Raw genomic sequence first — 53,429 nt, 5'->3', positions numbered from 1 at the left:
CCGAGCAATCCCTCGCGTCCGTGGTCGTCGTCGACTACGGACTCGGGAACCTCCGCAGTGTCACCCGCGGGTTGGAACGTGCGGGTGCCGACGTCGAGATCACCGACGATCCGGCCGCATTCGAGGCGGCCGACGGGGTGGTCCTGCCCGGCGTTGGCGCGTTCCGCGAGGGCGTCGAGAACGCCGACCCGCTCCGCGAGGATCTCCTCGCAGTCGCCGAGCGAGGGACTCCCCTCTTCGGCATCTGCCTCGGGATGCAGATGTTGCTGACCTCGAGCGAGGAGGGCGAGACCGACGGCGACTCCGCCGTCCAGGGACTGGACTTGATCCCCGGGACTAACGTTCGCTTCGCCGAGGGTCAGAAGGTTCCCCACATGGGCTGGAACGAACTCTCGGTCGAGCGCGATCACCCGCTCGTTGAGGGCGTCGATGGGAACTACGCGTACTTCGTTCACTCCTACTACGCGGCTCCCGATGACGAAGCGGCGACGGTCGCGACGACCGACTACGAACGAGAGTTCCCCTCGATCGTCGCGAACGAGTCAGGGAACGTCTTCGGCACGCAGTTCCACCCGGAGAAGAGCGGCGAGACGGGGCTGCAGATCCTGCGGAACTTCGTAGAGATTTGCGCCGAGGAGTAGTCCCGCCAGGACGCGAACAGCTACCGAAACGAGGTAGTTGCATAGCGGCGATCGCTTCGTAATGCCGGTTGTTTCTCTGCCGCACGCTCCCTCGGCGACTCGGAGACGAAGATTTCGGCGACTCGTACGCGAATTCCGCATCGGTTCGAAGACGAATACGGACGGTAGGTAGCGAAGGGACACACCCCGCGTTGCCGCTGTATCGATCCGTGAGATTCCGTCTTCCTCGAGAAATCCCCAGATTCCGGTTCACGGATTGCCGTACGCTGCCGAAAGCGCTTCCCACACCGATACCAACGCCGATCAAAAATCACCAATAGTATATACGAGTCCTGTGTGACCGTCCATTGAGTGTCTTGGAAGTGGTAGCGTCCAGTTGGTCTTGGACGCGGTCTTCGCCGCTCGAGACGAACGCTCCCGTCGCTTTTGCGCCGTTCTCGGCCGAATCGTCGGGTCCACGTCGGAGTCACTGCTGGTCGGTACGGATTCCGTAATCGGTGCCGCACCGTGTCTTGTCGTTCGTTCGGCCCGATCTCTCGTTCGTTTGGCCTGATTTCTCACCTGATCTTCGTTTGTTCGACCCGATCTCTGGGTCGGTATCTGACCCCCGCTTCGAGTCCACGGCCGCCACCACAGCTATACAGCGGCAACGCGGGGTGTGTGTCTCCGCATACAGCGGCACCGAGGGGTGAAAACCAACTGCCTCACGTCCAATAGAAACTCTTTTTATCCGATACAGCGGAAAGGCGGTATCCGTCCGATTCGACGGCTCGAGCCGGAACCCGCCGACGACGGTCGTCTGACCCTGCGGACACCGCTGGCGACTCGCCGCCGTCCGGTTCGCGTCCGTCGTCACGCGGCCGCCGTGCCATACAGCGGCACTCCGGGGTTCGCCACCGCGTGACGATGTCTCGCAGCGCCTCCACAGCCGTACCCAGGGACGCGCCCGTCCATACAGCGGCACTCCGGGGTTCCGACAGGGTTGCAGTTCTTCGACGGGAGTGGCGACCGCAGCCAAGTGCAACCCATACAGCGGCATTGAGGGGTGATACTAGGCCGATACAGCGGCACTCTGGGGTGTTATTTTCCGGTATTTGTCGACTCTGGACGGGAATTGTAGACTATACAGCGGCAGTCCGGTTCCGAACGGTTAAGTAGTCGACGCCGAAAGGAGCTGGCACCCGAATGTCGGATTCGACGGACTACTTCGGCAGTGAGAACGAAATATTTCGGAACAAGGAGCTGCTGCAGGTTTCACACCTCCCGGACGGCGATCGAATCATCGGCCGCGAGGACGAACTGACCAACCTCGCGAACGCGATCAAACCGGCGACTCGAGGAAACACGCCGAACAACGTCCTCGTGTACGGGAAGACAGGAACCGGGAAGTCGCTGTGTTCGAAGTTCATCACGAATCAGGCGATCGAGCGCGCGGAGGGCAACGACGTCTCGATCGGCGTCGCGTACGTCGACTGCCTCCAGGAGTCGACGGAAACGCAAGCAGTGCAGTCCACGGGCCACCAACTCAACGACCAGTCCAAGACCGATGTCTCGATTCCACACTCGGGACTGAGTACGGCCGAATACTACCGTCGCCTCTGGCACATCGTCGACACCTGCTACGACGTCGCTCTGATCATCTTAGACGAAGTCGACAAGATCGAGGACGACGACATCCTGATGCAACTCTCTCGAGCGGTCGAGTCCGGCAAACTCACCGAGAGTACCGTCGGCGTTATCGGAATCTCGAACAAGGTCCGGTACAAGGACTCGCTGGACGAGCGCATCAAATCGAGCCTCTGTGAACGCGAGTACGTCTTCTCGCCGTACGATGCGACCCAGATCCGGGAAATCCTGCGCTCACGGTCCGATGCGTTTCACGAGGGCGTCCTCGAGGATGGCGTCGTTCCCCGCGTTGCAGCGCTCGCGGCCCGCGAACACGGTGACGCACGGAAGGCGATCGACATCCTCCGCTTTGCGGGTGAGATCGCCGAGGAGAACGCCCTCGAGACGGTCACTGAGGATTGCGTCGATCAGGCACACGAGCGCGAGGAGACCAGCCGGCTGGCCGAGCTGATATCCAAAAGCCCCAGTCACGCGAAACTCGTCCTCGAGGCGATGGCGCTGTTGACCCAGCAAAAGGAGGGCGACGACGCGCCGGTGACGACCAACGAGGCGTACGACCTCTACAAACGTCTCTGCGATCGGGACGGCTCGGAACACCTGAAGCTCCGTCGGGTTCGCGATATCCTCTCGGAACTCGAGTTCCTCTCGATCATCGATCAGGAGCGCAAGTGGGCCGGAAAGGGGAAAGGCAACTACATGGAGAATCGGCTGATCGACGACCCCGAGGTCATCATCGCCGCCTGTAACGAGTCCGAGTAGCGCTCTCGATCACGATGAACGATATCGGCCGCGAGCGTGCTGCCATCGTGGCGACGAGGAGAGAGACACTTCTCGTCGATTCGCTCACTCCGTCTGGTTCTGTAGGAACGGAGATCGACGCCCTCAGAGCAGTTCGCGGACCTCGGAGTACCACATATCGTGGTAGTCGACGTGGCCGACCCGGCGAGCGATGGCGACCGCAAGGGAGTGCCAGCACTTCTCGGTGGGGTCGTCGGCGTCTAAGTTGTACTCGCTGTCCTTGCAGGTACAGCCGCCGTCCTCGACGATATACTCGTCCTCGTAGCCGACGACGATGGTGAAATCGCGATAGGACTTCACGCGGTTCTCGCCGACCGCCTCGATGGCCTGGGCCCCGCGGTCGCCGTGGACCCGCGTGATCGTCCCGACGATCTCCGGCGTCAGCTCGCCGGCCTCCTCGAGACTCGCCTGCCATCGCTCGACGGGATTGGCCTCCGACACGTCCGTGACTGTGCGCCGAACTGTAAAATCGGTTTGGTTGTCCGCCGCCGGCCCGCCGTTTCCCCCATCGGCCGCCGGCGGGAGACCACACCGCTTTTCGCCCGCTACCCACGAGACGTGGTATGCGCGTCACCGAGGGCGGGGTCGATCTCGAGGTCCCCGGCGAGCAGACCGAGGGCATCGAGGAGGCGGTCTTCTACAACCCGCGACAGGAGCTGAACCGGGACTTGACGATCGCGACGCTGCGGGCCTACCGCGAGCGCGAGGATCGCGCCGAGACGTATCTCGACGCGATGACCGCAAGCGGCGTCCGCGGGGTTCGAGCCGCGGCCGACGGCTGGGACGTGACCTGCTGTGACGTCGACGAGGAAGCGGTTTCCCTCGCCCGGGACAACCTCGAGCGAAACGACTGCGAGGGGCGGGTCGAACACCGCAACGTCAACGCGCTGATGCACGAAGAGCCGTTCGACGTGATCGATCTCGATCCCTACGGGACGCCGATGCCGTTTGCCGACGCCGCGTTCGCGAACTGCCGGGATCTGGTCTGTATCACCGCGACCGATACCGCGCCGATGTGTGGCGCACACTTCAACAGCGGCGTGCGTTCCTACTCCGCGGTGCCGCGAAACACCGACTACCACGCCGAAATGGGCGTCCGAACCCTCATGTCGGCGCTGGCCCGCAGCGCGGCCCGGTTCGACGTCGGCGTCGAACCGCTGCTCACCCACGCGACTAGCCACTACGTCCGGACCTACCTCGAGCTGACCCACAAAGCCACCGCGGCCGACGCCGCGATCGACGAGTTAGGCCACCTCTACCACTGCGAAGACTGCCTCTACCGCGAGGCCGACCCCGGGCTGATCGCCGATCCACTCGAGCGCTGTCCTCACTGCGACGGAACTCGGATCCTCGCGGCCGGCCCGGTCTGGCTCGGCCCCGTCCAGGACTCGTCGTTCATCGGGGCGGTTCGCGACGAGATTCCGTACACGTTCGATACCGCGCCCGAGGCCCGCGAACTCTGTGACACGCTCTCGGCGGAACTCGACACGCCGACCCACTACGATCAGCACAAACTCTGTCGGAACTGGGGGCTGCCGGCCAACGCGATGGACGAGTTCCTGGCAGATCTGCGTGAGGCCGGCCACGCGGCGTCCCGAGCCCACTACGGCGGGACGACGTTCAAGACGGACGCGAGCGTCGGCGAGGTCAAGGCGGCGACGAAAGACGGTCTCGACTAATCCAGCGTCACCGCGCACCGTGTGAGTCGCCGAGCGCGCGTCCCCACCGAGCCGTACGCACTGATTGCTGGCGAAGCGGACAAGTCCCGCATCGAGAATATACGAATAACCGACCGGATCGACGCGGCGGAGCCATGACTGAACACCAGCAACAACTGATTGCATCAATGAACGATATGCATACGTTATATAGTTAGCTGCCGTATGTGTACATGGTGACAGAAACCATGGAAAAAAACGTCGGTGGATACGACCGTCGGACTCGACTCCTTGTCGGCCCGGTGCTACTGGTCGTCGGTATCGCCGCCCTCGCTGGATTGCTCTCGATCGCTGCCGGAACCCTCGGGATGGCACTCGCCGTCCTCGCACTCGTCGTCGGGGCGGTGCTGACGATCACGGCTCGCACGCAGCAGTGCCCAATGAACTCGATGCTCGGTCGCAACACCTACCGAGAACAGCCCCGCTCGGAGCCGGAGACCGACGACCGGCAAGCTGGTCGACCCAGCTGATCCGATTTTTATCGCGGCGTTGTACGGCGTCACTGAGCCGGCGGCATACTTGTGGTACCGACCCACGATCGACGCGGCTCCTGTCGGCACTGTGTGGCCCGACCGACCCGATGGACCGTTTTCTGACGGTTGGCCAGGTGTCGGAACGGATGCGAAAGCGAACCCATCTGCATCCCGACAGCGCGACTCCGGATACTCGAACAGGGCCCCGACGCTGCTCACTCGAGGTCGGCGTACAGCCGGACGAGCCCGCACTCGGGACAGCAGACGCCCTGTACTTTCGCCGTGTTCTGGACCCCCATCTTTCCCAACAGTCCGTCACGTTTTCCGGTCGTGATCGACAGGCGCATTCCCTCGGTGTCGCGGACGGTGGTTTCTTTCATCGTCACGCCGCAGTCGGGACAGCGTCGCTGCTCCATGCGATGGCGTTGGATTCCCGACAGAAAGAAGTTCGCGATCGAGCCGCCGTCGCCGGTCTCCGATCGGCGGCCGAAACCGACCGCTACGGGACGCCGACCCGGATCAGCCCGACGGTACTGTCGGGGCCGTCCGGCGTAACAGCCCGTTGGATCCCTGTGTCGTGCGATTACATATTGGGTGGGGCCTCGAACGGTGGGCCGTGATCGATCGGGGACGAGGGGTGGATCTGACGGGACGAGTCCTTCGGCTGGCGAAGGCCCAGCAGTTGACGCTGCTGGCGGCCGGCGTCGCTTTTTATGGCTTTCTCTCGCTGGTACCGTTGATGTTGCTGGCGCTCGGGCTCGCAGCGTCGATCGGGGGCGAGGCGCTCGCGGATCGGCTCTCCGCGGCCGCGACCGACATTCTCACCGTTCAGGCGCAGACGCTGCTGGCCGACGCCGTCACCGACGAGACGGGTCGTCGCGGGGCGACCGTCGTCGGCATCCTCGGCCTGCTGTGGGGCTCGAGCCGCGTCCTCCGCGGCCTCGATCGGGCCTTCTCGCAGGTCTACGACACGGTCGGCGAGAAGTCGCTACTCGATACGATCTGGGACGCGATGATCGTCTCGATCGCTATCACGGCCGGCCTCGCGCTGCTGGGGGCGCTCGAGTTGGTCGTTCGGTTCCTGCCGGGGCTCGAGGTGTCGTTCGCGGTCGCGGTTGTGGGCCAGCTGTTCGTCGTCCTGGGGCTGTTCGTCACCTTCCTGCCGCTGTACGTGATCTTCCCGGACGCGAACGTGGGGATCCGCGAGGCGGCACCTGGAACGGTCATCGCCGCAGTCGGCTGGTTCGTTCTGAGCCGCACGTTCTCGCTATACGCCGGGTTACTCTCCGATTACGCGGTCTACGGTGCGCTCGGGGCCGTCTTTCTCGTCCTCGTCTGGCTGTACGTCGGTGCGATCATCCTCGTCTTCGCGGCGGTGGTCAACGCGGTGCTGGCCGACCGTGAACTGGATCGGCAGCTACAAAGTCCCGGCCGACGACAGATTCCGACAGAAGCGATGACCGACGACGCCACGGGCGCCGACGAGGGAGCCACGGAGGACCGCGCGAGCGACCGCGCACGCGAATCGAGCGCGAGCGCCCGAACCCGCGATCGAGCCGACGATCCGGCGGCGCTGCGCGAGGAGATCGAGCGACTCCGCGATCGCGTCGACGACTTCGAGTCGGACGTCGAAGAGCGCACCGTCCGGAAGGAGTCCCTCGAGAGCGAGTTGAAACGCTACGTTCGCCGCCGAGTCCGACGCGGCCACGCCCGTGACTGGGGGCCGTACCTCGTCTTGCTCTACGGCACGGCGATGTCGATCGGCGCGTTCTACTTCCTCAACGGGGGCTGGGCGATCCTCGCGATGCTCGTCGTCTGGACCTCGACGCTCGGTCTCTACGTCCTGATGGTCCTGATCGGCTTCGGCATCTCCCTGCTTGGACTCCCCGGTCGGCTCCGCGACGCGGTCGGCGACCGCCGATAGCTACTGAACACGAGCAGTCTGGCTGACGAACCGCCGCACCCGATCCGTGTACGTCTCGGGTCGATGGAGGTTACAGATGTGGCCGGCTCCCGCCAGCACTTCGACCCGGCCGTCACGGGCCGCAGCGGCGTGATCGCGCTCGCCGCGGCGCATGAGTTTGTCGTTCTCTCCGTTGAGTAGCAGCGTCGAGCCGGGATACGTCGAGAGCGCAGCCCGGAAGTCGCGGCCGGCGATGTCCGGCCCCGCGTCGCCGAACTGTTTGGGATAGAAGCCGGCGTCGATGATCTCGCGCTCGATATCGGGCGCGAGATCACGCTGTCGGACCCAGCGGGTGGCGAGTGTCTCGACGGCCCGTTTCCCGAGGTCAGGCTTCGTGAGTAGTCGCGCGACGCCGCCGCTCACTCGTGTGCCGAGTTCCATCGTGTTCACCGGGTTGACGCTACTGCCCGACAGCACCAGCCCGTCGACCGTGCTGGGATGGCGGTAGGCGTACTCCGTCGCCACGTAGCCCCCCAGCGAGAGCCCGACGAGCGTCGCGGAGCCATCGGTATGCCGGTCCACGACCGCCTCGAGGACGTCGATCGCCGGCTCCATCCGGAACGGCTTCCCCGCGCGGGTGCCGTGGCCCGGTAAATCGGGCGCGACGGTGTGGTACTCCTCGGAAAGCGCCCGCGTCTGGGGGAGCCACATCTTTCGGGTGAACATCGCGCCGTGTACGAACACGATCGAGTCGGTGTCCGACGGGCCGGCGACGTCGACGCCGGTCTCGTCGGGGTCCTCGCCTGTCCAGTCCATAGCCGATGGGGATATCACGAGAGCGGCCTTAGTGGTCTGCCCGGCCCATTACGGCGACGGCGGACGACCGCTACTCGAGTCCCCGACCGCCGTCGCTTCCGGAGTCGGCGTCCGCGTCGGGCGTCGCGGCCGGTTCCGTCGGCAGCCCACCCTCGAGCCGGACCGCATCGGGAGTGATCTCACGGACCGAGTCTCGCTCCAGCGTGACGCGATACCGGGCTCCTTTCTCCCACCCAAGCGAGGATTTGATCGACTCGACGGCCGACGGGTCGGGCCGAACGTGAGCGATGTCGCCCGCGACCGCCGCGACGATACCGACGGTCTCGCCGGTGGCGTTCTCGACGGGTTTGTCGATATCGTCGTCGGAAAAGACGGCGCACATACCGTCGGCTACCGCGACTCAGAATAAGTCGGTCGTGCCTGCGATGGCCGGTCGGTGATCCGCGGGGGAAGCGACCGGGAGACGGTTCGGCGGCCGGTCGGGATCGAAACGGCGTGCCGACGTCTCGAGGGCGGATCGAGTTCCAGCCCCGGGTTCACTCGCCGTCCGCGTCCCCGCGCTCGAGTTGGTCGCCGCCGAACTCGTCGTCGCTCTCGATCCGGGAGGCCTGCGGTCCGCTCTGGTCCTGATACTTCGAGCCCCGCTCGCTCCCGTAGGGCCGGTCGGCTTCGGTCTTGAGTTCGGTGAAGGTGAGCTGGGAGATCCGCATACCCGGCGTGAGCGCGACGGGTGCAGAACCCAAGTTCGACAGTTCCAGCGTGATCTGGCCGCGATAGCCGGGATCACAGAGGCCGGCGGTAGCGTGGACGACGACCGCGAGCCGGCCCAGCGAGGACCGGCCCTCGACGTGGGCGATCAGATCCGCCGGGATCTCGACGCGCTCGTGAGTCGTCCCAAGCACGAAGTCGCCCGGGTGGAGGATGAAGTCGTCGTCCTCGTCGACGACGGTCTCGGAGACGTAATCGTCGACTTCGTCCTCGGAGTTGGGGTGAATACAGGGGATGTTCGTCCGCTGGAACTCGAGAAACTCCCGGCCCAGTCGGAGGTCGACGCTCGCGGGCTGGATCTGCAGTTCCGGGTCGTCTAACGGCTCGACGACGAGGTCGCCGGCCTCGAGTCGGTCGAGGATGTCCGCGTCGGAGAGGATCATATCGAGAGGGAGCGAACACGGCACCCTAAAGTCCTCGGTCCGCCGTCGCTCGCGGCGCGGTCCCGGTTCGATCCACGGGTGACCGGCGACCCTCGGTCGAGCCAACGGTTTACATCATTTATCATGTTGATACAATTCAAGCGCCTGTAACCCGACGACGGACGGCCTAACCGATTATAACGCTGTACGATGAAGGTGGGTCCATGAGTGGGAGGCAGGGCCGATTCAACGGGGACACGGAAGTGCTACACCAGCGGGCGGTCAGAGTTCCGCTCCCCGATCTCGAGGCCGAGCGGCTGTTCCACGAGAACATGCTGACGATCGCGGCCGCGTTGGAGCGGAAGGCGGACCTGCTCGCTGATCCCGAAGTGACCGTGTTAGACGCCTACGAAGCACAGTTCGATCACGCCGCCGAAAGCTTCCAGCGGCGACTCCGACGGATCGTCGGCGACGATTACAAGGCGGTCGCGCGGGCGTATCATCGCGGGGATCGCGACGACCGCATCGGCGCGATCGCCGCGTACTACCTCGAGGGGGCCTGGCGGGCCCAACAGCAGGCCACGATCACGGACATGCTGTACGTTCCGCTGGTCATCCGGTATCCGGACAGTTTCACGGTCAACATCCGCTTTGCCAGCGGGCACAAGACGGCCGAGGCGATCCGATACGAGTCACCCGAACACTCCACGGACGACCTCGACGAGGAGTACGCCGAAACCTACTACGACGAGAGTTACTACTCCCAGCGGCGGGCGGCGACGTATCTCGAAGCAGGTGCCGAGATCATCCGCGAGGAGTTCCCCGACCCCGACGAGACCGCCCGGGAAGAGCGGGAGTACGGCGGTTTCGTCTCGGCGAGCGGCCGCCGGGGATCGGTATTCTCGGCAATGATCGAACGGGTCGAGCCCGATCCCGACCGGTTCGAGGGGCCGATCGACGAACCGACGCTAGTCGAGGCGGGGCCCGAGGCCAGACGAACGGAACGGGAGTACTTCCGCGAGAGCGAGGTCGTTCACTGACGGCTCGCCGGCGTCCGTCGCAGCGATCGATAGGTACCGCTAAAGGCATCGATGTCCTCGAATAGGCCATGAAACAGGCCATCGTCGCTCGCACGGATATCGGGATGGGACAGGGAAAGCTCGCCGCACAGGTCGCTCACGCGTCGCTGTCGGCCTACGAGAACGCCGATCGGCAACTCCGAGACCAGTGGAAGGAGGGGGGCCAAAAGAAGGTCGTCCTGAAAGGCGAGAGCGAGCGCCAACTTCACGAACTCTCCGAGATCGCCGAGCGAAAGGGGATTCCCACCGGACTGATCCGAGACGCCGGCCACACCCAACTCGAGCCGGGGACCGTCACCGCGCTGGCAGTCGGCCCGGCGGCCGACGACCGCGTCGACAGCGTGACCGGCGAGCTGTCGCTGTTTTAACCGTCAGTCCGACCGGTAGCCGCGGGGTTCGTCCCTGACCGGGGTTTCGTCGTCGGGCAGCCGCGGGTCGGGGGTGAGCCGCTCGCGCAGCGAGCGGAGATCGACCGACTTGCTGCCCAGCACCGCGAAGCCGGCGAAGATCGTCAGGAAGCCGGCGACCGCCAGCGCGTCGATCGTCTCACCAAGCAGCGCCCAGCCACCCAGCGTCGAGACGACGGGCACGACGTAGAAGATCAGGTTCGCGCGGATCGCGCCGGCCGCGTCGATCAGGCCGAAGTAGGCGATGTAGGCGAGGACGCCCGCGAAGACGCTGACGTACCCCAGTGCCGCGACCGCTTCGACGGTCCAGTCGATCGCGGCCGCCGACTCGCCGCCCGTCCAGGCGAGCAGGTGACACAGCGCCGCGGCGAATGGCAGCCCCCAGGCGACCCGAACCGTACTCGAGAGGTCGCTGTCCGCCCGACGGATCAGCACGGCCCCGAGCGCGGCGGCGATCGCGCCGACGAAGAGGATCCCCTTGCCGACGGCACCGCCCAGCAGGTTCGCGGGGTCGGGACTGACCACGAGACCGACGCCGAGCAGGCCAAGTCCCATCCCGGCCGCGCCGCGGGCGGAGAGCCGCTCGTCCGAGAGGAAGAACGCGGCGAAGATCGGCGTCATGATGGGGTTGAGGCTGTACATGATCGAAGCCACCGCGCTGGTGACGTACTGCTGGCCGACGAACAGCAAGGCGTTGGTCAGCCCGATCGCGAGAACGCCGGTCGCGAGGATCGCTCCGATGTCGCCGCGGGTCCGGGGAAACAGGTCCGCCCGCGAGGTCGTCAGCCCGACGTAGGCAAGCATGATGACGGCGGCCACGTCGAATCGGAACGCCACGAACAGCAGCGGCGGGAAGTACGCAAGCCCGGCTTTCGCGGCGACGAACGTGCCGCCGAAAAACAGGCTCGAGAGGGCGAAGAAGACGGCAGTACGACGCGCTACCACGGCGTCGTCACCACCGTGCGAACCGCATGCGCCGACCCGGACCCGGGCGACGCGTGAAGAGTGGAGATCATCGTACACGGACGTACGAACGTCGGGTATATAGTTTCGTTCAGAAACGGTTTCAGAGCAAGAAATGTGGGCGGGCCGGGAAAGGGACCGGCGACGCGACACCCGCGCGGGCCGTGAAACCCTTTCACGGTGCGAAAACGGTTTGGTCTCGGCCCGGAGAGGTGACGTATGGAATCGGCGCTCGAGGAGATCGAGTTCCTGGCACTCTCGGAGAACCGCGTCGCGGTGCTGGACCTGCTCTCGGCGGGGCGACACACCCGCAGGGAACTGGCCGACGCCACCGGGGCCTCACAGGCGACGCTGGGCCGAATCCTCGGGGACTTCGAGGACCGGTCGTGGGTCAGACACGACGGCAGCGAGTACGTCGCGACAGCGACTGGCCGACTCGTCGCGGAGGGATTCACCGACCTCCAGGAGATCCTCGAGACTGAGGGGCGACTCCGCGACATCGTCGACTACCTGCCGACCCATGCGATGGACTTCGACCTCCGGCGGCTCTCGGATGCGACGATCACCGTCCCGACGGCGACGCGGCCGAACGCGCCGCTCTCGCGACTGCTCGAGTTCGTCCGCGATGGCGACGAAATCAGGACGTTTTCACACACGTTCAACGGACAGGCGCTACAGGTCGTCAGCGACCGTGTAACCGGCGGCGACCAGCGCTTTCGGGGCGTCTTCGGCCGCAACGCGATCGAGGCGCTCGCCGAGGAGTCGGAGCTTCGCGACCGGCTCGAGGCCCTGCTCACGGCCGAGGACGCCGAGATCAGGGTCCGCGAGGAGGGCGTTCCGATCGCGATCATGATCGTCGACGACCTCGTTTACCTCCTCCTGCGCGACGAGGACGGCATCCTGCGGGCCTCCGTCGACACCGACGACGACGCCGTCCGCGCGTGGGCCGAGGACTCGCTGGATCATTACTGGCGGACCGCGACGCCGCTTTCGGTCGACGATCTCGCCGATTAGGTTCGGCTTGGACACCCGCGCGTAAAGGGTGGCTTTTTATGTCGACTACACGACCATACTGGCGTGGTCGATGACCACCCACGCATCACCGAATTGCGTGGCTAAACAAGAGAGTCGGTAGGAGGTGAAGTAGCGTGCCTCCAAACGTCCGCGCGGCGCTCGCGACGGGCGGTGTGACCCTGGTGGCACAGGGAAATGCGCTGGGTTGGGCGCTTATCGCCGCCGCGGTCGCCGCCTCGACTGAGGAATCAGGCGGCAATTAACTGGCCGCTGGTGCGGCCAGCCATCCTGATTTATCGTATCGGATGTAGGCGTGGTCTATTGGCGGTGCCTACACGGGATACTAGTATCTCGCACTCAAAAAGTATTGCTATACTTTACTGTCTTTACGAAAGTATAGCCTCCGAATGTATACTCTCCGGAGTCTCACAAAACTGTGTTCATTCAATTATAGTGTGTGTCTGCTGGATCTGCTCGAGCCCCGCCGCAGGCCGCGCCGTCGCGAGCGGGTCCGGCCCGACCGTGATCGAGGCGGGCTCCGGCTCCGCCTCGTCCTCGTCGGTCTCCTCGATGACGTACTCCTGGCCGATCGTCGACGCCTGTAGGTTGTCGACGGGCGCGTGATCCTCGGTCAACACCGGCACGTCGTCGGTGTTCGGGTCGTCCATGTACGCGTCGACCTCGCCGCTCAGGTCGATCGGCAGGTCGCGGCGCTCGTTGCGGGCCGCGAGGTCGTCTTCGGTGAACTCGGTGTCGGCCTTCGTCGCGGCGACCTCGATGTTCTGGACCGAGCCCAGACTCGAGGTCCGGAAGCTGTAGGTGGAGGGGAACGCCTCGTCGATGGTCTTGTATTGGGCCCGGTAGAACGCCGAGCCGGCCCCGCTGGGCGCGGCGATGACGTTCGCGAGGAAGACCCCGTCGTCGGAGAGTCGGTCCTCGACGAGTTCCATGAATTCCAGTTGCGTGAGGTGGATCGGAACCTGATCCTTCTGGTAAGCGTCGAGGACGATCAGGTCGTAGGTCTCGTCGGTCTCCTGCAGGAAGATCCGGCCGTCCTCGGTGTGGGCAGTCATGTTCTCGCCCTCCTCGAGGCGGAAGTACTCCTTGGCCGCCTGCGTCACCTCGGGGTCGAGTTCGACGACGTCGACATCGACATCGTAGCGCCGCTCGAAGTCCTTCGGGCCGGTGTAGCCGCCCCCGCCGATGAACAACACGTCATCGACCTCGTCGGGGTCGTCGGTCATCAGCATCGGCAGATGGAAGTACCGCGTGTACTCGAAGACGTGTCGGTCCGGGTCCTCGAGGTCCATCGCGCTGTGGCGCGCACCGTCGAGATACAGCGTTCGCACGTCGCCGTCGTCGATGACCTCGAGTTCCTGATAGGCCGTCTGAGTCTCGTAGACGACGTCGCCGCGGTGGTCAAAGGCGACGGGACCGACGCCGCCGGCGACGACCAACAGCAGGGCGATGCCGATGCTCGCGGCTGCGGGCCGGGGAGCGACCCGCGGCAGGGTCAGCCCGAACGCGGTGCCGACGAGGATGAACCCGAACAGCAGCCCGATCGCGTCGATTCCCAGCGTCGGAATCAGGAAGTACGTGGTCGCGCCCGCGCCGACGATGCTGCCGATGGTGCCCAGCGCGTAGACGTGGCCCGACGCCTCGCCGGTGCCTTCTTTCTCGGAGAGTTCGGCCGAGTAGGGACTGATAAAGCCAAGCAGATAGGTCGGCGGGCCGAACAAGATCAGGACCGCCGGCAGCGAGGCGTAGCGGGCCGGAAGCGGCAGCGTCGACGCCGAGAGCAGGAGTTGATCGCTGGCGTAGACGACGATCGCGACGTAGCCGGCCGTCCCCAGCAGGAGCCAGCTCATCCGCGCGTTCGAGGCGGTATCGGCACGTTTGCCACCTTGCCAGTAACCCAGGCTCAGTGCAGCGAGGAAGACGGTGATGATGCTCCCCCACGTGTAGATGCTGTTCCCGAACTGCGGGGCGATGATCCGGCCCGCGAGGATCTCGAGACCCATACTGGTGACGCCGGAGACGAACACCGCGACGTCGGGTTTCGTCGGGCGGTACGCGGAGGGCTGCCCCAGACTCATTACCGGGACATAGCGGGCCCGGCAGGAGAACTTGTCGCCTCGGTACGGATTCGCCGGGACTCGGTCACGACGGGAGCTGAGACACCGACGGAACGAGCGAGACGCCCCGAGCCGAACGTGAAGTCCGTGACGACCGACGTTTATGGCCGTTCCGTCCGTGGGGCCGATATGCGTGATGTGACGGTCTCTGGAGTCGTCGCTGCGGCTCCGACCGAGCTGTCGGCGTGGCTCGAGCCGGCGACGATCGTCGAGGCAGAGGGGAGTTTCGCGATCGAACGCGTCGAGGAGCGGGACGGGGCGACGGTCGTCGTCGCCAGCGGCCCGGGACTGCAACTGCCGCTGCGGTTCGAGGACCGCGACGGGACGATCTACTACACACAGGAGAGCGAGCGCGGCCCCTTTTCGGCGATGGAGACGTGGCTCGAGATCGACCCCGTCGACCACGGTCGGACCCGACTCACCGCCCGCTCGGCGGTCGAACTCGCCGCCCCCCTACCGTTCGGCGATCGGATCGCCGCCTGGAAACGGCGGGGCGAACTCACGAATCTGCTCGAGTCGGCCGAGACCGGTTTCGAGTAACGGCTCGGGACTGGATCGCCGGGCGGTGGAATCGTCGATCGGGGCCGATCGACCGAACCTGTTTCTAACGCAGAAAGTTATGAAAACCTACTTGTGGTGCGGGGAACGAAATCGGATCGTATGCCGCAGTATCCCCGCCGAACCCTCCTCGGCAGTATCGGCACGACGATGACCGTCGCACTGGCAGGAAACGCTGTCAGCGCGACGGACGGACGGTCCACCAACGATGTCGGCTCGCCGGCGTTCGACTCCCTCTTCGACTATTTCCCGGCCTCGGCCGAATCGGACTCGATGGCAGTTGTGACGAGGGATCTCGAGCAGCAGCGAAAGGCCAACGACCCCTACGGACACATGTCGACGGGCAGCGGGTTTGGGATCGATCCCGAGTCGATCTCGAAGCAGGCGTTCGTCTACGCGACCGACGACGATGCGTTCTCGATGCCGATCGTCGTCATCGCCGGTGACTTCGAACTCGAGGACGACGGCGACATTCGCGAGACCGACGGCGGCGTCGAGTACGAGCGCCGCGAAGACAATGAGATGGTCGCCGCCGTCACCGAGACGGTCGTCGTCGCCGCCGAAAACGACGAGCGGATCGGCGAGGCCCTCGCGGCGAACGCGGGCGAGGCCAAGCGACTGCTGGACGCCGAACCCCTGCTCGAGGAGGCGTTCGGCCTCTTCGACGGGGAGCATGCCGACTACACGGTCCAGATCGGCGAGGGATATCAGTTCCCCGACTTCACCGACGCCGCCGCCATCGAATACAGTGCCCGAGCAACGACCGTCCTCGATCCGGATACCCTCGAGATGAACATCGGCGTCGCCTTCGAGGACGCCACGGAGGTCACCGACGAACTGGTCGATACGCTCACGAGCGAGTTGCGCTACATGGCGCTCACCGGCGAGCCGACGGTCGAACGAGACGGGTCGCTCGTCACCATCACCGCCGAGCGCGATCTCGCCGCCGAACGGGAAGCCAACGACCACGAGAGCCCGGGAAGTCTCCGGCCCGAGGAGGACATCGATCTCGAGGACGACCAACTCGAGATCGAGATCGGACGCGGCGATCCGACCCCGGTCGAGGATCTCACGCTCGAGGTGGGCGGCGAGGAGTACGACCGCGAGATCTGGACCAACGGCCACAGCACCCTCGAAGAGGGAGATACGATCGTCATCGACATGGACGATGTCGAGCCGAACCTATCGATCACCCTCACCCACGACCACGCGGCCGGGAGCAGCACGAGCGGGACGTCGATCCTCGATCGATTCGAGTTCGAATACGACTACGACGTCGACGCCGGAACGCTCACCGTCGAGTACGCGGACGAGTTCCCGCTCGAGGGCGAGCGGGTTTCCATCGCCGTCTACGACGAACGACCGTGGTACCATTCCCCTGACGAGGAAGTCGAGCCACGAACCACCGCTCAGCCGTGGTCCGGAACGATGCGTTCGGGCGACGGGACGACGCTCGAGGACATTCGGCCGGGTGACACCGTTCTCGTCTGTTGGGACGGAACGACGATGGAAGACAGTATCGCACACTTCCGTGCCCGGCCGCCGGGGACCGTGGCCTTCGACTATGACTTCGAGCGCAAGACGCTCTCGGCGACGCTCGAACTCGAGGACGGCGAGCGCCCGGCCGACGCGTACGAACTGCTGATCGACGACGAGCCGACCGAGACGCAGTGGGCCGACGAGGCGGACACTGTCTCTTCGGGGGCGACGATCGAAGTCGACGACGTTGCGGCCGGATCGGATGTCACCGTCGTCTGGGGTGACGACGATGTCCGTGTCAGCGGAACCCATCCGCGACCGCGGATCGAACTCGAGTTCGACGAGGATCAGGGCGTGATCGAACACGTCGGCGGCGATTCGGTCGCCGCGTCGGAGCTTACCCTCCGGGTCATGACCGAAGACGGCTTCAGCGAGATCGACCTCGGCGAGGAAATCGACGGTGAGTTCGAACAGGGAGATACCGTTTCCGTCGATGCCGACGAAATCCGGTACGCGATGCTCTCGTACGACGGTACCAGCGGTTCGATCGGTCACGTCGTTCCATCGCGGGAGTAACGATTCCAGCGGTTATCCGTAAGTGATCCGCGCCGTGTACCACTGACCTCGCCGCATCTTTTGTCGTACTTCGACGGACCGCAGCGTTGGCCGGGTCGGTCGTCGGCAGGAAGTGCGTGACAGCTCTGCTGTCGTCCGTAGTCGCCCCGAACGGGGACGCATGCTGGGCTCTTCCGGTCAGGCCGGGCCGGCGACGTGCGGAAGGTCCCGCAGGAGTCGCCAACTGCGGTCGGTCAGTTCGTCGTGATGACTTCGATCACGTCCCGGGACTCGACCTCGTAGTCCTTGCCCAGTTGACGGTTCGTCCGACAGTCGATCGCGTGCAGGAACCCGTCGCCGATGTCCGAGTGGAGGCTGTAGGCGAAGTCCTCCGCGGTCGAGTTCGGCGGGATCAGATAACAGTCGGGCAACACCTCGCCGCGTTCGTTGCCCAGCCCGTTCGCGCCGCCGGGGAACACCGGCGTCACGCCCAGCACGTCGAAGAGCGCGGTCTCGAGTGCCGCCTGGACGCCCGTCGCGCCGAACTCGTCGAGGAAGTCCCGGATCTGCTCGAGTCCCTGTTCCTGGTCGCCGGAGACGTCGCCCGTAATGTCGAAGTCGTCGTCGCCGGGCCGGTAGTCGACGACGCCGGCCTTGTCGGCCGATTTCAGCGCCTTCTCGGCGTGGGCACTACAGGGCACGATCGTCAGGTGATCGTAGTCCGGATCGTTCGCGATCGCCTCGTAGTTCTCCTGTGCCTCGGGCGTGTCCATCTTGTTCGCCGCGATGACCATCGGCTTGGTCTCCTTACGGATCTCGCGGGCCAGCTCGAGTTTGTCCTCGTCGTCCCACGCCTCGGGCTCGAAGCCGACATCGACCCGCCGGATCAGGCGCTTGATCTCGTCGTCGGTGGTCTTGAACGCGCTCATCTGCTCGGCGAGTTCCTCCTCGATGGCGTCGTCCTCGGTCGTGTATCCCGATTCGTAGCGTTCGATCCCCTTCTCGAGGACGTCGAGATACCATTGATCGAGTTCCACCTCGAGGAAGTCGATGTCGTCACGGGGGTCGTGGCCCTCGGTTGGTTCACCTTCGGCGTCGGTTTGTCCGGAGAAGTCGACGACGTGGACGAGGACGTCGGTCTCGTTCAGGTCGGAGAGGAACTGATTGCCCAGCCCGTTGCCCTCGTGTGCGCCGGGGATGAGCCCGGCGACGTCGACGAGCTTCGTGGGGACGAACCGCGTCCCGTGGTCGCAGTAGCCGATGTTAGGCGTACACTCCTCGTCGAATTCGGGGGCCGCACAGTCGACGCGGACGTAGGCCTCGCCGACGCTGGGGTCGATCGTCGTGAACGGGTAGGCCCCCTCGGGCACGTCGTTCATCGTCGCGGCGTTGAAGAAAGAGGACTTGCCGACGGACGGTTTGCCGACCAGTCCGATTCGGTAACTCGTACTCATTATCCGTCCGTGGCGCGGCCAGCGTAAACGGGTTTCCCTCCGTCGCTGGGGTGGTATGTATGGGCGTATCAGATTCGCGCAGTCGACTCGAGCGGGGGCTAGACGTGCGTCGGCGGCTCGACCGCGGTCGCGATATCGAGTTCGGCGGCGACGTCGTCGAGTAGGTCGCCTTTGACCTCCGAACTTCGCCAGCCGATTTCGGCGACCAGCGGCGGCTCGAACTCGGACCGAATGGTCTCGAGGCGTTCCTCCTCCGTCGCGACCCGCTCGCGGAGGTAGCGTGCGCCCCGGCCGTTCTCGTCGGGGTCCGGCGACGGCGTGAGCTTGTTGGCGACGAGTCCACGGACGGCGAGGTCCTTTTCGCGGATGTCGGCGATCGAGCGGCGGGTTTCGTTGACCGACAGTTCGTCGGGGTTGAGGACGAGGAAGAACGCGGCGTCGTCGTGCAGCGCCGACCCGGCGAACTCGAAGAAGGACTTGCGCTCCTCGAGTCGCGCTAGAACGGGGTCGCCCTCCATCACGCGGCGGGGTTCGTTGTTGCCGACGGCGGCCTTCTCGAAGAGGTCGATGCTGGTCCGGCGCTTGTACATCAGCCGGTCGATCCAGTCCTCGAGCAGGTCCGGCAGCCCGAGCAGGCGGAGCGTGCTGCCCGAGGGCGCGGTGTCGAAGACGACCCGGTCGTAGTCGTCGGCGGTGCGCATCACCTCGATGAACCGGTCGAACAGCGCTGACTCGTAGGCCCCCGGCGTCCCGTGAGCCATCTCGAGCTGGCGGTTGATCTCGTTGACCATCGAGGCCGACACCTGCTCGGAGAGGTCCTGCCGAATCTCGTCTAAGTGCCGGGTGACCTCGTCCTCGGGGTCGATCTGCATGGCCTCGAGTCGATCGACCCCCTCGACCGGTCGCGGCGAGTCCCCGAACGGCTGGTCGAAGACGTCCGTGACGGAGTGGGCGGGGTCGGTCGAGACGACGAGGGTTCGGTGGCCGTCGCGGGCGCACCTGAGCCCGTAGGCACACGACACCGTCGTTTTGCCGACGCCGCCCTTGCCGCCGAAGAAGACGAACGGTTCCATCAGAAGTGGTACTGCTGACCCTTTCGTTCGAGGTACGTGCCGCGGTCCCACAGCCGGCGCTCCCAGGCCTCGAACTCGTCCTCGAGATAGGGTAGCAGTTCGGCGGTGTAGTAGGAGACCGGCGACGGGATGCCGAAGGCGTCCGGGAAACACGCCAGGATGAACGCGTCCTCGGCGTCCTCGGCTTCCTTCTCGATCTTCTCGTAGGCTGGGTGCGAGATCATCCCGTGATAGAGCCCCCGGAGCCACTCCTCGAGCGTCTCGCGAAACGCGTCGATCCGGTCGGCCAGGTCCATGCCTGTATCTGTGTATCGAACGCTAAAAACCCTCGTGGCTCGCTTTCAAGACGTTCCGGCGTCTGTTATCCGGCTATGAGAACGGACACGGACGACGGACGTCCCGTCACGATCCTCTCGGGCAGTCTCGGGGCGGGGAAGACGACGCTTTTGAACCATCTGCTGTCGAACGCCGGCGACCGGTCGCTTGCAGTGTTGGTCAACGACATGGGCGAGGTCAACGTCGACGCCGATCTCGTCGCCGAAGGATCGGAACTCGAACTCGACGACGGCGTCGCGGAACTCTCGAACGGCTGTATCTGTTGTGAACTGCAGGACGACCTCGAGACCGCCGTGGTCAGGCTGGCCCGCGATCGCTCGTTCGATCACCTGATCGTCGAGTCGTCGGGGATCTCCGAGCCCGCACCCGTCGCACGGTTGTTCACGACCGAATCCCGGGTCGCGGCGCTGTACGACGTCGACACGCTCGTGACCGTCCTCGACACGCCGGCGTTCCTCGAGGCCTTCGCGGGCGCGGACGCTCCCGAGCGCCGGGGCGAAGAAGACGACCGACCCCTTTCTGACCTGCTCGTCGAGCAGGTCGAGGTCTCGAACCTCGTGTTGCTCAACAAGGCCGATCGCTGTAGCGAGGCGGAACTCGAGGAGGCCGAAGAACTCGTCGGTGCGCTCCAGCCCGACGCGGAGACGATCCGCACGGAGTTTGCGGCGGTCGATCCCGACCGACTGCTCGGTGCCGGCCTGTTCGACCCGGATCGGGTGACCGACCTGCCGGGCTGGAAGCGCGCACTCGAGTCGACCGATGGCGAGGGCACCGACCACGAGGGCGACGGCCGTCACGACGACCACCACGGCCATCACCACCCCGACGAAGTCTACGGCGTCTCCTCGTTCGTCTACCGGGCCCGGCGGCCGTTTCACCCCGAGCGGTTCGCCGCCGTCCTCCGCGAACTGCCGCGGTCGATCGTCCGCTCGAAGGGGACCGCGTGGCTCGCCGACAACGAGATGCGGGTCTCGATCGCGGGGGCCGGCCCCTCGGTCCGGGCCACCGCACAGGGTCCCTGGATCGCCAGCCTGCCCGCGGTCGAGCGCGACATGTACCGGTCGAATCGTCCCGATCTCGAGTGGCACGACGAACACGGCGACCGGCGGACGGAACTGGTGTTCATCGGCACCGACTACGACGAGGCGGCGCTGCGGAAGGGCCTCGAGGACGCGCTGGTCACCGACGCGGAGTGGGAGGGCGCCCTCGAGGGGCCGTTCCCCGACGAGCAGGGGGCGGCCGTCGTCGTCCGTGAGCCGTGACCGGGCCCCGTCTCAACACGCACAGTCGCGACCGGTCGCGCGCTCGAAGCGCATCTCCGAACCGCAGTCCGGGCAGACCGGCTCCCCCTCGAGGTCGACATCCCTGATGCGGACGGCGCAGTCGTCACACCAGTAGGCTCCCGTGGAGCCGTCGTCGGGCCGCTCTTTCGGCGCGGGCGAGCTGAGGGCCGTTTTGACCGAGTCGATGAGTCCCATACGGGGTCGTTCGGTCGGCGGCCACTAATATCGTGCGACCGTGTGTCACAGACGCACGACCCGGATCGGGGTACGCTACCGATCCGGGGCGATCCGTCTCAGCCGACCACGAGCGGCACGGACAGCGCGACGAGCAGCGCTCCGAGGATCGGAATGAGATAGAACACCCGCCGTGCGCGGACCGCGGCCGCCACCTCGCAGTCGAGTTCGGGCCGGGCGGTCCAGATCTGCCGGTAGAAGGCGCCGGCGGCGGTGACGACGAACACTGCCGCCGAAAGCCAGATCGCCGCCTCGAGGGACAGGCCCAGCGCCTGTCCGTACAGCGGCCCGAACGACAGCAGGGCCATGAACGCGAGTCCGACCACGACGCCGAACGGGACCGGATCGACGGGCGTGCCGTCGCGATTACGGAGTTGCATACCCGCCGTTCGGACTCGAGCGGCAAAGAGCTAGACCGTGCGGTTTCCGGCCCGTCCGACGCGGTCCCGCCGGCGAAGCTATAAGTGGCGGTGCCGCCGTCTCCCTGTATGAACGACGAGGACTCCGACCGCGAGGGGTTCGAGGCCGGCGTATCATCCTCGCAGGGCGACCCGCGGGTCCTGCTCGTGATGAACGCCGTCCTCTCGACGCTGTTCGGTTGGACGGTCGTCTGGGGACTGTCCTTTCTGGACGTCCTCGAGTTCAGTCCCATCAATGTCGCCACGGCGGCGATACTGCTGTTCGCGCTGACGTATCTCGTGACGATGTCCTGACCGTCGGCCCGTTCGCTCGCGGAGCCGGCGGGGCTGGTCAGCGGCCGTAAATGAGCCGGTGGCCGAGATCGTCGATCCGATCGGTCACGCGGCCGATCCACGCGCCCGGCGAGACGCGCCGGAGTGTCTCGTCGTCGACCTCGATCGCGTCCTCGCCGAACGGGTCGCGAGCGTCGTCCCCGTCGTCCTCGTCGCTCGAGGCGACGTCGACGACCGTCGACATCGAACACCGGCCACAGGCTTCGGTCCGTTTGCTCCCCATGGTAACCTCTTACACGAAGAAACAGCTCCGGCGGCTAAAGCCTACCGCTCGAGCGCCGCAGCGCCGGCTCGCCGTCCACCGACGGGTATTTGATATTCCGAGCGCAACGAGTGGTATGCGAAACCCCGTCACGGACTCGACCGGAACCGTGCCGACGCCGGATCGCGACCGAACCAGCCTGCGGCCCGTCGCCGCGCGATGAGCGACGAGCGGGCACCGGCGGAACTGCCGGCCGAAATCCGCGAGGCGGTCCCCGACTGGGAGGACGAGTACCTCGACCGGGTGTCCGACCGACTGCTGTACAACTACGACCTCGAGAAGGACCACCGGGCCGGCGGCGAGCGCTGGAACCTCTACGGGAAGCTGCGGGTCCGCAGCCAGAAACAGTTCTTCCACCCGGCGCTGTCCTACGCCGACCACGAGGCCGAGGAGTATCTCTTTGCCCGTCGGGAGTCCCGTCCGACGGTCGCGGAACTCGAGCGACTCGTCGATCTGGGCCACGACCTCGCGGACGAGCGGGTCGTCCCCGACGAGGAACACTTCGGGACGGACTTCTCGTTCGTCCTCGTCGCGGACGAACTCTCCGACGACGTCCGCGCGTTCGTTGGGGACTTTCGCGATCGGACTCTCCTGAAGTTCGGCTATCACGGCCACTACGAGGTGAACCTCGTCGTCGTGGTCCCCGAGAAGGAGGACCACGTCGCCAGCGAGGCCGCCGACGTGGCCGAGGCGTTTACCCTCTGGGACGACGTGACGACGCCCGACGAGGGCTTTCTCTCGCGGTTCGCGAAGCGGTTCTGGCAGTAACCGGCGGGCCCGTTTTCGCTCGGATGGAAACGTCGACGACACGAGATCAGTCGCCGCCGTCCGCGACGATTTCGGAGCGATCGTTCGAACCCACAGTCGGCGGTGCGGGTCGCCGACGGATGTGCGTGTCGCAGACGGCTGGGGGTCTCGAGTGACTCAAGGCGCGGTACTGTCGGTCCACGAGACACGGCGAAAGAACGGATCGGCGAGGACGACGTCAGTCGTCGCCGGGTTCGGCGGCGGGCGTCTCGGGGCCGCGACGGACGCGGCTGATGTTCCGGTAGCCCAGCCTGACGAGCGCGAGCGCGAGGCCGATGAGAACGAGGCCGAGCGCCATCTGCACGACCGCGGAGAGTTGCTCGCTGAGGGTTCCTGCACCGCCCTCGATCAGGTTCAGGTAGAGGTTCTCGTAGAACACCAGAATCGAGAGCCCGAGGACGGTGATCGTGACCATGACGGCCATCGGGACGCCGGTCGAGACGAGCTGTTTGCTGTCGTCCCAGTTGGCCAGCCAGACGGTCGCGGTCAGCAGGGCAAGCGCGGCCAGCAGCTGGTTCGCACCGCCGAACAGCTGCCAGAGAACGACCCACTGCCCGGAGATAACCAGCAGGTACGCCGGGACGGCCTGGACGATCGGGTTGGTGTACCGGCCGCGAACGAACGATCGCGGGTCCGCGTTCAGCCCCGTGTCGGTCCGTCCGGCGGGCGTGCCGACGATCTCTTCCATCATGTACCGGCCGAGGCGGACGGCCGTGTCGGTCGAGGTCAGCAGGAAGCTACAGAGGACCAGCGCCATGAACACGGCGCCGGCGGTCTCGGGGACGCCGAAACTCGTGAGGATGACGCCGCCGCCCGAGGCGAAGTTCGGCAGAGCGGCACCGATGCCGCCGCCGACGTCGGGCGCGCCCCACACGGCAAGCGTCGAGAGCGCGACCGCGGCAAGCAGGCCCTCACCGAGCATGCCGCCGTAGCCGATCAGGCGGGCGTCGGTCTCCTTGTCGAGCTGTTTGGCCGTGGTCCCCGAGGAGACCAGCGAGTGGAACCCGCTGATCGTCCCACAGGCGATCGTTATAAAAAGCAGCGGGAACAGCGGCGCGTAGCCGGCCGCTTCCGCGCCCCAGAACCCTTCGAACGCGGCGATCGAGCTGTCGATGACGAGGTCCTGATTGGCCGTCCCGAAGAACGTGCCGACGATGATCGCGAGGGTCGCACCACCGACGCCGGCGTACAGCAGGAACGACGACAGGTAGTCACGCGGCTGGAGCAACACCCACACCGGAAGCGCGCTCGCGACCGCCGCGTAGACCAGAATTATCGGCACCCAGCCGGCGGTGTTGCCGCCGCCGATTCCCTCCAGCGCCGCGGCACCGGGCACCCAGCTCCCGTCACCGCCGAACAGCACGATGGTGCCCGAGGGATAGTCGCCGGCAAAGAGCGCGAGCGGGTACTCGAGGCCGACCCAGACGGCCGCGAAGACCCCGGCGACGAACAGTATCGTCCCCGGGATGAACGGGCCGTTGAACTGGTAGAGGTAGACGCCGAAGGCGAGCGCCAACCCGATGTACAGCAGCGACGCCGTCACGACCTGTGGATAGGCGTTGAAGACGATCCCGACGACCAGCGCGAAGACGGCGACGACGAGGATGATCGTCAGGAACGCGAACCACAGCAGCATGTTCTTCCCGCTCTCGCCGACGTACTCCCCGATCATGTAGCCGATCGACTTCCCTTCGTGGCGCAGACTGCCCGACAGCGAGACGAAGTCGTGGACGGCGCCCATCAGTGGGTTCCCGATGGCGATCCACAGTAGCGCGGGCACCCAGCCCCAGATCGCCCCGGCCGTGATCGGTCCCACGATCGGTGCCCCACCGGCGATACTCGAGTAGTGATGTCCCAACAGAACCGGTTTCTTCGACGGGACGTACTCCTGTCCGTCCTCGTACTTGTGTGCCGGTGTCTCCGCGTCTTCGTCGAGTTCGACGAAACGCGTCAAATATCGGGAATAACCCACGTACCCCACAGTGAACGTTACCAGCACTGCCGCGATGATCCATATGACCTGTGTCATGGTACCTCTAGACAAATACAGTGTGATGTATGATCTTAATTGTTGTTTGTTTACGTCCCGATATACTCCGCATCTGTAACCTTATACAGCATATATTGCTGGTGATATTGTCGGAGTCATGGACAAATATCGAAGTGGAACGTTGATACGCGAGGTCAGTAACGGATCGTCCCGTAACGCAGCCTCGTACCGACAGGTAACGGGCCCGACCGCGTCACTCCTCGAGGACGGCCTCGAGCGCGTCCATCGTTCGCTCGACCCGGTCGACCCGGGCGTTGTGTCCCATGTGGCCGACCCGGAGGACGTCGGCGGCGAGGTCGCCGAGCCCAGTCGCGAGGACGACACCGTGGTCGTCGGCCAGCGTCCGCTGCAGTTCCTCGGCCCGACCCGGGACCTCGAGTGCGGTCACCGTCGGCGACGACTGTGCGCCGTCGGGGTAGACCGACAGCCCAAGGTCGGCGGCCCGCTCGCGACACCGCCGTGCGGCCCGCTCGTGGCGCTCGAAGACGGTCTCGAGTCCCTCCTCGAGCAGTAGGTCGATCGCAGCGCCGAGTCCGTAGAGGTTCGCGGACAGGTGCGTGTAGGGGAACCACTCCTCGTCGGCGGCGTCGCGCCAGGGCTCGAGATCGGTGTAGAAGCCGCGGGTCTCGAACGATTCGATCTTCGCCCAGGCGCGGTCGCTGACCGAGGCGACGGTCAGGCCCGGCGGCGCGCTGAAACACTTCTGGGAGGCCCCGAGACAAACGTCGATCCGGTCGGTCGGCACGGCCGTCCCGCCGAGCGAGGAGACGGCGTCGACGACGCTGATGACGCCGTGGTCTTCGAGGAGATCGAGGACCGGCTCGAGGTCGTTCAGGACGCCGGTCGGCGTCTCGCAGTGGACCATCGTCGCGACGTCGAACGAGCCGTCCGTGAGGTGAGACTCGACGGCCGCGAGGTCGATCGGGTCGCGCCACGGGGAGTCACAGACGACCGCCTCGCCGTCGTAGCTCTCGACGAAGTCCGCAAAGCCCTCGCCGTAGGGGCCGTTGGCGATACACAGCACCCGGTCGCCGGGTTCGACCAGCGAGGCGACCGCGGCCTCGAGGCCGAGGATGCCCTCGCCGCCGAGGATCACGATGTCGTCGTCGCCGTAGATCGCCCCGAGGTCGTCGGTCAGCTTTCGATAGAAGTCGAAGAATTCGGGTTCGACGTCGGGGTTGGGCGTCGGTTCGGCCATCCGGTCGCGGACGGCGGCCGGCACCGCGGTCGGCCCCGGCGTCATGCGGAGTCGGTCGTCGCTCATACGGGGACTACCGGCGTGTTCGGTCATAAACCGCTCGAGAGTAGGCCGGAACACCCCCGGAGTCTCGAGCGGGCGGGAAAACGGGTATCAGTCGGGCCCTCGTCGGTTGGACCGAGTCACAATGGGAAGCGGTCTCTCTTCGCGCACAATGGGTGAACGGCGAATCGACCACCCCTGCTTTGCGGCCCTCTATGACCGGTGTATGCCGGACCGACTGCTGGTCGGCCCTCACCGTGAGTATCTCGCGGCCGATCTCTCGGGACGGGTCCTCGACCTCGGCGCGGGGACGGGCGCGATGATCCCCTACGTCGCCGCGGGCGGCGACGACGACCTCGAGTATCACGCCGTCGAACCGGACCCGAACATGCGCCGTCGGGCGGCGTCGACGGCCGACCGGTCGGCCCTGCGGACCCAGCTCCGGGACGACCGCGCGGAGTCGCTGCCGTACGTCGACGACGCGTTCGGGACCGTGATCTCGAGTCTGGTCTTCTGTACGATCGGTGACCCCGACCGAGCGTTGGACGAGGTCGCCCGCGTGCTGGAGCCGGGTGGGGAACTGCGCTTTCTCGAACACGTCCGCAACGACGGCTGGCGCGCGCGGGTACAGGACCGACTGAACCCCATCTGGGAGCGGGCTGCGGGCGGCTGTCAGCTGAACCGCGAGACCGTCGAGCGGTTCGTCGGCCACGACGCGTTCGACGTCCTCGAGATCGAACGCACCCGGGTCGGCGTCCTTCCGGCGACGCCGATCGTACGGGGCCGGCTCCGAAGACGGCGGGAGTCCTGATCGAGCGGCACTCGCGGCTACCGGATCGCCTTGGGGATGCGCTCGATGACGTCGGTCGCGACGACGCCGGGGCCGTACTCCGCGGTCGCTAATTCGCCGGTCTTGCCGAGGATCCACGCGCCCAACTCGGCGGCCTCCCGGCGGTCGGTCCCCTGCCCGAGCAGCGAGGCCGTGATTCCGGCCATCGTATCCCCCGTCCCGGCGACGGTCATAGCCGACGTACCGGTCTCGTTTTCGATCCGGTCGCCCTCGGCGACGATCTCGTCGACCCCGCCCGTGAGTGTGACGACCGCACCGGTCTCCTCGGAAAAGGCCTCGAGCGAGCCGTAGGCCTCGTAGATCGGGTCGTCCTCGGAGCCACTGGGCGTCAGGATCACGTTCGAGAGGTCGGCCTCGAGGGCGGGTTCGATCGCCAGCGCATCGACGACGGTCGGCGTCTCGATGCGGTCGACCGCTTCGCATACCGCGTCGGGATCGGCGTCGACGAGGCCGGGGCCGATCACGACGGCGTCGGCCCACTCGGCCACCTCGAGCGTCCGTTCGATCGCGTCGTCGGCGAACGACTCGTGGCCGTGGTGATCGACGAGCAGGTTCGGTGAGTGGCCCGCGACGACCTCGTAGATCGGTTCGGGGACGAACGCCCGGACGTGGTCGGAGCCGGTCCGCAGCGCCGCACGCCCGGCCAGCGCGGGCTGGTTCGGATACGCGACGCTGCTGCCGACGATACCGACGCGGCCGTTGTCCCGTCCAGTGTCGTCGCTGACGTTCGAGAGCGTTTGCTGGAGGCGACCCATATCTTACGTCCCGAGCGGTCCCGTGTAGCCGTTCGGCAGGCGAGTTCCGGTTTGTGGCCAGCACCGACGGCGGAAGCTAATATGGATCGCCGTCGTAGCTCGAGCCATGTTCGAGGACAGAACCGACGCCGGCGACCGCCTCGCCGCAGCGCTCGTGGATCGTGGCCTCGACGTCGACGTCGTCCTCGGGATTCCCCGCGGTGCCTTGCCCGTCGCGCGGCCGGTCGCCGACACGCTCGCGGCCGACATCGACGTGGTCGTCGCCCGTAAATTGGGTGCGCCGGAAAACCCCGAGGTGGCCCTGGGTGCCGTCGCCAGCGACGGTAGCGTCTGGTACAACGACGGCCTGCTCGAGCGGCTCGATCCCGACGAAGAATACCTCGAGGAGATCCGCACCGAGGAGGCCGCAAACGCCCGCGAGAAGGCCGACCGCTACCGCGAGGGTGACGGGCTGCCGGAGCTGGCGGGAAAACGCGTGCTGGTCGTCGACGACGGCGTCGCGACCGGCGCGACCGCGACCGCCTGCCTCCGACAGGTCCGCGAGGCCGGCCCGGAGTGGGTCGGGCTCGCCGTCCCCGTCGGCTCCCCGCGCGCGATCGACGACCTCGAGCGGGAGGCCGACGAGATCATCGCGCTGGAGACGCCGGCCGATTTCCGCGCCGTCGGCCAGTACTACCGGACGTTCGGCCAGGTCAGCGACGAGGAGGCACTCGCGTACCTCGAGTGAGACGGCCAACCAGCGATCGATCGGAACGCGGATCGCCCGATCCAAACGGACTCCGAGCCACGCGGAAACGATAGAGGGCCGAAATCACGGGGCGACGGGTCTCGAGATGCGGCGACAGTGGGCCGTTTCTACGGTCGTGTTACGGCCACAGGCCGCGCGCCTCGTGGGCCTCGGCGACCCGCTCGAGCGCGACGGCGTAGGCGGCATCACGCCACGAGACGTCCGCCCGTTCGACCTCGTCTTTCAGGGCGGTCCAGGCCCGGACCATCTCGGACTCGAGTTCCTCGTTGACCCGCTCGAGCGCCCACGCGCGGCGGTTGATGTCTTGGAGCCACTCGAAGTAAGAGACGGTGACGCCGCCCGCGTTCGCGAGGATGTCCGGGATTACGTGGATCCCGCGTTCCTCGAGGATGGTGTCGGCCGCGAACGTCGTCGGGCCGTTGGCACCTTCGACGACGATGTCGGCCGCGATCGAATCGGCGTTGTCGGCGGTGATGACGTTGCCGATCGCGGCTGGGACCAGAACGTCGACGTCTAGCTCGAGCAATTCTTCGTTCGAGAGCCGGCGCGGACTGTCGTCCTCGGTGAGGCCGGCCGCGAACCGGGTGACGGCTTCGGGCTCCTCGTCGTGGGAGGGGATCGCCGCGACGTCGATCCCGTCCGGGTCGTAGACCCCGCCGTTGACGTCGCTGACGGCGACGACGGTTGCGCCCCAGTCGGCGAGCAGGCGGGCGGCGTTGGCACCGACGCTGCCGAAGCCCTGAACGGCGACGGTCGTCTCGGAGAGGGGGTAGTCGTAGTACTCGCAGGTCTCCCGAGTGACGATGGCGACGCTTCGGCCTGGCGCTTCCTCGCGGCCGTAGCTGCCGCCGATGACGGGCGGTTTGCCGGTGACGACGCCGGGGATGGTCTCGCCTTCCTGCATACTGTAGGCGTCCATCAGCCACGCCATCGTCTGCGGATCAGTCCCCATGTCCGGCGCGGGGATGTCCGTCTTCGGCCCGATCACGTCGCGCAGTTCCTGTGCAAACCGCCGCGTGAGCCGTTCGGTCTCGTCGTCGCTCAGGCGCTTGGGGTCGACGACGATCCCGCCTTTCGCGCCGCCGAAGGGCAGATCCATCACCGCACACTTCCAGGTCATCCACATCGAGAGCCCGACACACTCGTCGCGGGTCACGTCGGGATGATAGCGCAGCCCGCCCTTGAATGGGCCGCGAACGCTGTCGTGTTTGGCCCGGTAGCCGGTGAAGACCTCGACCGATCCGTCGTCGCGCTCGAGGGGTACCGTTACCTCGTGGACCGACGCGGGGTGGCGAAGCCGCTCGAGGGCCGCGTCGTCGACGTCCAGTCGGGCGGCGGCACGATCGAGTTGCCGGCGTGCCGTCTCGAGGGCGGTTTCCGGGTCGGACGATTCAGCCGTTGCTTCCCGGTTCGACGGCGAAGAACGCTTTTGTGATGACATCGTTACTCGATCGGTGTGCGCCGGTTTCGCATTTCGGCCCCGCACTCGGGACAGGCGTCCGGCGCGGCAGCGCGGACGACAGTACCGCATTCGAAACACTCGTAGGTCGATTCCGTCTCGGGGTCGAGTTCGGCGTCTTTGTGTTGCATGTGAGAGATGACGAGCGCGGCTGATCGTGCGTTCGTCGCACTTAGGAATAATAGGGATATTAGGATGAACCTATTCGTCAGATAGCTAGCGTCGGCGGTTGGAGGGGGTTCACTATTCAACCCCTCGAGACGGGTTTGCCGGCAGTCCGATCTCGTCGAACACGATCGCGAAGAGTTTCCGCTGGACGGTCCGCACGTGCCGGTAAAACGCTGCGGGCGAGATGTCGAGCGTCTCGGCGATCGATTCGCCGGACTGCGAGCGGGGCGACTCGAAGTAGCCGCCGTAGTACGCGAGCCGAACGACCTCGAGTTGGCGGTCGGTGAGTCGGTCGCGGAGGCTCGCGTGGAAGTCACGCGGCGTCGTCCGTTCGACGGATCGTTTCGACCGGAGTTCGACCTCGGAGAACACCGTCGAGACGACGTCGGCACCGCCCCGCGCGTCGACGGAACTGGGGACGTCCACGACGACCCGCGTGTCGGTGGGGGTCGCCTCCACGCCGCGCAGCAGGACCCCGTGGTCCGCGAGTTGCAGTGCGAGAACCGGTCGCGAGAGATCCAGCAGGACCGCCCCGCCGGCGTCCTCGTCGGAGCCGTCGTCATCGGCGCCGTCACGGCCGATGACCCGCGCCCCCTCGACGGTGACGAGGTCCGTGGCCGCGGCGGCGACGGCGTCGGGCGATGCGCCCTCGACCGTTGCGACGACGGTCGCACCGTCCTCGCGGTGGCGAACGCCGCCGTCGAACGAGACGGTGCAATCGGTCCGTCGGGCGAGGCGGGTAAAGAGGACCGTCTCGTCGCCGACCGCGAACTCGAGGCGCGTACTCGAGTCCGAGAGGAGCGCGCGCTTGCGCTCGACGGCGGCGATCGCGGCGGCGATCGTCTCCCCGAGTTCGGCGAGGACGGTCCGGACCATCTCGTCGAACGCGTCGGGCCGATCGGCGTAGACGGTCAGGACGCCGTACGTGAAGTCGTCGTATGACAGCGGGACGCTCACGGCGGACTGGAACTCACAGGCGAGCGCTTCCGACCGCCACGGTTCCTCGCGGAGCCCGTCGGCGACGTTCGAGGCGGTGGTCACCGCCCGGTCGGCCGCGGTCCTAACCGCGGGTTCGGTGCCCTCGGTCAGCGAGAGCGACACGCTGTCGAGATACGCCCGGCCCTCGGTCGCACCGCCGTCGGCGCGGACCGCGAGCCGATCGTCGCCGGTATCGGCCGCCCCGATCCAGGCGAACGAAAACCGATCCGCGGTCGTGAGCCGGTCGCAGACGGCGCGTTCGATCTCGTCGCGGGTTTCGGCCCCGACCAGCGCCTGATCGAGGTCCCTGATGATCTCGTTGATCCCGTTGAGCCGAGTGAGTTGACGGTTGCGTCGCTCGAGTTCGCGATCGCGGTCGCGCAGCGTCCGCTCGCGCCCGACGCGGTCGAGCGCGGCCTCGGTGGTCGCGGCCAGCAGGTCCGTCAACTCGCGGGCGACGTCGTCGAAGGCATCCGGTTCGCTCGAACCCGCGACGAAGACGCCGTGGTCCCCGAGGGGAACGGACGCGACGCTTCGCAGTTCCGTCCCCGGGTTCGAGAGCAACGGCGACTCGTGGACGTCCGCGAAGAACCGGCTCTCGCCGTCGACGAAGACGCGACCGGGAACGCTGTCGTCCGTCGCCCGGTGGTCCCGGACCGGCCCGTGTAACCGCTCCATGGCCGGCGAGGACGCGGCCGGCCGCAGGACGTTCTCGTCCGTGTCGAACAGGTACGCGGCGCTGGCCTCGAGGTCGAGGACGTCCGCCGCGTCGTCGACGACGATATCGGCGATCTCGCGGTCCGTCTCGGCGTACAGCAGCTCGCGGGTAGTTCGATGCAACGCCGTCAGCGCCTCCTCGCGGCGTTTCCGCGTCGTCACGTCGCGGCAACTGTAGAGGGTCGTCCCGCCCTGAATCGAGACTTCCCGGACGTTGACCAGCAGGGTGTGTTCCCGGCCCGCCCTATCAGTGGCAGTACACTCGATGTTGGTCAGGACGCCGGCCGCCTCGAGTTCGTCGCGGTCGAAGAGGTCCGGCCCGAGCAGTTCGTCGATGGTCCCCATCTCGTGGATCTCGTCGTCGGAGTAGCCGAAGACGAAGTGGACGTTCGGACAGACGTAGGTGAACGCCCCGTCGTCGTCGGTGATGAGGACCGTGTCGGTCATGTTGTTGAGCGTTACGCGGTGCAGCTGCTCGGACTCGCGTAACTCCCGCTCGAGGCGGGCGCGCTCGGTGACGTCGTCCGCCCGCGCGAACAGCGAGACGACGGTCCCGGACTCGTCGCGGATCGGGCGGACGGTCACCTCGAACGTTCGACGCCGATCGGAATCGTCGGTCTCCGCCGCGGCGTCGCTCCCGTCTCGAGCGGTCGCACCGTCGGCGCGGACACACGTCAGCTCTCGGTGTGTGATCTCCCCGCTCGCGGCCGCGTCGATCGCGTCCCGGAGGACCGCTTCCCCGTCGACGGTCGACTCCCACCACGGGAGTTCCGCGAAGGAGCGGCCCCGGACGTCGGTCGCGGTCGCGTCGATCGCCTCGAGTGCGGGCTCGTTGGCCCGCCGCACGGTCCCGTCCGGCGCGAGCAGCCAGCCGTACGCGTCCGGGTCGTCGAAGACGGCGTCGAACGCTCGAGCGCGATCCCGCCGCCACCGGCGGTCGTCGGCGGCCGACAACGCCCGTTCGATCGCCGACCGGAGGTCCTCGGCCGGCCCGTCGGCGGTGTCGTCGAGGGGGACGTACGCCGAGACGTCCGCGGCGATCGCCGCGCTGGCGATCGACTCGTCGCCGTCGATCGGTGCGAGGACGACCGGCAGGTCGGGCTCGCGTTCCCTGACCGCCTCGAGGAGGGCGAGCCCGCTCCGATCCGGGAGCGACTGGACGGTCAACAGACAGTCGACGGACGTCGTTTCGAGGCGCTCGAGCGCCGCCGTGGCGGTCGACACCGCGGTCGCGTCGAGCGCGTCGTCGTCGAGGACGCTCGCCAGCGGCTCGGGTCTCGCTTCGGTGGGTGCGACGACGAGGAGTCGAGCGCCATCGAGCGGCCGTTCGGAAGCCATCGTTCCCGATACGACCTCCGGCCGATAGAACCCATCGGTCCGGTCGCGCTCGCTGGAATCGACACGCATTCGCCGCTCGAGTCCCGCCGGATAACGTCCGTGTCGCCGTTACCGTCGACGATCCGTACGGCGCGTCGCGAGGGCGAGAGCGGTCGCTGGCGAAGCCCGCGACGGCGTGAGAAAACTCCCGAGCGGCCTACCGGTGGTCTTCGACGGCGACGGCCGCCGACTCGGCCATCGCGATCCAGGCGTCGTCTCGAGCGATGTCGGCGACGACGAGATGCGGCCGACCGTCGATCTCGTCGACCGCGCCGACGACGTCGCTCGCCCTGTCCGCCTCTCGTCCGACCGGTGTCGCTTCGGGCGTCATGGTCGACCGTTCCGCCACCTGAAGTATGAATGTTCCGGAAGGAGATCGATTGGTGGTTGAATATTGGACATAATGGGCCAGTTTCGTTTAGATACTGGCCCTATTTGCCGCTCGGGTTGAATCTCGGAACTCGGCGGTCGCTCCCTGTCGGCCGCGCAGTCGCTACCGCCGCAGCCCGTCCGAACGACGGCCGGTGGCCCGTCCATGTGCAGTCGCCGGCGAAGCCCCCTCGAGTCGGGCCATCACTCGTCGTCGAAATCCAGCGCGACGGAGTTGATGCAGTATCGCTTGCCGGTCGGTTCGGGGCCGTCGTCGAAGACGTGACCCAGGTGACCGCCGCAGTTCGCACACACCACTTCCGTCCGTCGCATCCCGTGGCTCGTATCGAGGCGGGTTTCGACCCGGTCGCTGTCGGTATCGTAGAAGCTGGGCCAGCCACAGCCGGACTCGAACTTCGTCTCGGAGTCGAACAGTTCGGCACCGCAGCCAGCACAGGCGTAGGTGCCGTCTTCCTTGTGGTCGACGTACTCGCCGCTGAACGCCGGCTCGGTTCCCGCTTCCCGGAGGATTCGGTACTCCTCGTCGCTCAGTCGGTCGCGCCAGTCCTCGTCGGCCGACGGGGTTTCCGCTGGTTCGTTGCTCATACCCGCAGTAGGGGCGAGCCGTTGAAGAGTCTGTTCGTGGCCGGCCCGACGCTCGTCGGGTGAAACTCAGCGGGTGGTGATGACGTCCGTACTCTCACAGTCCGGACACTGGGTCATCCGGCCCAGTTTCGGGACCTCGATCCGCCGCCAGTCGTCGTCTCCGCCGGGTGCTTCGAAGCCACAGTTGCGACACCGTGACCGTCCGCGCGTCGCTTGATCCTGTGCCATGAGCTACTCTATGTCATGACCATACATAGGTATTTGTTCACATTCGGATATCTCTCACCGGTTCCGACGGGTCGAGCGGCCGATCGCGACGACCGGCCGCGACCGCGTCTGACAGGGGAACGCGTGGACGAGTTCGGAGATCGGCTCGACGGATCGGCCGCCGTCCTCGAGCGCCCGTCGACGGGCGAGCCGCGGGCCGGCGGGCCGCCCGATTCAGCGCTCGAGTCGTCGGTTCGGCAGTCCGGGACGCCGGATCTCCGTGGGAGCCGTCCACGAACAGTAATAAAAGCGTTGTCGAAACTATCAAACAGCCAATTAAACGTCTCGATGAGAGCATGAGCAGTCGCTGACGTCGCTCACAGTGGTCGGCTCGTCGGACATCGGTGGGGCGAGGATCGCCGAGATGCTGGGGCCGAGCGGTTCGGTCCAGCACGCACGACCGTCCAATCGTGTTAAGAGGGCCAATCCCGTACGTCGGACCGATGGGCACTCGGCACGAACTCGCTGCGTCGGCGCTCGAGGACCTTCCGATCACCGTCGCACTCATCGATGAGAACGGAGAGATCCTGTTGACCAACCGTTCCTGGCGCGAGTTCGGTCCCGCGGACGGCCCCACGGACCACGTCGGCGTCGACTACCTCGCGAACGCCACGACGGCCGAGGACGAACACGCCCGGCGGGCGGTCGAGGGGATCGAGGCCGTCCTCGCGGGCGACCGGGACGCGTTTTCGATGGAGTACCCGTGTCACTCGCCCGATCAGCAGCGCTGGTTCCTGATGCGTGTCACCCGGTTTTCACACGACGGCCGGCGGCTGGCGTCGCTAGTCCACCTCGAGATCACCGACCGGAAACTGGCCGAGATCGCCGCCGAGGAGAACGAGCGCCGAATCCGTGCGGAACGGGAAACCGTCGAACACGTCCTCGAGCGGGTCGACGGGCTCGTCACCGAGATCACCGATGCGGCGGTCGGTGCGGAGACCCGGGCGGCCCTCGAGCGCGACGTCTGTACGCGGTTGACCGACACCGAGCCGTACGTCCTCGCCTGGACCGGCCGGGTCGACGTCACGAGACAGCGGCTCTCGCCCCGGGAGTGGGCCAGTCGCGACGACGTCCCGCTCGAGGACGACGAACTCGTTCTCGAGAGCGACGAATCCCACCCCGCGGTTCGGGCGTTCGTCGACCACGAGCCGTGGGTGATCGACGATATCGACGCGTTCGACGACGCCGACCGCTGGTGGCCCGTGGGAGCCGGCGAGCGGTTCCAGTCGGTCGCCGCGTTGCCGCTTGCCTACGGCGACGTGACCTACGGCGTCCTCGTGGTGTTTGCCGACGAAACGGATGTCTTCGACGAGCGGGAGTCGCTGGTCCTCGAGTCGCTCGCTGGGACGGTCGCGACCGCGATGAACGCCCTCGAGGCCAGGCGGATGCTCACGAGCGAGGCCGTCGTCTCGATCGAGGCCGCCGTCGAGGACCCGTCGCTGTTCGTCACGTCGCTGTCCGAGCGCGTCGACGCGACGATCAGCTACCGCGGGCTGACCTACGACGCCGACGAGACGCCGCAGTTGCTCCTGTATGCCGATCGCGAGATCGACCAAGAGGCGGTCCTCGCACCGGACGCGGACGTCCGCGACCTCTCGGTCCTCTCGAAAAACGACGGCGGGACCCTCCTCGAGGTCACCGCCGGGGACGGCCCAGTAACGGCGCTGAACGAACATGGCGCGGTAGTACAGGAGTTGTCGGTCAGCGACGGCGTCGCCGACCTCGCCGTCGAGTTTCCCGACAGCCGGTCCGCTCGCTCCGCGTACGACCTCCTCGAACGCCGGTACGATCGGGTCGAACTAATCAGCTACCACGAACAGGAGGAGCCGAGCCAACGGCCACACGACGTCTCGGCGCGGCTCGAGTCGTCGCTGACCGACCGGCAGTTGCTGGCGTTGCGAAAGGCATACCACGCGAATTACTTCGAGTGGCCCCGCGACATCTCCGGCGAGGAACTGGCCGACTCGATGGATATCTCCCGGTCGACGTTCCACCAGCACCTCCGGACCGCCCAGCGGAAGGTCCTCGAGGAACTGTTCGACTGAGACGGATCGGTGTCCCGAGTTCCCGGTGCGACCGTCTCCGTCCTGCAGTCACACCGGAGCCGACTCATGGCAGTCCGATCCGTCGGTCGATGGGACTGTGTCGGGAGCGGGACCGTCGTCCGACAGCGATTCTGAACATAGTGAGGGTATGCTACTTTATACTCTCCTGTCGTACCGTATACATCCGTTCGCCGGCGGGTAGGGTCAGCAACAGAGAATGCAACAGGAACACATCCACGCAGGCAAGGCGATACAGAAGCGGACCGGGAAGACGTTCTATCTCGCGACGCGGTTTCTCCCCGAGCGAGTGCGACACGCCACGCACGTCCTCTACGCGTTCTTTCGGATCGCCGACGAGGTCGTCGACGACGCCGCGGGCGTCGACCCGGCCCAACAGCGCGCACAACTCGAGGAACTCCGGGAACAGGCACTGGGAGAACGCGAGCCCGACGATCCGGTCCTCGAGGCGTTCGTCGAGCTTCGGGAGCGATACGGCATCAGCGACCGCGAGGTCGACGTCTTCATCGACGCGATGGCGACGGACATCGACACCCACCGGTACGAGACCTACGCGGACCTGGAGTCGTACATGCGCGGGTCGGCGGCTGCGGTCGGCGTGATGATGACCGCTATCATGGAGCCCGAGGCCGAGGAGACGGCGATCCCCCACGCGGTGACACTCGGCGAGGCGTTCCAGATGACGAACTTCCTGCGGGACGTTCGGGAAGACGTCGTCGAGCGGGATCGGATCTACATCCCACAGGAGACGCTTCGTGAACACGGCGTCGATCCGGCGCAGGTCGAACGCCTCGAACACTCCGAGTCGTTCGCGGCGGCGATGGAGGCCGAACTCAAACGAACCGAGGACCTCTACCGAGAAGGGGTCGCCGGCATCCGGTATCTCCCCGAGGACTGCCAGCTGCCCGTGTTGCTGGCGGCGGTCCTCTATGCGGAACACCACTCGCTCATCCGCGCCCAGGAGTACGACGTCCTCTCCGCCGAGCCGTCGCTGTCGACGGCTCGGAAGCTGTGGTGTCTCGCGAAGACGCGCTGGCACTGGCACTGGAACCGGGATCCGGAAGCGGTGTTCCAGCGGGTGTCGGCGGTGCCGACCCGCGAGCCCAGCCGTCACGGGCCCGAACACGGCGACGGTATCCCGACGCGGTAGCTTTTGAAACCCCTCGATATGGTGGCTATTCCTTCGTTGTGACCGGTCCCGTAACCGACGGTATGTCCACGGACACAGGGTCCGATATCACCGGCAACGACAAACGCATGGCCCGGACGACGGCGATCGGTCTCGGCGTCTGGCTCGCGATAACCGTCGCCGCAGTCGTGTTACTACTCCTGCTGGGCGACGCCATCTCGAGCCTGTTCGTCTGATCACTCCGAGACGTCGTCGGTCGTCAGTGCCGCCGTCTCGGCGACGATGAACTTCGCCAGCTTGCGCTTTTCGTGTTCGTCGACCAGATGGTCCTCGAGTTGCCGGCCGGCCCTTGGCGGCTCGCGACAGACCGGACACTCGAGGGGTTCTTTGGTCGCCATACGGGGGCCACGAGGGCCACGAGCAAAAGCGAGTGGCCGGCATACTCGACTGCGTTCGACGCCGGCCGGACTCCCCGTTACGTTCCTCGGACCATCCCGAGGTCGTAGCGGTCGGTCCGGAGCAGGCCGAGACAGAACGCGCCGGCCACCCCGGCCGCCAGCCAGTTCGTATAGAGGAGGTTGATCGCACCCCACAGGAGGACGAAGCTCACCAGGTCGTCCAGCGCGAACTCGCAGGCCCGGACGCGATCGACGAGCGCCCGCCGGTCGAAGGCGAGTTCGACGAGGACGACGGCGACGGTCCCAGAGAGGAGCCAGCCTCGGTAGTTCGAGAGCGGGACGCCGTAGTAGCCGCCGGGCGGCACGTACGACCAGAAGCCGATGGCGACGGCCGCCGGATCGAGGACCAGATCGACCGCTACCACGGCGGCGATCGCGCCGAGCAGTCGGGGGACGAGCCGAGCCACCCGGTCGCCAAGCGCCAGCAACGTCAGCAGGTACGCGTTCAACACCAGCGGGACGAAAAACAGCGGCAGGGCAAGCGGCACCTCGCCGCCGAGCATCGGCCCGAGGCTGATCCCGTACTCGAAGGTCCCATAGGGCCAGCCCGTCCGGACGCCAAGCAGTTCGATCCCGTAGGTGTAGGCGACCAGGACGGCCAGCGGCAGGGCCGCCCGTCTGTCGACCTGCGGTAACAGGGCGACGACCAGCGGCGAGCGCATCACCAGCGTCCCGAACAGGATCAGCAGCGGGTTGTACGACAGCGCCGCCGGGAGCAGTCCTTCCGCGCTGGCGACCAGCGTCACCGCACCGATCACGGGGAAGACGACCGCGATGGTAAACCGGTTCTCGCGGATCAGGGCCTCGAGGCGGCGCTGGACGGTCTCCCGGGTCGAATCGTCGAGGGTCGCGTCGCCGGAACGCGGACTCGAGGCATCGGACTCTGACCCCGGCGCGGTCGGTTCACCGCTATCCATACAGCAGCCTCCAGAGCCCGCCCATAGTCAACGCCGCGCCGACGACGGTGTTGATCGCCGGGAACCACCAGTACGCGCGGTCGACGGCGACGCTCGCGGTCGCGATGGCGGCCACGAGCGCGGGATAGACGAGGAGCAACGCGCCCAGTCGAACGTCGATCGCGCCGAAGGCGGCCGCGCTGGCGAGCCAGCACGCGCCACAGTAGGCGTAGGTCCGAGCTTCGCCCAGTACCGTCGCGGTCGTACGAATCCCCGTCTCGCGGTCCGGTTCGATGTCGGGGATCGCGGAGAAGGTGTGCATCCCCATGGCCCAGAGCCAGCCGCCGCCGATCGCGAGGAGGGGCGGTCCGGTGCCGGCGACGGCCGCGTACGCGGCGATCCCGGGCGTGACGTAGAGCCCGTTCGAGACCGAATCGAGCAGCGGCGTCGTCTTGAGTCGCGCCGGCGGGGCGCTGTAGGCCGCCCCGAGGAGGAGGAAGGCCGCGAGCCAGGGCACCGCGGCCGCACCAACCAGCGGGACGAGCAGGATCGCCAGCGCCGCACAGAGCCCGACGGCCGCCGGGACGTACCCCTGTCCTCGATAGCGCGTCTCCCGATCCTCCTTTTTCGGGTTCGCGGCGTCGATCTCCCGGTCGTAGACGTCGTTGATGCCGTACAGAAAGACGTTCGCCGGCAGGAGGAAGTAGACGAACAGCGCGACCGTGGCCGGCGTGAACAGCTCGTCGGGGGCGTCGGCGGCGTAGGCGACGCCGACGACGACCGGCCCCGCGAGATAGAGCCAGAACCGCGGCCGCGAAAGCGACAGCAGGTACGACAGCTGCTCGCCGCGGTCGGTCTCGCCCGCTGCGGTCGGTTCCGAAGTCATCGATCGGATCTCGAGGCTGTCCCGCGCCGACGTCCGCGGCGCGGTCGGTCGTCTCGCTCCGAGCGAACGCGTCGCCCGGTGCGTTCGGTCCGCCGGACCGCTCGAGCGGCCGTCACGGCGTGTGTGCGGTCCCGTGATCGTCGAGGACCGCGTCGGCGGTCAGTTCGCCGCTGATGAGACACATGGGCATTCCGATTCCGGGCGTGGTATCGCCGCCGACGAAGTAGAGTCCGTCGACTTCTTTCGAGCGGTGTGGCGGCCTGAAAAGCGCCGTCTGGCGGAGGGTGTGGGCCATCCCCAGTGCCGTCCCGTCGTGGCTGTTGTACCGGTTCGCGAAGTCGGAAACGGTGAACCGTTCCTCGAGGACGATCCGGTCCCGGAGGTCGGTGCCCGTGTTCGCGGCGATGTCCGCGAGGACCCGATCGCGGTACTCGTCGCGGATTTCGGGGGTGTCCTCGAGGCCGGGCGCGATCGGGACGAGGGCAAAGAGGGTGCTATGGCCCTCGGGCGCGACGGTGTCGTCCGTTTCGGAGGGGACACACAGGTAGTAGGCGGGATCGTCGGGCCACTGTGGGTCCTCGAAGATCTTGTCGAAGTGGTCCTGCCAGTCGGTCGGCAGCACGAGCGTGTGATGTGCGAGTTCGTCGACCTCGCCCTCGACGCCCAGATAGAGCAGGAAGGCGGAGGGCGCGTAGGTCCGGTCCTCCCAGTAGTCGGCGTCGTAGCCGCGCCGTTCGGGGGTGAGAAGCTCCTGTTCGGTGTGAGCGTAGTCGGCGTTGCTGACGACCAGATCCGCCGGGATCGGTCCCGAGGCGGTCTCGACCTCGAACCCGCCCGTACGGCCCTTGATCTCAGTCGCCGGGCGACCTGTCTCGTACTCGACGCCGAGTTCCCGGCCGAGGTCCGTGATCCCGTCGATGACCGCGCCGATCCCGCCCTCGGGGTACCAGACGCCGAGGTTGAAATCGACGTGGCTCATCAGGTTGTACAGCGCCGGCGTGTTCGTCGGCGAGCCGCCGAGAAACACCAGCGTGTACTGCATGATCTGCTGGAGCTTCGGGTGGTCGAAGTAGCCCTCGACGTGGCCCTGCATCGAACCCAGCAGGGAGAGGCCGCGGGCCTGTCGGGCGACGTCGAGATCGAGGTAGTCCCGCAGCCGCGGCCGGTCCTCGTAGACGAAGTGTTCCATCCCGACCTCGTAGTTCTCCTTCGACTTCTCGAGGTATCGCTCCAGGGCCTCGCCCGCCCCTCGTTCGTACTCCTCGAAGACGTCTTTCGTCCGCTCCAAGTCCGGCGTGACGTCGACCCGGTCTCCGTCCTTGAAGAAGATCCGATAGTGTGGATCGAGGTGTTCGAGGTCGTAATAGTCACTCGGCGTCCGGCCGAACTCGGCGAAAAAGCGCTCGAAGACGTCGGGCATCAGATACCACGAGGGCCCCATATCGAACCGGAACCCGTCTTTCTCGAGTCGGCTCGCCCGGCCGCCGAGCTGTTCGTTCTTTTCGATGACGCGTACGTCGGCACCCGCATCGGCGAGATAACAGGCCGTCGAGAGCCCACCGATTCCGCTCCCGATCACGACGACCGACTCACCGGCCAGCGATTGCATGGTCGACATGAGTAGCTGACCCGTGTTAAACGTGGTTCACACATAGGTAGGGAACCCGACCGGTTATCGGGGAGGGTGAGCGATGGACGGCTTCCGTCCGCCGGCAGCCGTGCGTTCCCCGGGGATTCCTGTGGCTGGCTCGCGTAGCGGACGTATGGACGGAACGACAGCCGTCGTGACCGGCGGGACGCGCGGCATCGGCCGTGCCGTCGCCGAAGCGTTCACGACCGAGGGAGCGACCGTCGTCGTCGGTGCTCGAGACGCCGACGACGTCGCGGCGACCATCGACGACCTCGAGCGGGCGGGCGGGACCGCCGACGGGCACCGGACCGACGTCCGGGACGAGTACGACGTGGAACGGCTGACCGAGACCGCCGCGCGAGCGGGCTCGGAGGGCGGAATCGATGTCGTCGTTCCCGCGGCAGGGGTCTATCACGGCGAACCGGGGCGGACGCCGATGGACGACGAGTCGTACTCGGCGTTCGACGACCACTGGCGGACGAACGGGCGCGGCGCGTACGCGACGATCCGCGAGTCGCTGCCCCATCTGAACGACGGCGCGCGGGCCCTCGTCCCGACGGGTGCGATCGCTCGAGACGGGGACGCGGGCTATGGCTCCTATGCGGTCTCGAAGGCGACGGCGGAGGCGGTAGCTCGCGGGTTCGCCGCGGACACCGAGTACGTCGTCGGCTGTCTGGATCCCGGTACCGTCGCGACGGACCTCTCGGGCGGGACCGGGCGCGATCCGGACTCCGTCGCGCCGATGTTCGTCTGGGCGGCGACCGAGGCGGACCCGACGGCGCTCGACGGGGAGACCGTCGGGCTCCGAGAGTGGAAACAGGCGACCCGATGACACGGGGCCTCTGTCGGCGGTTCGAGGTGGAACCGATCTCGAGGCGAGTAGCGAACGTCCCGCTCAGATCCCGCCGGAGGCCATCAGGAACAGCGCGACGGCGATGATCGCGAACAGGCCGCCGACGCCTTTCTTGATGGTACTCGTATCGAGCGCCGCCGAGACGTAGGGGGCGATCTGTCCGCCCAGCGTCGTCGCGGGAACCGTCCAGACGACCATATTCCACGGCGTCGAGGCGAGATCCATCGTGTGTCCGCCGGGCACGAGCCCGCCGCCGAAGACGTGAACGAGCGAGGCCAACACGGCCGTCGTTGCGACGACGATGTGGTTGGTCCCGATCGCGACGCGAACGGGAACGTCGGTCCGGAGCATCGAGATAATGCCCAGTTCACCGATTCCGAACCCGGCGAGGCCCTGAAAGACGCCGCCGACGCTGTAGTTGGCGAACCGCTCGAGGTAGCCGCTCCGGGAGTAGCGGTAGTCGTTGCCGTCGCGGTCGACCCGCGTCACGGTCCCCGCGTCGTTCGTTTCGACCCCCGCGGGACCGAGCTTGTTCGCGTCGTTTGGCAACTCGGCGGCGCCACCGTCGGCCGCCACCGCCTCGTCGCCGCCGCCACCGCCGGGCTCCTCGTGACTGAGGTTCGCCTTGAGCAGGAGGTACGCCGCCGCCAGGAGCGCGATCCCGAGCAGGGCGTGAAACAGCGGTTCCGGGATGACGAACGACAGCAGGGCACCGGCGACGACGAACGGGACGCCACCGAGGACCAGCGCCGTCCCGAGCCGTCGATCGACCAGCCCGTACTGGATAAACGCCAGCGCGGAACTCGAGAGGCCAAAGGACTCGCTGATGAGGCCGATCTTCACCAGCGTGTTCGGCTCGAGCGGATACGCGACCAGCGGGAAGACGAAGATGAGGAAGGGAACGAACAGCGCGGAGCCGCTGATCCCGACGGTGTTGACGATGGTCGCGCCGATGAGAAATGCGACGAATAGCCACCAGTACTCGAGCCAGTAGCCAGTCCCGGCATCCGCCGGGGTCGGTGCGACAAAGTAGACGCCGACGACGAACAAAAGCGGCGCGAGAAACACGAACACGTGTTGGTACTTGAGGAGCGTCTTTTGGATGCTCGGCGACGTTGACGTATCGGTCATTGAGGCGTGAACGCTGCTATCGGAGGTCCGAAACAAGAGTATTTTCGTCTGTCCCGTCCATGTGACCCGTTCATATGGCGGCAAGTGCGGCTGAAGACAGTGGAGCGCGCTCGTGGGCTCCCGCGTGGCGGAAATATCCTCAATCTTTATCACACTAACTACGGTACGTACTAGCACGATGAGTTTTCCAGAAGGGCCACGGAAGCCGGGCGAGCAGTCCGCACTCGAGGACGAAGCCGATCACGTCGATCACGCCCCGACGGACGGACTCATCTCGACCGTCCGCGAGTCCATCCGGCGGCACGTCCGGACGTGGGCGGATCGGTACGTCGAAATGCGCGTCGAGGCACGGACCGACGGTCGAACGTAACGGCGTTCGCCGTCCGGTAGATCAGTTTCGCCGCGACACGCGTCGACCGCGAGCGATCGGACCGCGACGAACAGTTATGCTCCCTCGTGCCATACTATACCACGGGGAACGACAATGCAAGCAATCGCGACGAAAGCGGTCACCTGTCCGCACTGCGGGGAGAGCGCGACGGTCTCCCTCCCACGTGAGGAGGTCGATGTGAAGGTACGGCAGTCGGTCGCGGCGTTTGGCGACCACACGACGGTTACCTGTTCGGACGGCCACACCTACTGGGTGTATTTCTGTTAACACAGTCGGCCTCGTCGTCCGATTTTTCACGGCTCGAGGGGGAGCTGTTGCTAGGTAGGTCGTCGTCTCGAGAGAAAGCTAGTAGTTGTCGGACCCGGTCGCGTGGTTCAATCGATGTGGCCTTCGCGACGTAGTTGATCCGCGTCCTGGCCGGTGTAGCGCCACTCGATCGTGGCCTTCTCGTCCTGCCAGTCCCACGGCTCGGCGACGACGATGTCGTCTGGCTCGATCCAGGTGCGGTATTTCATGCGCCCGGGGATGCGGCCGAGCCGTTCCTTGCCGTCTTCACACCGCAGTTGGACGTGATTGCCACCGAGGTGTTCGGTTACGACGGCGAATACTTCGTCGCTGTTGGGCATACGGAGGTTCCGCCGCCCGGAGTCTTCTGTCACAGTTTAACTACGTGCGGCAGCCCTTTAAACGCTTGGAGAGTCGTGGTAGCTCTCCCCACGATACTGTTCATCTATTTATCTGTCACGGGAAAATAGCTGACGGCCGTTTGCCATTTACGGGAGGTTCGGTGGGGGCACCGCTACAGTTCCCGGTCCGAGTCGGGGTTCTCGAGGTCCCATAGCACTTCTGGGAGGAACGCCTCGAGGTTGTCGATGACCGGCCGCTCGCTGACGTTCAGTCCCTCGCAGTGGTCGTGGGCCGAGTCCCTGATGTCGACGTGGAGGTCGCCATCCTCGAGGTGGACGGCGAGCGGAAAGACCGAACACCGGGTGGGTTTCCAGTCCTCCTCGAGATGGAGCGTACAGAGGCCGTCCTCGCGCAGGAAGGCACAGGCGTGGCCGTCCTCGGCGACGTGGTCGTCGCGGTCCTTGTTCTCGCGAGTGACGAACTTCTCGCCGCGGAAGTCGGTCGTCGTCTCCGAGAGGTTCGCCCGCTGGGCCAACTCGAGGAGGTCCCGATCGTACAGCAACACGCCGTGGTGACAACACCACGTGCAGTCGTCGACGCACTCGAAGGTGAGTTCGGGGTCGAACTCGACGACGACCTCGCGGCCGGGGTAGACCTCGACGCGTCGGGTGTCGGCGCTCACGTGTCGTCGGTGGGCGGTCGCCGTGAAGTGCCTTTCTACCCGGCGGTTCGGCTCGGTCTCTCGTCGAGCGGCGGTCGACCGGTCACGTCCCGTCACGCACGCCGTTCGGCGCTGCGGAGTGTCACTCCAGAACGCGACTTTTTCGGACCCGACGCCCGTAATCACATTCGAGTCGCTTCCTTCGCTTCTTCGGCGTGTTCGAGCGCGTACTCCAGTTGCCGGCGGTGAACCGCTTCCAGTTCGTCCGCATCCGCGTCGGTGAGTTTCGTCGTTACGACCACGCCGGGGAGACTCGTCTTCAGTTGTGGCCCACCTGTCTCGAGCAGTTCCTCTAGGTCGAATTCGTCCATCGACATCGGTCCAATTAGGGGCGCTTGAGGCATCCGTGTTTGCCCTTCGATGATAGGGGTTCGGGGAGACGGTCGTAGGACCGGCCGGTGCGTTCGCGCGACGAACTATGCTCGAACGGACTCTCCCTCGAGCGGCAGGGTCTCGCGCTCGCTCGCGTCGACGACGGTATTCCGGAGCGTGCCGACGCCCTCGTAGGTGATCTCGACGGTGTCGCCGGGGTCGACGAGGCCGGGGTTGGCCGGACTGCCGAACGAGACCACGTCGCCGGGCCGGAAGGTGACCCGTTGGGAGAGATACGCGATGATCTCGTAGGGATCGAACAGCATCAGTTCGGTGTTGGCCTCCTGGCGGCGCTCGCCGGCCACGTCGGTGTACATGTCGATCCCGGTCGGGTCGACGGCGGTTTCGATCCACGGGCCCAGCGGGCCAGAGGCGTCGAAGGCCTTCCTGGGTGTGCGCCCACCCTGATCGAGCGCGTCCACATCGTTCATGATCGTGTAGCCCCGGACGACTTCGGGGACCTCGTCCTCGGAGAGGTTCCGGCAGGGTTCGTCGATGACGGCCGCGAGTTCGCCGGCGTAGGTCACCTCGTCGCTGAACGACGGATAGGGAACCGGATCCCGGTGGCCGACCAGCGACGCCGGCGGCTTGATGAAGAAGTCCGGTTTCTCGGGGCGTTCGTACTCCATCTGGTCGATAGTCGCCGCGAAGTTTCGGCCGATACAGTACAGCGCCGAGGGCTCGCAGGGCGGCAGGAAGTCGGCGTCCGTCCCCACCTCGTAGACCCCGTCGTCGGCGTGAACGACGCCGTCCTCGTACCGTCCCGATACCGGTCCGTCGTCGGTCGCGATCCGCGCGAGTTTCATTACCGGCGGTGTCGGTTCCTGCCGATTAGTCGTACCGGTTCCATTGCGGAGCGGGTCGGGTCGATCGACTCGGCGAGGCCCGGGGTCAGCGCTCCCGGGCCGGAACTGCGGACTCGAGCGCAGTTCCCGGCCGAGAATCCACCGCCGGCGAGTTCGCCGCGACCGCCGGGCAGATGCAGGGCCAGTCTATACCCTTCCCCCCGGCGGAGGGGAACGTGCATGTCCGCACACTTCACCGACGACGACGAGGGAAAACGGGTCGTCAACGCCAACGGCGACGAGATCGGGATCGTCCAGTCCGTCAGCGGCGGGACCGCCCACATCGACCCCGATCCGGGAATGACCGACACGATCAAATCGAAACTCGGTTGGGGCGACCGCGACGAGGACACCTACCCGCTCGACGACGACCACGTCGAGTCGATCTCCGACGACGAGGTCCGCCTGCAGCGCCTCTGAGCGGTCCGCTTCCGGTCACGGCGAGACGGACGGGCTCCCGAACGATCGCTTTTTTATAGGGGACGACCGCCAGCGACGCATCGGGACAGTGGCTAGCGCCGCTCGAGCGATGACGGATCGCGACGCAGAAGGGTCAGTCCTCGAGCAGCAGGTAGGTCCGACCGCCGCGGTGTTCGAGCGAGACGGCGTCGGTATCGACGTTCGTCCGGACGAACGCCTCGAGCCCCGCCGCGTGGAGGTCGGTGACGTCGATGCGTCGTCGCTGCCGGCTGGCCGGCTCCGCGGCCGCAGTGACTGTGGCATCGTCGGCCTCGCTGCACTCGGTTCGGTCGTCGGTCCGCTCGACTGTCAGTTGCATACCGTCCAGTTGGACCGACTGTCTATCAAACCGATCCGTGCGGAGTGAAAGTGAAAGTACGGGACGAAGCAACGCTCGAGGCTGAGAACCACGTCTCGGTTCGAAACAGTCGGCGGTTCGTCGCGCCGTGTTATCCCAGCGTCTTGACCTCGACTTGCCGTGGCCCCTCGTCGGTCTCGAGGGTGACCGTCTCGACGATCGCCTCGCGAGCGCGGTCTCGCCACGTCTCGACCGAGTCGGCGTGGCGCTTGCGGATCCGTTCGGCTTCGTCGGAGTCGGGGTCGGCATCGGCGAGCGCCGACTCGAGGTCGGGGTAGTCGGCGACGACGTCGTCGGCGATGACGTCAGCCGGCGGGAGATGTACTGCGCCGGTCAGTTCGGTGTCGTCGCGGCGGTAGACGTGGATCCGGGCTCGCATCCGGCCGTGGAACGGCGGCGTGACTCGGAGGACGGCGTCACCGGGGTTCTCCCGGCCGTAGACGTAGGCATCGACGGCGTCCTCCGGCGACAGCGCGATCGACCGGATGGCCCTCGGGTCGTCCTCGCCCGGTTGGTCGTCGGTCCCTGACGGATCGTCCATCGGCCGACGGTTGGGCTCGAGACGGGTTAACTGTCGGGTTCGAACCGCCGCGGTGTGGCGAACCGACGTCGCGGGTTCGCGCTCGGAACCCGACCGAAGATTGTTGTAACTAGGGTTACATTCTCCTGCATGGACTGGGCCCTCCGAATCCGGAAGGACGTTCCGCCCTGGCTGTTCAAACTCGTCTTAGTCGTCGCGATCGTGCTGATCGCGGGCCTGCAGTACGTCGGCGTTCTGTAGCCGTCGCCGAACCGTCGATGACCGTCGCTCGAGAGGTCACTCGAGCGGGGGCCGAAAGACCGCGGCACGGCCGTCGGTGGAGACGCCGTAGGTGGCGTCGGTGACCGAGTCCGGGGCGTCCGCGTCGCGGTCGGCGTAGTGGGCCTGGAGCGACGCCCGAACGGCGTCTCGAACGCAGACGCGGGTCGCGGCGCCGACCTCGGTCCCGCTGCCGGAGAACTCGGCCGGCCGGCCCTCGGGGTCGTGGCCGACGACGATCGCGTCGGTCGTAGTCCCCGGAAACCCGGTTTCTGCTAGCAAGGTCGCGGCTTTGGCCTCCGCGGCGACGGCGATCAGGTTCTCGAGCGCGCCCGGCGCGAGCGCCCGCGTCGTGCCGACAATGACGTTGACGGTCCCCCGAGCCTGTCCCTGGGCCGCCTCGTCGGGTGCGAGGGGGTCTGCATCGCCCCCGTCGGTTCGGTCCGCCGCCTCGTGTGACCGCTCGATCGGTAACGCGGCCGGGTTCGAGATCCCGGCAGTCGCGTAGACCGTGACCGGCCCGCGGCACGCGCCGCGCGCGTCGTCGATATCGACGCCGGTCAGCAGAGCCGGCCCGCGGCGCGTCGTACCCGCCGGGTCAAAGCCCGCTCGCTCGAGGCGTTCCCCGACGTAGGCGGCCAGATCCGTCCGTTCCCAGCCCTCGGGCACCGAGATGTTGTAGGCGTGATCGGCCGTTTGACGCCCGCCGTTCGGCCCGGTCGAGAGCCACTCGGTGGCCGGCCGCCCCACGCGGAGGACGCCGTCGCGTCGGATCGCGCCGTAGGCCGGGTCGGGGTCGGACATTGTCAGTCGTCGCCGCCCTCGTCGGCGTCGCGAACGCCCAGCGCGGAGAGCAGTTGGTCGTTCGCCGCGCGGTCCTTGACGGCGACGCGAACGTGTGAATCCAGCCCACGGAACGTCGTCGCGTCCCGGACGGCGACGCCGGCGGCCCGCGCGTCGGCGATCACCGTCGCCACGTCGCGGTCGCCAACATCACACAGCAGGTACGGGGCCTCCGAGGGGTGGACGTCGAACCGAGTCTCGAGGGCCTCGCGAAGCCGGTCACGCTCGTCCGCGACCCGCTCGCGCGTGTCTCGGACGAAGTCGTCCTGTCGAAGGCAATGCGTCCCGACGCGAGCCGCCGGCGTGCCGAGCGACCACGAGCGGCGAGCGGTCTCGAGCGCGTCGCGTCGGTCGCCGCTTGCGACCGCGAAGCCGGCCCGCAGTCCCGGCAAGCCGAAGAGCTTGGTGAGCGACCGCGCCACGACGACATTTGCGCGGTCCAGCCGACCCATCGACGGCCGGTCGGTGAAGCCGAGGAACGCCTCGTCGACGAGCAGCGTCGTGTTCGCGTCGGCACAGCGGGCCGCGAACGCCTCGAGCGCGTCCGGGTCGACGGCGTCGCCGGTCGGGTTGTTCGGCGTACAGACGACCGCCAGCGCGCACGGCTCGAGGGTGGTCGGTCCGAGATTGGTGAGGTCGTCGTAGCGGACGAACCGCGGCGTGGCCCCCTGCAGCCGGATCTCCCGGGCGTACTCGCCGAAGCTCGGGTACGGCACCAGCGCCTCGTCGCCCGACTCGAGGACGGACTCCATGGCCAGCCGGATCGCGGCGAGCCCGCCGGGGGACGGGATCACCCGCTCGGGGGCACAGCCGACGAATTCGGCCGCGGCGGCCCGGAACTCGGGATAGTCGTCGTCCGGATAGCGTCTGGAGTCCTCGAGCGCGGCCGTGTAGACGTCCGCGACCCCGTCGGGAGTCCGCGGGTTGGTGTTGGCCGAGAAGTCGAGCAGGTCCCGGTCGGTTTCGCCGCCATGGGGGACCCGCTGCCCGCGTCGGATCGCGTCAGGCTCCACGGGGCTCCTCCGTCGCTTGACGCTCTTCACCCGACCCGTCGATTCCGAGCCGGGTACAGACCGCCTCGAGCCGGTCCCTGACCGCAGTCATCTCATCGTCGGGGACCAGCGAGAGCGCGCCGCCCATGGCGACGCCCTCCTTGGCCTCGCCGGCGCAGTAGCGTTCCATCGCGACGTGGTCGCGTCCGTCGAAGCCGGGATCGGTGACGGTGAGATCGCACCCGACCTGCTCACAGGCCGCCTCGAGCCGGTCGCCCTGCTCGTCGGCCACGAACGACGTGGTCGCGATCGATAGCGGGGCGTCGATCCCGGCGTGACGCAGGACGGCGGCGACGGCGATCATCTGCGTGCCGCCGGCCAGCGTCACCGCGGTGCCGGCCTCGAGCGCGCCGGCGGCGATCCCGGCCACCGTCGGCTGAACGGGGTCCCCGACTGCTTCGATCGCCGCGAGCGGGCGGCCCTCGCAGTCGCCGGGCTCGAGGTCGCTCGCGGCCAGCGCTTCGTCGACGACGCGGCGCTTGCGCTCGATCGGGTTCTCCGGCAGCGACGAGGAGACGGCGGTCGGCTCGCCGAGCGCGGTGAGGACGCCGAGCGCGGTCGTCGTGCCGCCGGGGACCGTCTCGCCGATCAGCAGTTCGTCGTCGGGGAGGCTCGCGCCGTAGTCGTAGGCGCGGTCGAAGACCGCGTCCGCCGCCGGCACGGCGACGGCCTCACGGACGTCGGTCCCGGGTTCGACGCCCAGATCGACCGTCGGCGCGGCCGTCGACTGGGTGAGCCCCGCGTCGACGACCGCGACGTCGAAGTCGATGACCTCGCGAACGGCGCGGGTCACGGCCGCGGGCGTCGGACAGCCGTTCGGGCTCACCGGCGTCACCGGCGACATGACGGGTGCCCCGTACGCGAGGATCTCGACGTCCGCGGAAGGGGTGTGTTCCATCAGCTCCGGCGCGGCCCCGGCGGCGCTGATACCGTCGATCAGGCCCGTCTCGGTCGTTCCGGCGGGGAGGACCACACGCATGGTCAGCGCCCCTCTCCGTCCCGGGTCCGCAGCCGGCCGGCCGCGAGCCGTGCGTCTTCGCGTCGGTTCACGTTCATCGCGAGTCGTGGATCGTAGTGGATGTCGGTCATGGATGGTGAATCGTCGGTCGCGCCGACCACGTTGACGCCGGTCGGCGAGAGGTGGTCCTCGGGCTCGAGCCGCGAGTCGATGCTGACGCCCAGCCGGCGCTTGAGCGCCGCGGGGACGCAGACGGTCCGCGAACCGCAGTCGTCGCCGTGGGCCGCGAGGACCCGGTCGAGGACCGGGGGCTCGAGCAGCGGCAGATCGGCGGCGACGGTCAGGATCGGCGCGTCGAGAGCGGGTCGATCGAGGACGGACATCAAATCAGCCACGTAGCCGTCGCCGGCCGTCTCGATCGTCCGGATGCCATCGCGGTTCTCGAGGTGTGCCCGCGTTTCGGGCGCGTTCGGCGAAACGGCGGCGTAGACGGTCTCTATCCGGCTCTCGCCGAGCGCCGACAGGACGCGATCGATCATGGGAGTCCCGGCGATCGGGTGCAGGGGCTTCTCGTGGGGGCTCTCGAGGCGGGTCCCCTTCCCGCCACACATCACGACAGCGTCCACGCGATCACCCCCAGATGGACGCCGGCGACGCGGCCGATCTCGTTGGCCGCGCCGAAGATATCGCCGTTGATGCCGCCGAGGTGGCGATCGGCCCAGTACCACGGGAGCGCGAGGCCGGCGACGGCACCGGCCAGCGCGACCGCGACGGGGAGCGGCCGGGCGAGCGCAGTGCCGACGCCGGCGGCCGCTGCGACGGCGATCGTGAGGGGAAGCAGGAACGATCCCGGCGCGGCGGCGTCAGTGAACCCCTTGCCCATCCCCTCGTACGCGGCACGGCCGAAACAGGCCATCGCGGCCATCCCGAGTTTCGTGCCGATCTCCGCACCGATCGCGACGCCGACCGCCGCGGGGACCGACAGTCCGGCCAGCCCGAGACCGCCGAGCGCCAGTACAGCGACAGTGATCGCGACCGCGAGCAGCGCGCCCACGCCAGTCGTCGTGTCCTTCAGCACCTCGCGACGGCGCTCGGCATCGCCGTGGACGACCAGCGCGTCACCCAAGTCGGCGATCCCGTCGAGGTGGTGGATCCCCGTCACGGCGTAGACCGAGAGCAGATACCCCACCGCGACGGTCGGTGCCGCGAGCGTCCCGACGGCAAGCAGCGGCAGCGCCGCGAGCGTTCCGGCCACGAGGCCGACGACCGGGAACGCCGCCGGCGTCGTCCGGAAGGCCGTCCAGTCCCCGTCGCGGTAGCCGACCGGCAACCGGGTCAGAAAGCCCAGCCCGCCACGGAGGGCACCGATCCAACGACCGATCAGGCCCATCGGACCACCTCTGCCGGGGCGGCGTCGCCGGTCGTCAGTATCGCGCGCAGCGGCTCGAGTCCGGGGGCAAACGGTGTCAGCACAGTCGCGACGATGGCCGCCAGCGCGACCGCGACGGCGATCGCGACGACGGCCGCGCGGCCGACGACGGCGACGGCCCGCTCGCCCTCGGCCAGCGTCGGGAGGTCGGCGTCGGGGTTGAGGTCGTAGACACCGACCTTCTCGAGGCGAACGCCGAGCGCACAGGCTAGCGTCGCCATCGGCCAGCCGGAGTTGGGCGACGGCGGAGTTTGCGCCCACGCTCGAGCGCGGGCGAGCGAGAGCGGGTCGACCGCGGCGACGGCGATCGAGACGGCCGCGAGACGTGCGGGAAGGAACATGACGAGGTCGTCCAGTCGGGCGCTCGCGGTCCCGATCGGCTTCGAGGGATAGCCAAGCATCGAGTCGAGCGTGTTGACCCCCTTGACCCACGCGGCGGCCGCCGCTGC

At 66.9% G+C, this 53,429-nt stretch carries 62 protein-coding genes (1 of these 62 running past the window's edge); 23 read left to right on the top strand and 39 right to left on the bottom strand.

The features are described from left to right. Both hisH and ACERIM_RS18315 read left to right on the top strand, forming a co-directional pair. A protein-coding gene (gene hisH, locus ACERIM_RS18320; RefSeq protein WP_373633711.1) for an imidazole glycerol phosphate synthase subunit HisH crosses the window boundary here: on the top strand, positions 1-641 show its 3' portion. 22 nt of this gene lie to the left of the window's left edge; 641 of the gene's 663 nt are visible here — the last part of the coding sequence; its start codon lies off the left edge, out of view; it ends in the stop codon at positions 639-641. A gap of 1,185 nt (positions 642-1,826) precedes the next feature. Next, complete coding sequence (locus ACERIM_RS18315; protein WP_006179849.1) at positions 1,827-3,026, top strand: Cdc6/Cdc18 family protein; 1,200 nt, start codon at positions 1,827-1,829, stop codon at positions 3,024-3,026. A 123-nt stretch (positions 3,027-3,149) separates the two neighbouring features. Here the strand turns inward: ACERIM_RS18315 and ACERIM_RS18310 are convergent, their stop codons facing one another. Continuing rightward, positions 3,150-3,506, bottom strand: coding sequence for a zinc finger SWIM domain protein (locus ACERIM_RS18310; RefSeq protein WP_006649561.1), 357 nt, complete (start codon positions 3,504-3,506; stop codon positions 3,150-3,152). Between the two features lie 122 nt (positions 3,507-3,628). Here ACERIM_RS18310 and ACERIM_RS18305 point away from each other — a divergent pair, with 122 nt between their 5' ends. Together ACERIM_RS18305 and ACERIM_RS18300 are read left to right on the top strand one after the other, a co-directional pair. Continuing rightward, entirely contained in the window at positions 3,629-4,744 is a 1,116-nt protein-coding gene (locus ACERIM_RS18305; RefSeq protein ID WP_373633710.1) for a tRNA (guanine(26)-N(2))-dimethyltransferase, read from the top strand. 227 nt (positions 4,745-4,971) lie between these two features. Further along, positions 4,972-5,253, top strand: a complete 282-nt coding sequence (locus tag ACERIM_RS18300) for a DUF2892 domain-containing protein (RefSeq protein WP_373633709.1) — start codon at positions 4,972-4,974, stop codon at positions 5,251-5,253. 218 nt (positions 5,254-5,471) lie between these two features. On the opposite strand, the gene ACERIM_RS18295 is transcribed toward ACERIM_RS18300, so the two are convergent. Continuing rightward, a complete protein-coding gene (locus ACERIM_RS18295; RefSeq protein WP_006649558.1) occupies positions 5,472-5,672 on the bottom strand; it encodes a hypothetical protein in 201 nt (66 codons plus the stop codon). A gap of 200 nt (positions 5,673-5,872) precedes the next feature. Here ACERIM_RS18295 and ACERIM_RS18290 point away from each other — a divergent pair, with 200 nt between their 5' ends. Next, a complete protein-coding gene (locus tag ACERIM_RS18290) occupies positions 5,873-7,180 on the top strand; it encodes a YhjD/YihY/BrkB family envelope integrity protein (protein ID WP_373633708.1) in 1,308 nt (435 codons plus the stop codon). Here the strand turns inward: ACERIM_RS18290 and ACERIM_RS18285 are convergent, their stop codons facing one another. The 3 genes from ACERIM_RS18285 to dcd form a co-directional block, all read right to left on the bottom strand. Further along, the gene (locus ACERIM_RS18285) at positions 7,181-7,975 is read right to left on the bottom strand and encodes an alpha/beta fold hydrolase (protein WP_373633707.1); all 795 of its coding nucleotides are present in this window, start codon (positions 7,973-7,975) and stop codon (positions 7,181-7,183) included. A 70-nt stretch (positions 7,976-8,045) separates the two neighbouring features. Then, complete coding sequence (locus ACERIM_RS18280; protein ID WP_006649555.1) at positions 8,046-8,357, bottom strand: hypothetical protein; 312 nt, start codon at positions 8,355-8,357, stop codon at positions 8,046-8,048. 154 nt (positions 8,358-8,511) lie between these two features. Then, a complete protein-coding gene (gene dcd, locus ACERIM_RS18275; protein ID WP_006179842.1) occupies positions 8,512-9,126 on the bottom strand; it encodes a dCTP deaminase in 615 nt (204 codons plus the stop codon). A 203-nt stretch (positions 9,127-9,329) separates the two neighbouring features. On the opposite strand from dcd, the gene ACERIM_RS18270 reads away from it, so the two are divergent. Together ACERIM_RS18270 and pth2 are read left to right on the top strand one after the other, a co-directional pair. Then, positions 9,330-10,145 carry a hypothetical protein gene (locus ACERIM_RS18270; protein ID WP_049905699.1) on the top strand — a complete coding sequence of 272 codons (816 nt, stop codon included), beginning with the start codon at positions 9,330-9,332 and terminating at the stop codon, positions 10,143-10,145. 68 nt (positions 10,146-10,213) lie between these two features. Further along, positions 10,214-10,552, top strand: coding sequence for a peptidyl-tRNA hydrolase Pth2 (pth2, locus tag ACERIM_RS18265; RefSeq protein WP_006179840.1), 339 nt, complete (start codon positions 10,214-10,216; stop codon positions 10,550-10,552). Positions 10,553-10,555: 3 nt separating this feature from the next. Here the strand turns inward: pth2 and ACERIM_RS18260 are convergent, their stop codons facing one another. Continuing rightward, the gene (locus ACERIM_RS18260; RefSeq protein ID WP_049966900.1) at positions 10,556-11,536 is read right to left on the bottom strand and encodes a DMT family transporter; all 981 of its coding nucleotides are present in this window, start codon (positions 11,534-11,536) and stop codon (positions 10,556-10,558) included. A 237-nt stretch (positions 11,537-11,773) separates the two neighbouring features. Here ACERIM_RS18260 and ACERIM_RS18255 point away from each other — a divergent pair, with 237 nt between their 5' ends. After that, positions 11,774-12,568 carry a winged helix-turn-helix domain-containing protein gene (locus ACERIM_RS18255; RefSeq protein ID WP_006649551.1) on the top strand — a complete coding sequence of 265 codons (795 nt, stop codon included), beginning with the start codon at positions 11,774-11,776 and terminating at the stop codon, positions 12,566-12,568. A gap of 134 nt (positions 12,569-12,702) precedes the next feature. Continuing rightward, complete coding sequence (locus ACERIM_RS18250) at positions 12,703-12,831, top strand: hypothetical protein (RefSeq protein ID WP_373633706.1); 129 nt, start codon at positions 12,703-12,705, stop codon at positions 12,829-12,831. 177 nt (positions 12,832-13,008) lie between these two features. On the opposite strand, the gene ACERIM_RS18245 is transcribed toward ACERIM_RS18250, so the two are convergent. Further along, a complete protein-coding gene (locus ACERIM_RS18245) occupies positions 13,009-14,664 on the bottom strand; it encodes a spermidine synthase (RefSeq protein ID WP_373633705.1) in 1,656 nt (551 codons plus the stop codon). A gap of 168 nt (positions 14,665-14,832) precedes the next feature. Between ACERIM_RS18245 and ACERIM_RS18240 the strand changes: the two genes are divergently transcribed. Continuing rightward, positions 14,833-15,243: a hypothetical protein gene (locus ACERIM_RS18240; protein ID WP_049905698.1), complete on the top strand. Its 411-nt coding sequence runs from the start codon at positions 14,833-14,835 to the stop codon at positions 15,241-15,243. Positions 15,244-15,363: 120 nt separating this feature from the next. Next, on the top strand, positions 15,364-17,316 hold the full coding sequence (locus ACERIM_RS18235) for a hypothetical protein (RefSeq protein ID WP_373633704.1): 1,953 nt from the start codon (positions 15,364-15,366) through the stop codon (positions 17,314-17,316). A gap of 233 nt (positions 17,317-17,549) precedes the next feature. On the opposite strand, the gene ACERIM_RS18230 is transcribed toward ACERIM_RS18235, so the two are convergent. The 3 genes from ACERIM_RS18230 to ACERIM_RS18220 form a co-directional block, all read right to left on the bottom strand. Continuing rightward, positions 17,550-18,749 carry a redox-regulated ATPase YchF gene (locus tag ACERIM_RS18230; RefSeq protein ID WP_373633703.1) on the bottom strand — a complete coding sequence of 400 codons (1,200 nt, stop codon included), beginning with the start codon at positions 18,747-18,749 and terminating at the stop codon, positions 17,550-17,552. Between the two features lie 98 nt (positions 18,750-18,847). Beyond that, positions 18,848-19,822, bottom strand: coding sequence for an ArsA family ATPase (locus ACERIM_RS18225; RefSeq protein WP_373633702.1), 975 nt, complete (start codon positions 19,820-19,822; stop codon positions 18,848-18,850). Next, positions 19,822-20,118: a hypothetical protein gene (locus ACERIM_RS18220; RefSeq protein WP_006179832.1), complete on the bottom strand. Its 297-nt coding sequence runs from the start codon at positions 20,116-20,118 to the stop codon at positions 19,822-19,824. The genes ACERIM_RS18225 and ACERIM_RS18220 overlap by 1 nt, the downstream gene beginning before the upstream one ends. Before the next feature lie 75 nt (positions 20,119-20,193). Between ACERIM_RS18220 and ACERIM_RS18215 the strand changes: the two genes are divergently transcribed. Next, positions 20,194-21,420, top strand: coding sequence for a GTP-binding protein (locus tag ACERIM_RS18215; protein ID WP_373633701.1), 1,227 nt, complete (start codon positions 20,194-20,196; stop codon positions 21,418-21,420). A 12-nt stretch (positions 21,421-21,432) separates the two neighbouring features. Here the strand turns inward: ACERIM_RS18215 and ACERIM_RS18210 are convergent, their stop codons facing one another. Both ACERIM_RS18210 and ACERIM_RS18205 read right to left on the bottom strand, forming a co-directional pair. Then, positions 21,433-21,636, bottom strand: coding sequence for a hypothetical protein (locus ACERIM_RS18210; protein ID WP_006179830.1), 204 nt, complete (start codon positions 21,634-21,636; stop codon positions 21,433-21,435). 98 nt (positions 21,637-21,734) lie between these two features. Continuing rightward, complete coding sequence (locus ACERIM_RS18205; RefSeq protein WP_373633700.1) at positions 21,735-22,055, bottom strand: hypothetical protein; 321 nt, start codon at positions 22,053-22,055, stop codon at positions 21,735-21,737. A 108-nt stretch (positions 22,056-22,163) separates the two neighbouring features. On the opposite strand from ACERIM_RS18205, the gene ACERIM_RS18200 reads away from it, so the two are divergent. Continuing rightward, positions 22,164-22,388, top strand: a complete 225-nt coding sequence (locus tag ACERIM_RS18200; RefSeq protein ID WP_006179828.1) for a hypothetical protein — start codon at positions 22,164-22,166, stop codon at positions 22,386-22,388. 37 nt (positions 22,389-22,425) lie between these two features. Here ACERIM_RS18200 and ACERIM_RS18195 read toward each other — a convergent pair whose 3' ends face one another. Further along, complete coding sequence (locus ACERIM_RS18195) at positions 22,426-22,650, bottom strand: hypothetical protein (protein ID WP_006179827.1); 225 nt, start codon at positions 22,648-22,650, stop codon at positions 22,426-22,428. 198 nt (positions 22,651-22,848) lie between these two features. Between ACERIM_RS18195 and ACERIM_RS18190 the strand changes: the two genes are divergently transcribed. Beyond that, on the top strand, positions 22,849-23,457 hold the full coding sequence (locus ACERIM_RS18190) for a hypothetical protein (protein WP_373633699.1): 609 nt from the start codon (positions 22,849-22,851) through the stop codon (positions 23,455-23,457). A gap of 217 nt (positions 23,458-23,674) precedes the next feature. Here ACERIM_RS18190 and ACERIM_RS18185 read toward each other — a convergent pair whose 3' ends face one another. After that, complete coding sequence (locus ACERIM_RS18185) at positions 23,675-25,525, bottom strand: carbon starvation protein A (protein WP_006649541.1); 1,851 nt, start codon at positions 25,523-25,525, stop codon at positions 23,675-23,677. Between the two features lie 214 nt (positions 25,526-25,739). After that, entirely contained in the window at positions 25,740-26,810 is a 1,071-nt protein-coding gene (locus tag ACERIM_RS18180) for an alanine--glyoxylate aminotransferase family protein (protein ID WP_373633698.1), read from the bottom strand. A gap of 148 nt (positions 26,811-26,958) precedes the next feature. On the opposite strand from ACERIM_RS18180, the gene ACERIM_RS18175 reads away from it, so the two are divergent. After that, positions 26,959-27,597 (top strand): class I SAM-dependent methyltransferase, encoded by a 639-nt coding sequence (locus ACERIM_RS18175; RefSeq protein WP_373633697.1) that lies wholly within the window; start codon positions 26,959-26,961, stop codon positions 27,595-27,597. A gap of 17 nt (positions 27,598-27,614) precedes the next feature. Here the strand turns inward: ACERIM_RS18175 and ACERIM_RS18170 are convergent, their stop codons facing one another. Next, positions 27,615-28,391, bottom strand: a complete 777-nt coding sequence (locus ACERIM_RS18170; protein ID WP_373633696.1) for an NAD(P)H-hydrate dehydratase — start codon at positions 28,389-28,391, stop codon at positions 27,615-27,617. A gap of 106 nt (positions 28,392-28,497) precedes the next feature. On the opposite strand from ACERIM_RS18170, the gene ACERIM_RS18165 reads away from it, so the two are divergent. Next, a complete protein-coding gene (locus tag ACERIM_RS18165) occupies positions 28,498-29,118 on the top strand; it encodes a phosphoribosyltransferase (protein ID WP_373633695.1) in 621 nt (206 codons plus the stop codon). A gap of 139 nt (positions 29,119-29,257) precedes the next feature. Here ACERIM_RS18165 and gdhB read toward each other — a convergent pair whose 3' ends face one another. The 6 genes from gdhB to ACERIM_RS18135 form a co-directional block, all read right to left on the bottom strand. After that, positions 29,258-30,580: a glutamate dehydrogenase GdhB gene (gdhB, locus tag ACERIM_RS18160; RefSeq protein ID WP_373633694.1), complete on the bottom strand. Its 1,323-nt coding sequence runs from the start codon at positions 30,578-30,580 to the stop codon at positions 29,258-29,260. 2 nt (positions 30,581-30,582) lie between these two features. Continuing rightward, positions 30,583-30,729: a rubrerythrin-like domain-containing protein gene (locus ACERIM_RS18155; protein WP_006179819.1), complete on the bottom strand. Its 147-nt coding sequence runs from the start codon at positions 30,727-30,729 to the stop codon at positions 30,583-30,585. A 112-nt stretch (positions 30,730-30,841) separates the two neighbouring features. Beyond that, positions 30,842-33,799 (bottom strand): bacterio-opsin activator domain-containing protein, encoded by a 2,958-nt coding sequence (locus ACERIM_RS18150; RefSeq protein WP_373633693.1) that lies wholly within the window; start codon positions 33,797-33,799, stop codon positions 30,842-30,844. A 196-nt stretch (positions 33,800-33,995) separates the two neighbouring features. Then, positions 33,996-34,169, bottom strand: coding sequence for a hypothetical protein (locus ACERIM_RS18145; protein ID WP_006179817.1), 174 nt, complete (start codon positions 34,167-34,169; stop codon positions 33,996-33,998). 242 nt (positions 34,170-34,411) lie between these two features. Continuing rightward, complete coding sequence (gene msrB / locus ACERIM_RS18140) at positions 34,412-34,813, bottom strand: peptide-methionine (R)-S-oxide reductase MsrB (RefSeq protein ID WP_373633692.1); 402 nt, start codon at positions 34,811-34,813, stop codon at positions 34,412-34,414. A 66-nt stretch (positions 34,814-34,879) separates the two neighbouring features. After that, a complete protein-coding gene (locus tag ACERIM_RS18135) occupies positions 34,880-35,041 on the bottom strand; it encodes a hypothetical protein (protein ID WP_006179815.1) in 162 nt (53 codons plus the stop codon). 482 nt (positions 35,042-35,523) lie between these two features. Between ACERIM_RS18135 and ACERIM_RS18130 the strand changes: the two genes are divergently transcribed. The 3 genes from ACERIM_RS18130 (at position 35,524) to ACERIM_RS18120 (ending at position 38,508) form a co-directional block, all read left to right on the top strand. Continuing rightward, complete coding sequence (locus ACERIM_RS18130) at positions 35,524-37,125, top strand: bacterio-opsin activator domain-containing protein (RefSeq protein ID WP_373633691.1); 1,602 nt, start codon at positions 35,524-35,526, stop codon at positions 37,123-37,125. 217 nt (positions 37,126-37,342) lie between these two features. Further along, entirely contained in the window at positions 37,343-38,293 is a 951-nt protein-coding gene (locus tag ACERIM_RS18125; RefSeq protein WP_373633690.1) for a phytoene/squalene synthase family protein, read from the top strand. Positions 38,294-38,355: 62 nt separating this feature from the next. Then, entirely contained in the window at positions 38,356-38,508 is a 153-nt protein-coding gene (locus tag ACERIM_RS18120; RefSeq protein ID WP_006649529.1) for a hypothetical protein, read from the top strand. On the opposite strand, the gene ACERIM_RS18115 is transcribed toward ACERIM_RS18120, so the two are convergent. The 4 genes from ACERIM_RS18115 to ACERIM_RS18100 form a co-directional block, all read right to left on the bottom strand. Then, positions 38,509-38,670: a hypothetical protein gene (locus tag ACERIM_RS18115; RefSeq protein WP_006649528.1), complete on the bottom strand. Its 162-nt coding sequence runs from the start codon at positions 38,668-38,670 to the stop codon at positions 38,509-38,511. Between the two features lie 77 nt (positions 38,671-38,747). Beyond that, positions 38,748-39,647: a bisanhydrobacterioruberin hydratase gene (cruF, locus tag ACERIM_RS18110; RefSeq protein WP_373633689.1), complete on the bottom strand. Its 900-nt coding sequence runs from the start codon at positions 39,645-39,647 to the stop codon at positions 38,748-38,750. After that, entirely contained in the window at positions 39,640-40,512 is an 873-nt protein-coding gene (locus ACERIM_RS18105) for a prenyltransferase (RefSeq protein WP_373633688.1), read from the bottom strand. The genes cruF and ACERIM_RS18105 overlap by 8 nt, the downstream gene beginning before the upstream one ends. 112 nt (positions 40,513-40,624) lie before the next feature. Continuing rightward, complete coding sequence (locus tag ACERIM_RS18100; RefSeq protein ID WP_373633687.1) at positions 40,625-42,121, bottom strand: phytoene desaturase family protein; 1,497 nt, start codon at positions 42,119-42,121, stop codon at positions 40,625-40,627. 154 nt (positions 42,122-42,275) lie between these two features. Between ACERIM_RS18100 and ACERIM_RS18095 the strand changes: the two genes are divergently transcribed. Next, positions 42,276-42,974, top strand: coding sequence for an SDR family NAD(P)-dependent oxidoreductase (locus tag ACERIM_RS18095; protein WP_373633686.1), 699 nt, complete (start codon positions 42,276-42,278; stop codon positions 42,972-42,974). Positions 42,975-43,037: 63 nt separating this feature from the next. Here ACERIM_RS18095 and ACERIM_RS18090 read toward each other — a convergent pair whose 3' ends face one another. After that, positions 43,038-44,126: a sulfite exporter TauE/SafE family protein gene (locus ACERIM_RS18090; protein WP_006649523.1), complete on the bottom strand. Its 1,089-nt coding sequence runs from the start codon at positions 44,124-44,126 to the stop codon at positions 43,038-43,040. 178 nt (positions 44,127-44,304) lie between these two features. On the opposite strand from ACERIM_RS18090, the gene ACERIM_RS18085 reads away from it, so the two are divergent. Both ACERIM_RS18085 and ACERIM_RS18080 read left to right on the top strand, forming a co-directional pair. After that, the gene (locus ACERIM_RS18085; protein WP_373633685.1) at positions 44,305-44,496 is read left to right on the top strand and encodes a hypothetical protein; all 192 of its coding nucleotides are present in this window, start codon (positions 44,305-44,307) and stop codon (positions 44,494-44,496) included. 114 nt (positions 44,497-44,610) lie between these two features. Next, positions 44,611-44,784 (top strand): hypothetical protein, encoded by a 174-nt coding sequence (locus ACERIM_RS18080; protein ID WP_006649521.1) that lies wholly within the window; start codon positions 44,611-44,613, stop codon positions 44,782-44,784. A 107-nt stretch (positions 44,785-44,891) separates the two neighbouring features. On the opposite strand, the gene ACERIM_RS18075 is transcribed toward ACERIM_RS18080, so the two are convergent. The 4 genes from ACERIM_RS18075 to ACERIM_RS18060 form a co-directional block, all read right to left on the bottom strand. Beyond that, positions 44,892-45,176, bottom strand: coding sequence for a translation initiation factor eIF-1A (locus ACERIM_RS18075; protein ID WP_084158299.1), 285 nt, complete (start codon positions 45,174-45,176; stop codon positions 44,892-44,894). 140 nt (positions 45,177-45,316) lie between these two features. Further along, on the bottom strand, positions 45,317-45,826 hold the full coding sequence (locus ACERIM_RS18070; RefSeq protein WP_373633684.1) for a YkgJ family cysteine cluster protein: 510 nt from the start codon (positions 45,824-45,826) through the stop codon (positions 45,317-45,319). 161 nt (positions 45,827-45,987) lie between these two features. Then, positions 45,988-46,182, bottom strand: a complete 195-nt coding sequence (locus ACERIM_RS18065) for a hypothetical protein (RefSeq protein ID WP_136396898.1) — start codon at positions 46,180-46,182, stop codon at positions 45,988-45,990. Between the two features lie 99 nt (positions 46,183-46,281). Beyond that, on the bottom strand, positions 46,282-47,043 hold the full coding sequence (locus ACERIM_RS18060; protein WP_373633683.1) for a fumarylacetoacetate hydrolase family protein: 762 nt from the start codon (positions 47,041-47,043) through the stop codon (positions 46,282-46,284). Between the two features lie 219 nt (positions 47,044-47,262). Here ACERIM_RS18060 and ACERIM_RS18055 point away from each other — a divergent pair, with 219 nt between their 5' ends. Next, positions 47,263-47,502 (top strand): hypothetical protein, encoded by a 240-nt coding sequence (locus ACERIM_RS18055; protein ID WP_006179801.1) that lies wholly within the window; start codon positions 47,263-47,265, stop codon positions 47,500-47,502. A gap of 133 nt (positions 47,503-47,635) precedes the next feature. Here ACERIM_RS18055 and ACERIM_RS18050 read toward each other — a convergent pair whose 3' ends face one another. From ACERIM_RS18050 to ACERIM_RS18015, 8 genes are all read right to left on the bottom strand, one after another. Continuing rightward, on the bottom strand, positions 47,636-47,860 hold the full coding sequence (locus tag ACERIM_RS18050) for a hypothetical protein (RefSeq protein ID WP_373633682.1): 225 nt from the start codon (positions 47,858-47,860) through the stop codon (positions 47,636-47,638). 130 nt (positions 47,861-47,990) lie between these two features. Continuing rightward, on the bottom strand, positions 47,991-48,440 hold the full coding sequence (locus ACERIM_RS18045) for a hypothetical protein (RefSeq protein ID WP_006649515.1): 450 nt from the start codon (positions 48,438-48,440) through the stop codon (positions 47,991-47,993). A 276-nt stretch (positions 48,441-48,716) separates the two neighbouring features. Next, entirely contained in the window at positions 48,717-49,502 is a 786-nt protein-coding gene (locus tag ACERIM_RS18040) for an adenosylcobinamide amidohydrolase (protein WP_373633681.1), read from the bottom strand. A gap of 2 nt (positions 49,503-49,504) precedes the next feature. Next, positions 49,505-50,554, bottom strand: coding sequence for a threonine-phosphate decarboxylase CobD (cobD, locus tag ACERIM_RS18035; RefSeq protein ID WP_006649513.1), 1,050 nt, complete (start codon positions 50,552-50,554; stop codon positions 49,505-49,507). After that, positions 50,544-51,572 (bottom strand): nicotinate mononucleotide-dependent phosphoribosyltransferase CobT, encoded by a 1,029-nt coding sequence (cobT, locus tag ACERIM_RS18030; protein ID WP_373633680.1) that lies wholly within the window; start codon positions 51,570-51,572, stop codon positions 50,544-50,546. Before cobT ends, cobD begins: the two co-directional genes overlap by 11 nt. 2 nt (positions 51,573-51,574) lie before the next feature. Further along, positions 51,575-52,162 carry an NTP transferase domain-containing protein gene (locus ACERIM_RS18025; protein ID WP_373633723.1) on the bottom strand — a complete coding sequence of 196 codons (588 nt, stop codon included), beginning with the start codon at positions 52,160-52,162 and terminating at the stop codon, positions 51,575-51,577. Beyond that, entirely contained in the window at positions 52,162-52,941 is a 780-nt protein-coding gene (gene cobS / locus ACERIM_RS18020) for an adenosylcobinamide-GDP ribazoletransferase (RefSeq protein ID WP_006649510.1), read from the bottom strand. Before cobS ends, ACERIM_RS18025 begins: the two co-directional genes overlap by 1 nt. Continuing rightward, on the bottom strand, positions 52,932-53,429 hold a 498-nt coding region (locus ACERIM_RS18015), incomplete at its 5' end, for a cobalamin biosynthesis protein (RefSeq protein ID WP_373633679.1). The genes cobS and ACERIM_RS18015, both read right to left, overlap by 10 nt.

The sequence above is a fragment of the Natrinema sp. H-ect1 genome (genome assembly GCF_041821105.1).
Taxonomy (GTDB): domain Archaea; phylum Halobacteriota; class Halobacteria; order Halobacteriales; family Natrialbaceae; genus Natrinema; species Natrinema thermotolerans.
The sequence above is the reverse complement of the archived record's forward strand: the minus strand, read 5'-3'. Positions and strand labels throughout refer to the sequence as shown.

Excerpts from the sequence above, each read along its gene's own strand:
- ACERIM_RS18315 (WP_006179849.1), top strand. The coding sequence starts at position 1,827 with ATGTCGGATTCGACGGACTACTTCGGCAGTGAGAACGAAATATTTCGG.
- ACERIM_RS18305 (WP_373633710.1), top strand. The coding sequence starts at position 3,629 with ATGCGCGTCACCGAGGGCGGGGTCGATCTCGAGGTCCCCGGCGAGCAG.
- ACERIM_RS18300 (WP_373633709.1), top strand. The coding sequence starts at position 4,972 with ATGGAAAAAAACGTCGGTGGATACGACCGTCGGACTCGACTCCTTGTC.
- ACERIM_RS18295 (WP_006649558.1), bottom strand. The coding sequence starts at position 5,672 with ATGGAGCAGCGACGCTGTCCCGACTGCGGCGTGACGATGAAAGAAACC.
- ACERIM_RS18285 (WP_373633707.1), bottom strand. The coding sequence starts at position 7,975 with ATGGACTGGACAGGCGAGGACCCCGACGAGACCGGCGTCGACGTCGCC.
- ACERIM_RS18280 (WP_006649555.1), bottom strand. The coding sequence starts at position 8,357 with ATGTGCGCCGTCTTTTCCGACGACGATATCGACAAACCCGTCGAGAAC.
- dcd (WP_006179842.1), bottom strand. The coding sequence starts at position 9,126 with ATGATCCTCTCCGACGCGGACATCCTCGACCGACTCGAGGCCGGCGAC.
- ACERIM_RS18270 (WP_049905699.1), top strand. The coding sequence starts at position 9,330 with ATGAGTGGGAGGCAGGGCCGATTCAACGGGGACACGGAAGTGCTACAC.
- pth2 (WP_006179840.1), top strand. The coding sequence starts at position 10,214 with ATGAAACAGGCCATCGTCGCTCGCACGGATATCGGGATGGGACAGGGA.
- ACERIM_RS18255 (WP_006649551.1), top strand. The coding sequence starts at position 11,774 with ATGGAATCGGCGCTCGAGGAGATCGAGTTCCTGGCACTCTCGGAGAAC.
- ACERIM_RS18245 (WP_373633705.1), bottom strand. The coding sequence starts at position 14,664 with ATGAGTCTGGGGCAGCCCTCCGCGTACCGCCCGACGAAACCCGACGTC.
- ACERIM_RS18240 (WP_049905698.1), top strand. The coding sequence starts at position 14,833 with ATGCGTGATGTGACGGTCTCTGGAGTCGTCGCTGCGGCTCCGACCGAG.
- ACERIM_RS18235 (WP_373633704.1), top strand. The coding sequence starts at position 15,364 with ATGCCGCAGTATCCCCGCCGAACCCTCCTCGGCAGTATCGGCACGACG.
- ACERIM_RS18230 (WP_373633703.1), bottom strand. The coding sequence starts at position 18,749 with ATGAGTACGAGTTACCGAATCGGACTGGTCGGCAAACCGTCCGTCGGC.
- ACERIM_RS18225 (WP_373633702.1), bottom strand. The coding sequence starts at position 19,822 with ATGGAACCGTTCGTCTTCTTCGGCGGCAAGGGCGGCGTCGGCAAAACG.
- ACERIM_RS18220 (WP_006179832.1), bottom strand. The coding sequence starts at position 20,118 with ATGGACCTGGCCGACCGGATCGACGCGTTTCGCGAGACGCTCGAGGAG.
- ACERIM_RS18215 (WP_373633701.1), top strand. The coding sequence starts at position 20,194 with ATGAGAACGGACACGGACGACGGACGTCCCGTCACGATCCTCTCGGGC.
- ACERIM_RS18210 (WP_006179830.1), bottom strand. The coding sequence starts at position 21,636 with ATGGGACTCATCGACTCGGTCAAAACGGCCCTCAGCTCGCCCGCGCCG.
- ACERIM_RS18205 (WP_373633700.1), bottom strand. The coding sequence starts at position 22,055 with ATGCAACTCCGTAATCGCGACGGCACGCCCGTCGATCCGGTCCCGTTC.
- ACERIM_RS18200 (WP_006179828.1), top strand. The coding sequence starts at position 22,164 with ATGAACGACGAGGACTCCGACCGCGAGGGGTTCGAGGCCGGCGTATCA.
- ACERIM_RS18195 (WP_006179827.1), bottom strand. The coding sequence starts at position 22,650 with ATGGGGAGCAAACGGACCGAAGCCTGTGGCCGGTGTTCGATGTCGACG.
- ACERIM_RS18190 (WP_373633699.1), top strand. The coding sequence starts at position 22,849 with ATGAGCGACGAGCGGGCACCGGCGGAACTGCCGGCCGAAATCCGCGAG.
- ACERIM_RS18185 (WP_006649541.1), bottom strand. The coding sequence starts at position 25,525 with ATGACACAGGTCATATGGATCATCGCGGCAGTGCTGGTAACGTTCACT.
- ACERIM_RS18180 (WP_373633698.1), bottom strand. The coding sequence starts at position 26,810 with ATGAGCGACGACCGACTCCGCATGACGCCGGGGCCGACCGCGGTGCCG.
- ACERIM_RS18175 (WP_373633697.1), top strand. The coding sequence starts at position 26,959 with ATGGGTGAACGGCGAATCGACCACCCCTGCTTTGCGGCCCTCTATGAC.
- ACERIM_RS18170 (WP_373633696.1), bottom strand. The coding sequence starts at position 28,391 with ATGGGTCGCCTCCAGCAAACGCTCTCGAACGTCAGCGACGACACTGGA.
- ACERIM_RS18165 (WP_373633695.1), top strand. The coding sequence starts at position 28,498 with ATGTTCGAGGACAGAACCGACGCCGGCGACCGCCTCGCCGCAGCGCTC.
- gdhB (WP_373633694.1), bottom strand. The coding sequence starts at position 30,580 with ATGTCATCACAAAAGCGTTCTTCGCCGTCGAACCGGGAAGCAACGGCT.
- ACERIM_RS18155 (WP_006179819.1), bottom strand. The coding sequence starts at position 30,729 with ATGCAACACAAAGACGCCGAACTCGACCCCGAGACGGAATCGACCTAC.
- ACERIM_RS18150 (WP_373633693.1), bottom strand. The coding sequence starts at position 33,799 with ATGGCTTCCGAACGGCCGCTCGATGGCGCTCGACTCCTCGTCGTCGCA.
- ACERIM_RS18145 (WP_006179817.1), bottom strand. The coding sequence starts at position 34,169 with ATGACGCCCGAAGCGACACCGGTCGGACGAGAGGCGGACAGGGCGAGC.
- msrB (WP_373633692.1), bottom strand. The coding sequence starts at position 34,813 with ATGAGCAACGAACCAGCGGAAACCCCGTCGGCCGACGAGGACTGGCGC.
- ACERIM_RS18135 (WP_006179815.1), bottom strand. The coding sequence starts at position 35,041 with ATGGCACAGGATCAAGCGACGCGCGGACGGTCACGGTGTCGCAACTGT.
- ACERIM_RS18130 (WP_373633691.1), top strand. The coding sequence starts at position 35,524 with ATGGGCACTCGGCACGAACTCGCTGCGTCGGCGCTCGAGGACCTTCCG.
- ACERIM_RS18125 (WP_373633690.1), top strand. The coding sequence starts at position 37,343 with ATGCAACAGGAACACATCCACGCAGGCAAGGCGATACAGAAGCGGACC.
- ACERIM_RS18120 (WP_006649529.1), top strand. The coding sequence starts at position 38,356 with ATGTCCACGGACACAGGGTCCGATATCACCGGCAACGACAAACGCATG.
- ACERIM_RS18115 (WP_006649528.1), bottom strand. The coding sequence starts at position 38,670 with ATGGCGACCAAAGAACCCCTCGAGTGTCCGGTCTGTCGCGAGCCGCCA.
- cruF (WP_373633689.1), bottom strand. The coding sequence starts at position 39,647 with ATGGATAGCGGTGAACCGACCGCGCCGGGGTCAGAGTCCGATGCCTCG.
- ACERIM_RS18105 (WP_373633688.1), bottom strand. The coding sequence starts at position 40,512 with ATGACTTCGGAACCGACCGCAGCGGGCGAGACCGACCGCGGCGAGCAG.
- ACERIM_RS18100 (WP_373633687.1), bottom strand. The coding sequence starts at position 42,121 with ATGCAATCGCTGGCCGGTGAGTCGGTCGTCGTGATCGGGAGCGGAATC.
- ACERIM_RS18095 (WP_373633686.1), top strand. The coding sequence starts at position 42,276 with ATGGACGGAACGACAGCCGTCGTGACCGGCGGGACGCGCGGCATCGGC.
- ACERIM_RS18090 (WP_006649523.1), bottom strand. The coding sequence starts at position 44,126 with ATGACCGATACGTCAACGTCGCCGAGCATCCAAAAGACGCTCCTCAAG.
- ACERIM_RS18085 (WP_373633685.1), top strand. The coding sequence starts at position 44,305 with ATGAGTTTTCCAGAAGGGCCACGGAAGCCGGGCGAGCAGTCCGCACTC.
- ACERIM_RS18080 (WP_006649521.1), top strand. The coding sequence starts at position 44,611 with ATGCAAGCAATCGCGACGAAAGCGGTCACCTGTCCGCACTGCGGGGAG.
- ACERIM_RS18065 (WP_136396898.1), bottom strand. The coding sequence starts at position 46,182 with ATGTCGATGGACGAATTCGACCTAGAGGAACTGCTCGAGACAGGTGGG.
- ACERIM_RS18060 (WP_373633683.1), bottom strand. The coding sequence starts at position 47,043 with ATGAAACTCGCGCGGATCGCGACCGACGACGGACCGGTATCGGGACGG.
- ACERIM_RS18055 (WP_006179801.1), top strand. The coding sequence starts at position 47,263 with ATGTCCGCACACTTCACCGACGACGACGAGGGAAAACGGGTCGTCAAC.
- ACERIM_RS18050 (WP_373633682.1), bottom strand. The coding sequence starts at position 47,860 with ATGCAACTGACAGTCGAGCGGACCGACGACCGAACCGAGTGCAGCGAG.
- ACERIM_RS18045 (WP_006649515.1), bottom strand. The coding sequence starts at position 48,440 with ATGGACGATCCGTCAGGGACCGACGACCAACCGGGCGAGGACGACCCG.
- ACERIM_RS18040 (WP_373633681.1), bottom strand. The coding sequence starts at position 49,502 with ATGTCCGACCCCGACCCGGCCTACGGCGCGATCCGACGCGACGGCGTC.
- cobT (WP_373633680.1), bottom strand. The coding sequence starts at position 51,572 with ATGCGTGTGGTCCTCCCCGCCGGAACGACCGAGACGGGCCTGATCGAC.
- ACERIM_RS18025 (WP_373633723.1), bottom strand. The coding sequence starts at position 52,162 with ATGTGTGGCGGGAAGGGGACCCGCCTCGAGAGCCCCCACGAGAAGCCC.
- cobS (WP_006649510.1), bottom strand. The coding sequence starts at position 52,941 with ATGGGCCTGATCGGTCGTTGGATCGGTGCCCTCCGTGGCGGGCTGGGC.